The 57671-nt window shown below is 66.2% G+C and carries 49 protein-coding genes and 3 tRNA genes (2 of these 52 cut by a window edge); 21 read left to right on the top strand and 31 right to left on the bottom strand.

Features of this window, described 5'->3' with window-relative positions:
• Window positions 1–251, bottom strand: partial view of a hydantoinase B/oxoprolinase family protein gene (locus tag C2862_RS01250; RefSeq protein ID WP_136218289.1) — the 5' portion only. Its footprint begins 3376 nt before the window's first position; 251 of the gene's 3627 nt are visible here — the first part of the coding sequence; it begins with the start codon at window positions 249–251; the stop codon falls past the left edge of the window.
• A 97-nt stretch (window positions 252–348) separates the two neighbouring features.
• Here C2862_RS01250 and C2862_RS01245 point away from each other — a divergent pair, with 97 nt between their 5' ends.
• Window positions 349–1857, top strand: a complete 1509-nt coding sequence (locus C2862_RS01245; protein WP_136218288.1) for an NAD(P)H-hydrate dehydratase — start codon at window positions 349–351, stop codon at window positions 1855–1857.
• 93 nt (window positions 1858–1950) lie between these two features.
• Here the strand turns inward: C2862_RS01245 and C2862_RS01240 are convergent, their stop codons facing one another.
• Complete coding sequence (locus C2862_RS01240; RefSeq protein ID WP_136218287.1) at window positions 1951–2664, bottom strand: ABC transporter ATP-binding protein; 714 nt, start codon at window positions 2662–2664, stop codon at window positions 1951–1953.
• Here C2862_RS01240 and C2862_RS01235 point away from each other — a divergent pair.
• Window positions 2663–3289, top strand: coding sequence for an arylesterase (locus C2862_RS01235; RefSeq protein WP_136218286.1), 627 nt, complete (start codon window positions 2663–2665; stop codon window positions 3287–3289). The two genes, C2862_RS01240 and C2862_RS01235, sit on opposite strands and share 2 nt — an antisense overlap.
• Window positions 3286–4341, top strand: a complete 1056-nt coding sequence (gene mnmH / locus C2862_RS01230; RefSeq protein WP_136218285.1) for a tRNA 2-selenouridine(34) synthase MnmH — start codon at window positions 3286–3288, stop codon at window positions 4339–4341. Before C2862_RS01235 ends, mnmH begins: the two co-directional genes overlap by 4 nt.
• 164 nt (window positions 4342–4505) lie before the next feature.
• Here mnmH and C2862_RS01225 read toward each other — a convergent pair whose 3' ends face one another.
• From C2862_RS01225 to C2862_RS01175, 11 genes are all read right to left on the bottom strand, one after another.
• Window positions 4506–6416, bottom strand: a complete 1911-nt coding sequence (locus tag C2862_RS01225) for a SurA N-terminal domain-containing protein (protein WP_136218284.1) — start codon at window positions 6414–6416, stop codon at window positions 4506–4508.
• 134 nt (window positions 6417–6550) lie between these two features.
• Window positions 6551–6627 (bottom strand) — tRNA-Asp (locus tag C2862_RS01220).
• Between the two features lie 17 nt (window positions 6628–6644).
• Window positions 6645–6721 (bottom strand) — tRNA-Asp (locus tag C2862_RS01215).
• A 103-nt stretch (window positions 6722–6824) separates the two neighbouring features.
• On the bottom strand, window positions 6825–7097 hold the full coding sequence (locus C2862_RS01210; RefSeq protein WP_136218283.1) for an HU family DNA-binding protein: 273 nt from the start codon (window positions 7095–7097) through the stop codon (window positions 6825–6827).
• A 201-nt stretch (window positions 7098–7298) separates the two neighbouring features.
• Complete coding sequence (gene lon / locus C2862_RS01205) at window positions 7299–9704, bottom strand: endopeptidase La (protein WP_136218282.1); 2406 nt, start codon at window positions 9702–9704, stop codon at window positions 7299–7301.
• 274 nt (window positions 9705–9978) lie between these two features.
• A complete protein-coding gene (gene clpX / locus C2862_RS01200; RefSeq protein ID WP_136218281.1) occupies window positions 9979–11247 on the bottom strand; it encodes an ATP-dependent Clp protease ATP-binding subunit ClpX in 1269 nt (422 codons plus the stop codon).
• Window positions 11248–11424: 177 nt separating this feature from the next.
• A complete protein-coding gene (clpP, locus tag C2862_RS01195; protein WP_136218280.1) occupies window positions 11425–12042 on the bottom strand; it encodes an ATP-dependent Clp endopeptidase proteolytic subunit ClpP in 618 nt (205 codons plus the stop codon).
• Window positions 12043–12111: 69 nt separating this feature from the next.
• The gene (gene tig / locus C2862_RS01190) at window positions 12112–13452 is read right to left on the bottom strand and encodes a trigger factor (protein ID WP_136218279.1); all 1341 of its coding nucleotides are present in this window, start codon (window positions 13450–13452) and stop codon (window positions 12112–12114) included.
• A 31-nt stretch (window positions 13453–13483) separates the two neighbouring features.
• Window positions 13484–13570 (bottom strand) — tRNA-Leu (locus tag C2862_RS01185).
• A 236-nt stretch (window positions 13571–13806) separates the two neighbouring features.
• Window positions 13807–16890: an efflux RND transporter permease subunit gene (locus C2862_RS01180; RefSeq protein WP_136218278.1), complete on the bottom strand. Its 3084-nt coding sequence runs from the start codon at window positions 16888–16890 to the stop codon at window positions 13807–13809.
• Window positions 16887–18035 carry an efflux RND transporter periplasmic adaptor subunit gene (locus C2862_RS01175; protein WP_229467235.1) on the bottom strand — a complete coding sequence of 383 codons (1149 nt, stop codon included), beginning with the start codon at window positions 18033–18035 and terminating at the stop codon, window positions 16887–16889. The genes C2862_RS01180 and C2862_RS01175 overlap by 4 nt, the downstream gene beginning before the upstream one ends.
• 133 nt (window positions 18036–18168) lie before the next feature.
• Between C2862_RS01175 and hpnC the strand changes: the two genes are divergently transcribed.
• The 6 genes from hpnC to C2862_RS01150 all read left to right on the top strand — a co-directional run bounded on the left by hpnC (window position 18169) and on the right by C2862_RS01150 (window position 23082).
• The gene (gene hpnC, locus C2862_RS01170; protein ID WP_136218438.1) at window positions 18169–18978 is read left to right on the top strand and encodes a squalene synthase HpnC; all 810 of its coding nucleotides are present in this window, start codon (window positions 18169–18171) and stop codon (window positions 18976–18978) included.
• Window positions 18979–19062: 84 nt separating this feature from the next.
• Window positions 19063–19896: a presqualene diphosphate synthase HpnD gene (hpnD, locus tag C2862_RS01165; RefSeq protein WP_136218277.1), complete on the top strand. Its 834-nt coding sequence runs from the start codon at window positions 19063–19065 to the stop codon at window positions 19894–19896.
• Entirely contained in the window at window positions 19883–21298 is a 1416-nt protein-coding gene (gene hpnE / locus C2862_RS01160) for a hydroxysqualene dehydroxylase HpnE (RefSeq protein ID WP_136218276.1), read from the top strand. The genes hpnD and hpnE overlap by 14 nt, the downstream gene beginning before the upstream one ends.
• Window positions 21299–21330: 32 nt before the next feature.
• Window positions 21331–21480, top strand: a complete 150-nt coding sequence (locus tag C2862_RS25170) for a hypothetical protein (RefSeq protein WP_168709974.1) — start codon at window positions 21331–21333, stop codon at window positions 21478–21480.
• Window positions 21481–21483: 3 nt separating this feature from the next.
• Complete coding sequence (locus C2862_RS01155; protein ID WP_136218275.1) at window positions 21484–22260, top strand: DUF1700 domain-containing protein; 777 nt, start codon at window positions 21484–21486, stop codon at window positions 22258–22260.
• Between the two features lie 9 nt (window positions 22261–22269).
• Window positions 22270–23082 (top strand): head GIN domain-containing protein, encoded by an 813-nt coding sequence (locus tag C2862_RS01150; protein WP_136218274.1) that lies wholly within the window; start codon window positions 22270–22272, stop codon window positions 23080–23082.
• A gap of 112 nt (window positions 23083–23194) precedes the next feature.
• Here C2862_RS01150 and C2862_RS01145 read toward each other — a convergent pair whose 3' ends face one another.
• On the bottom strand, window positions 23195–24433 hold the full coding sequence (locus C2862_RS01145; protein WP_136218273.1) for a TIGR03862 family flavoprotein: 1239 nt from the start codon (window positions 24431–24433) through the stop codon (window positions 23195–23197).
• A gap of 151 nt (window positions 24434–24584) precedes the next feature.
• Between C2862_RS01145 and C2862_RS01140 the strand changes: the two genes are divergently transcribed.
• From C2862_RS01140 to dctP, 5 genes are all read left to right on the top strand, one after another.
• Window positions 24585–24971 carry a hypothetical protein gene (locus C2862_RS01140; RefSeq protein ID WP_229467234.1) on the top strand — a complete coding sequence of 129 codons (387 nt, stop codon included), beginning with the start codon at window positions 24585–24587 and terminating at the stop codon, window positions 24969–24971.
• Entirely contained in the window at window positions 24968–25171 is a 204-nt protein-coding gene (locus C2862_RS01135; RefSeq protein ID WP_136218272.1) for a helix-turn-helix transcriptional regulator, read from the top strand. The genes C2862_RS01140 and C2862_RS01135 overlap by 4 nt, the downstream gene beginning before the upstream one ends.
• A complete protein-coding gene (locus C2862_RS01130) occupies window positions 25168–26118 on the top strand; it encodes an alpha/beta fold hydrolase (protein ID WP_136218271.1) in 951 nt (316 codons plus the stop codon). Before C2862_RS01135 ends, C2862_RS01130 begins: the two co-directional genes overlap by 4 nt.
• Before the next feature lie 11 nt (window positions 26119–26129).
• Entirely contained in the window at window positions 26130–26354 is a 225-nt protein-coding gene (locus tag C2862_RS01125; RefSeq protein WP_136218270.1) for a hypothetical protein, read from the top strand.
• Between the two features lie 229 nt (window positions 26355–26583).
• Window positions 26584–27624, top strand: a complete 1041-nt coding sequence (gene dctP, locus C2862_RS01120) for a TRAP transporter substrate-binding protein DctP (RefSeq protein WP_210735829.1) — start codon at window positions 26584–26586, stop codon at window positions 27622–27624.
• 31 nt (window positions 27625–27655) lie between these two features.
• Here the strand turns inward: dctP and moaD are convergent, their stop codons facing one another.
• The 6 genes from moaD to kbl form a co-directional block, all read right to left on the bottom strand.
• The gene (moaD, locus tag C2862_RS01115) at window positions 27656–27913 is read right to left on the bottom strand and encodes a molybdopterin converting factor subunit 1 (RefSeq protein WP_136218269.1); all 258 of its coding nucleotides are present in this window, start codon (window positions 27911–27913) and stop codon (window positions 27656–27658) included.
• Window positions 27914–27917: 4 nt separating this feature from the next.
• A complete protein-coding gene (gene glp / locus C2862_RS01110; protein WP_229467233.1) occupies window positions 27918–29171 on the bottom strand; it encodes a gephyrin-like molybdotransferase Glp in 1254 nt (417 codons plus the stop codon).
• 2 nt (window positions 29172–29173) lie between these two features.
• A complete protein-coding gene (thrC, locus tag C2862_RS01105; RefSeq protein ID WP_136218268.1) occupies window positions 29174–30649 on the bottom strand; it encodes a threonine synthase in 1476 nt (491 codons plus the stop codon).
• Between the two features lie 257 nt (window positions 30650–30906).
• Window positions 30907–32292, bottom strand: coding sequence for an L-serine ammonia-lyase (locus C2862_RS01100; RefSeq protein WP_136218267.1), 1386 nt, complete (start codon window positions 32290–32292; stop codon window positions 30907–30909).
• 39 nt (window positions 32293–32331) lie between these two features.
• Window positions 32332–33288, bottom strand: coding sequence for an NAD-dependent epimerase/dehydratase family protein (locus C2862_RS01095; RefSeq protein WP_136218266.1), 957 nt, complete (start codon window positions 33286–33288; stop codon window positions 32332–32334).
• Between the two features lie 24 nt (window positions 33289–33312).
• Window positions 33313–34527: a glycine C-acetyltransferase gene (gene kbl, locus C2862_RS01090; RefSeq protein WP_136218265.1), complete on the bottom strand. Its 1215-nt coding sequence runs from the start codon at window positions 34525–34527 to the stop codon at window positions 33313–33315.
• 195 nt (window positions 34528–34722) lie between these two features.
• Between kbl and C2862_RS01085 the strand changes: the two genes are divergently transcribed.
• On the top strand, window positions 34723–35301 hold the full coding sequence (locus C2862_RS01085; RefSeq protein ID WP_136218264.1) for a helix-turn-helix domain-containing protein: 579 nt from the start codon (window positions 34723–34725) through the stop codon (window positions 35299–35301).
• Between the two features lie 229 nt (window positions 35302–35530).
• On the opposite strand, the gene C2862_RS01080 is transcribed toward C2862_RS01085, so the two are convergent.
• The 8 genes from C2862_RS01080 to C2862_RS01045 all read right to left on the bottom strand — a co-directional run bounded on the left by C2862_RS01080 (window position 35531) and on the right by C2862_RS01045 (window position 44859).
• Window positions 35531–37669, bottom strand: coding sequence for a prolyl oligopeptidase family protein (locus C2862_RS01080; protein WP_136218263.1), 2139 nt, complete (start codon window positions 37667–37669; stop codon window positions 35531–35533).
• Window positions 37670–37774: 105 nt separating this feature from the next.
• Window positions 37775–39169: a tetratricopeptide repeat protein gene (locus C2862_RS25960; RefSeq protein WP_136218262.1), complete on the bottom strand. Its 1395-nt coding sequence runs from the start codon at window positions 39167–39169 to the stop codon at window positions 37775–37777.
• 200 nt (window positions 39170–39369) lie between these two features.
• Window positions 39370–40131, bottom strand: coding sequence for a metal ABC transporter permease (locus tag C2862_RS01070; RefSeq protein ID WP_136218261.1), 762 nt, complete (start codon window positions 40129–40131; stop codon window positions 39370–39372).
• 1 nt (window position 40132) lies between these two features.
• On the bottom strand, window positions 40133–41056 hold the full coding sequence (locus C2862_RS01065; RefSeq protein ID WP_210735827.1) for a metal ABC transporter solute-binding protein, Zn/Mn family: 924 nt from the start codon (window positions 41054–41056) through the stop codon (window positions 40133–40135).
• Window positions 41057–41066: 10 nt separating this feature from the next.
• Window positions 41067–42482 carry a TonB-dependent receptor gene (locus C2862_RS01060; protein WP_136218260.1) on the bottom strand — a complete coding sequence of 472 codons (1416 nt, stop codon included), beginning with the start codon at window positions 42480–42482 and terminating at the stop codon, window positions 41067–41069.
• Between the two features lie 83 nt (window positions 42483–42565).
• Entirely contained in the window at window positions 42566–42913 is a 348-nt protein-coding gene (locus tag C2862_RS01055) for a hypothetical protein (protein ID WP_136218259.1), read from the bottom strand.
• Between the two features lie 41 nt (window positions 42914–42954).
• Window positions 42955–43593, bottom strand: coding sequence for a PolC-type DNA polymerase III (locus C2862_RS01050; protein ID WP_210735825.1), 639 nt, complete (start codon window positions 43591–43593; stop codon window positions 42955–42957).
• Between the two features lie 9 nt (window positions 43594–43602).
• Window positions 43603–44859, bottom strand: a complete 1257-nt coding sequence (locus C2862_RS01045; RefSeq protein WP_136218258.1) for an Hsp70 family protein — start codon at window positions 44857–44859, stop codon at window positions 43603–43605.
• A 156-nt stretch (window positions 44860–45015) separates the two neighbouring features.
• Here C2862_RS01045 and C2862_RS01040 point away from each other — a divergent pair, with 156 nt between their 5' ends.
• From C2862_RS01040 to cphA (C2862_RS01025), 4 genes are all read left to right on the top strand, one after another.
• Window positions 45016–45471 carry a DUF2244 domain-containing protein gene (locus tag C2862_RS01040; protein ID WP_168709973.1) on the top strand — a complete coding sequence of 152 codons (456 nt, stop codon included), beginning with the start codon at window positions 45016–45018 and terminating at the stop codon, window positions 45469–45471.
• 141 nt (window positions 45472–45612) lie between these two features.
• Entirely contained in the window at window positions 45613–46524 is a 912-nt protein-coding gene (locus C2862_RS01035; RefSeq protein WP_136218256.1) for an isoaspartyl peptidase/L-asparaginase, read from the top strand.
• On the top strand, window positions 46521–47405 hold the full coding sequence (locus C2862_RS01030) for a cyanophycinase (protein WP_136218255.1): 885 nt from the start codon (window positions 46521–46523) through the stop codon (window positions 47403–47405). Before C2862_RS01035 ends, C2862_RS01030 begins: the two co-directional genes overlap by 4 nt.
• Window positions 47402–49993: a cyanophycin synthetase gene (cphA, locus tag C2862_RS01025; RefSeq protein WP_136218254.1), complete on the top strand. Its 2592-nt coding sequence runs from the start codon at window positions 47402–47404 to the stop codon at window positions 49991–49993. The genes C2862_RS01030 and cphA (C2862_RS01025) overlap by 4 nt, the downstream gene beginning before the upstream one ends.
• A 259-nt stretch (window positions 49994–50252) precedes the next feature.
• Here cphA (C2862_RS01025) and cphA (C2862_RS01020) read toward each other — a convergent pair whose 3' ends face one another.
• The 3 genes from cphA (C2862_RS01020) to C2862_RS01010 form a co-directional block, all read right to left on the bottom strand.
• On the bottom strand, window positions 50253–52886 hold the full coding sequence (cphA, locus tag C2862_RS01020; protein WP_136218253.1) for a cyanophycin synthetase: 2634 nt from the start codon (window positions 52884–52886) through the stop codon (window positions 50253–50255).
• 95 nt (window positions 52887–52981) lie between these two features.
• Window positions 52982–54436: an iron-containing redox enzyme family protein gene (locus tag C2862_RS01015; RefSeq protein WP_229467232.1), complete on the bottom strand. Its 1455-nt coding sequence runs from the start codon at window positions 54434–54436 to the stop codon at window positions 52982–52984.
• A 149-nt stretch (window positions 54437–54585) separates the two neighbouring features.
• Window positions 54586–55707, bottom strand: a complete 1122-nt coding sequence (locus tag C2862_RS01010) for a 6-phosphofructokinase (protein ID WP_136218252.1) — start codon at window positions 55705–55707, stop codon at window positions 54586–54588.
• Window positions 55708–55896: 189 nt separating this feature from the next.
• On the opposite strand from C2862_RS01010, the gene C2862_RS01005 reads away from it, so the two are divergent.
• Window positions 55897–57417, top strand: a complete 1521-nt coding sequence (locus C2862_RS01005; protein WP_136218251.1) for an FAD-dependent monooxygenase — start codon at window positions 55897–55899, stop codon at window positions 57415–57417.
• A gap of 99 nt (window positions 57418–57516) precedes the next feature.
• Window positions 57517–57671 carry the 5' portion of a hypothetical protein gene (locus tag C2862_RS01000; protein ID WP_136218250.1) on the top strand. Its footprint extends 124 nt past the window's final position, so only the first 155 of its 279 coding nucleotides appear in the window; its start codon is at window positions 57517–57519; the stop codon falls past the right edge of the window.

Here is a 57671-nt window from a genome sequence, read left to right as displayed (position 1 = left end):
CGTTCGCCCTTGCGTTCGAGCAGCGCGTTGGTGGCGACCGTGGTGCCCATCTTGACGGCCTCGATGGCGCCGGCCGGCAGCGCTGCGCCGGGAGCGATGTCCAGCAGGTGGCGGATGCCGGCCACCGCCGCGTCCCGGTACTGCTCGGGGTTCTCCGACAGCAGCTTGTGCGTGACCAGGCTGCCGTCGGGACGGCGCGCCACGATGTCGGTAAAGGTGCCGCCGCGGTCGATCCAGAACTGCCAGTCCATGCTCCACTCCCTTCCGTTCAAGTCGGCCTATTGTATTCGCGATGGATGCGATAATTGGTGAAAACGCAGCGCAGTATCGATACTATTCCGGAGCCCCATGGACAATCCACTCTACAGCGTGGCGCAGATACGCGCCACGGAAGCGGCCGCCGCCGAGACACTCGAGCCGGGCGCGCTGATGCGCGCCGCCGGCCGCGCGGCCGCCGACGCCGCCCTTGCCCTGCTGGACGGCGCGCGCGAGCGGCCGGTGCTGGTGCTGGCCGGCCCGGGCAACAACGGCGGCGACGCCCTCGAGCTGGCCGCCCATCTCGGCGAAGCGGGCGTCGACGTCGTCGTGCTGCACCTGGCCGGCAGCGGCAAGCCCTCGCCGGAAGCGGCGCAGTCCCTGGTGCGCGCCCACGCCAGCCGCGCCAACTTCGCCGACGTCGCACCCGACGTGCGCGACTGGGCACTGGTGGTGGACGGCCTGTTCGGCATCGGGCTCGCACGGCCGCTGGAAGGCCGCTACCGCGACCTGGTGCTGGCCATCGACCGCGTCCGCTGCCCGGTGCTGGCGCTGGACGTGCCGAGCGGCCTGGATGCCGACAGCGGCAGTGTGATCGGCCCGAACGGGGTCGCGGTGCGCGCTACTCACACCATCACCTTCATCGGGGACAAGCCGGGCCTGCACACGGCCGAAGGGCGCGACCATGCGGGACTGGTGCAGGTGGCCGGCCTCGGACTCGACGCCGGCCTCTACGAACCGGCCCAGGCCGGCATCGCTTCGCCGGCCCTGTTCGCCTCCCTGCTTTCGCCGCGGCGCCAGAATTCGCACAAGGGACAGTTCGGCGACCTGGCCGTGATCGGCGGCGCGCGCGGCATGGCCGGCGCAGCCGTGCTGGCCGCACGCGGCGCGCTGTATGCCGGTGCCGGGCGCGTGTTCGCAGTGACGATCGACCCGGTGCAAGCCTTCGATCCGCTGCAACCCGAGCTGATGTTCCGCCTCGCCCACGATTTCGACATGGCCGGCCGCGTGCTGGTACTCGGCCCCGGCATGGGCGGCGCGATGGAAGCGATGCGCGCGCTCGGGCACGGCATCGACAGCGCGGCGCCGATCCTGCTCGACGCCGACGGCCTGAACCTGGTTGCGGCCAGCACCGAGCTGCAGGCACGCCTGACGCACCGCCAGGCGCCGACGGTCGTCACGCCGCACCCGCTGGAAGCGGCGCGCCTGCTCGGCCGTTCGGCGGCGGAGGTCCAGGCCGACCGCCTGGGCACGGCGCGCGCGCTGGCCAGGCGCCTGCAGGCGGTGGTGGTGCTCAAGGGTGCGGGCAGCGTGGTCGCGCGGCCGGATGGCGAGGTGGCGATCAACCCGACCGGGAATCCGGGGCTGGCGACCGGCGGCAGCGGTGACGTGCTGGCCGGTGTCTGCGGGGCGCTGCTGGCCCAGGGTTGGCCGGCGTGGGAAGCGGCGGTCGGCGCCGTGTGGATGCATGGGGCGGCGGCGGACCGGCTGGTCGAACAGGGCGTCGGGCCGGTGGGGATGACGGCGGGAGAATTGCCGGCGGCGGTGCGGTCGGTGTTGAACGATTTGATTCGCGAGCACGGCCACGCACGATTCCGTTGAACGCGTGGACGGGCAAAGCCGTCCACCCTACAGCGTACGTCGTAGGGTGGACGGGTCCCCCGTCCACGCGTTCAACGTGCGTTCGCGTGCTCGTTACACCAGCTTCCCCGCCGCGATGGTGATCGTCCGCCCACAGCGCGCCGCCATCGCCGGATCGTGCGTCACGAGCACCAGCGTCGACCCGCGCTCGCGGTTCAGCTCGAACATCAGTTGGATGATCGACTCGCCGGTCGCCGCGTCCAGGCTCCCGGTCGGCTCGTCCGCGAACAGCAGCGGCGGTTCTGTCACGAACGCGCGCGCCAGGGCGACGCGCTGCTGCTCGCCGCCGGACAGGTACTTCGGATAATGGCGCAGGCGGCTCGACAAACCGACCCGGCCCAGCATGGCCTCGGCCTTGGCGCGCGCCTCGCCGTCGCCGCGCAATTCCAACGGCAGCATCACGTTCTCGAGCGCGTTCAAGTGCGCCAATAACTGGAACGACTGGAACACGAAACCGAGCTTCGCCTTGCGGAAGGCGGCGCGGCCGTCTTCGTCGAGGGCGAAGATGTCGGTCCCGTCCAGCAGCACGCGGCCGCTGCTGGGCGCGTCGAGACCGGCCAGCAGGCCGAGCAGGGTCGACTTGCCGGAGCCGGAGGCGCCGACGATCGCAAGCGTCTCGGCCGGTTGCACGGTAAAATCGATGCTGTGCAGGATGGTGAGTTCGCCGCTGGCGTCCGCCACCCGCTTGGATAGGCCTTCCACCTGGATCGCCGCCTTGTTTCCCACGCTGGATACAGGATTTTTCAACGCCTCGGAGTTATCGCGCATGCTGTCGTTTCTTAAGAGATTAGCTGTCGCAGCAAGCCTGGTGCTTGCTTCGGCGAGCGCCTATTCTGCACCAAAAACCGTACTCGTGGTGGGTGACAGCCTGTCGGCCGAATATGGCCTGGCGCGCGGCGCGGGCTGGGTCGCCCTGCTGGAACAAAAGCTGAAAGCGGAGAAGATCGACGCCAGCATCGTCAACGCCAGCATCAGCGGCGAGACCACCAGCGGCGGCCGCGCCCGCCTGCCCGCCCTGCTCTCGGCGCACAAGCCCGACATCGTGGTGCTCGAACTCGGCGCCAACGACGGCCTGCGCGGCCTGCCGGTGGAGGCCGCCTCGAGCAACCTGCGCGAGATGATCACCATGGCGCAGAAGCAGCGCGCCAAGGTCATGCTGATCGGCATGCGCATGCCGCCAAACTATGGGCGCGCCTACACCGAACGCTTCTTCTCCATGTTCGACGCGCTCTCGAAGCAGTACAAGGCGCCGCTGGTGCCCTTCATGCTCGAAGGCGTGGCCGACAAGCCGGCGCTGTTCCAGGCCGACCGCCTGCACCCGAGCGCCCAGGCGCACCCGATCATCCTGAATAACATCTGGCCCACCTTCCATCAACTGATCAAGACACGATGAAATACCCCGCCGTACTGGGCTTTGCCGACATCCTTCCCGAACTCGACCGGTTCGACACCATCATCGACGCCCGCAGCGAAGGCGAGTACGCGCTCGACCACCTGCCGGGCGCCATCAACTGCCCGGTGCTGAACGACGAAGAGCGGATCCGCGTCGGCACCCTCTACAAGCAGGTCGGCGCCTTCGAGGCCAAGAAAGTGGGCGCGGCCCTGGTCGCGCGCAACATCGCCCGGCATATCGAGGAACAGTTCGGCGACAAGCCGCGCGAGTGGAAGCCGCTGGTCTACTGCTGGCGCGGCGGCAACCGCAGCGGCTCGCTGGCCCACATCCTGGCGAAGATCGGCTGGCCCGTGGTGCAGCTCGACGGCGGCTACAAGGCCTATCGCGCCGCGGTGAGCGCCGCCCTGGAAGCGCCGCCGGCGCTGCAGTGGCGCGTCATCTGCGGCACCACCGGCAGCGGCAAGAGCCGCCTGCTCGAGACCCTGGAGGGCCTTGGCGCGCAAGTACTGGATCTCGAACGCCTGGCCGCCCACCGCGGCTCGGTGCTGGGCCACCTGCCCCATGAGCCGCAGCCGACCCAGAAGATGTTCGAGACCCGCATCTGGGACAAGCTGCGCCACTTCGACCCGAGCCGCCCCGTGTTCGTGGAATCGGAAAGCAAGAAGGTCGGCAACCTGCGCGTGCCGGAGGCCGTCATGGCCGGCATGCGCGCCGCGCCCTGCGTCGCCCTCACCGTCTCGCGCGCCAACCGCGTGCGCCTCTTGATGGAAGACTACGAACACTTCGCGCGCGATCCGCAGGCCCTGAACGGCCAGCTCGACCACCTGGTGCAGCTGCACGGCCGCGCCAAGATCGACGCCTGGCACGCGCTCGCCAACAGCGGCGCCATGCCGGAGCTGGTCGACCAGCTGCTGGTCGAACACTACGACCCGGCCTACCTGCGCTCGATCGACCGCAACTTCGTGCAGTACGGGCAGGCGCAGGTGCTGGAGCTGAACGACATCGGGCCGCAGGATTTCATCAGGGCGGCGCACGCCCTGCACGCCGCGTAGGGTGGACTCCGTCCACGCGGTGATCGTTATCGGCTCCGATTCCGTGCTCGACGATCTCGCCGTCGCGTATCACCGCGTGGACTCGGGAGTCCACCCAAAAAAAAATCCGGACACGCGTGTCCGGTTTTTTTATTCCTGCACCAGGCCCGAAGGCCTGCGATAGATTACTCCGTCTTGGCTTGCGTAGCACCGGCGTTGATCTTCACCTTCGACTTGGCCTTGATCGCTTCGACGAAGTTGTAGAGTTCCGCCTGGCCCACCAGCCCGCCGATCTGCTCGGCTTCCTGGCTGCGGCGCGCCGTATCCGGCTGGGCCGGCTGCGACACCTTGCCGATGCGGTAGACGCCATAGCCGATGCCCGGCAGGTCGACGCCGACATAGGCCGGCAGCTTGGTCACGTCGGCCTTGAACACGGCCAGCGCGCCGGCGCTGTTGATGCTTGGCTGCTGGGTGCGCGACAGGACCTTGGTCTCGCCGAAGCCGGTGGCGTCGCCGGAGGCCTTGGCTGCGGCCAGTTTCGCTTCGCCGGCCTGGCGTGCCAGGCGCAGTGCTTCTTCCTGGGTCACGCGCTGGCGGATGGCGGCTTCGACTTCGGCCAGCGGACGCTTGGTGGCCGGCTTGAACTCGACCACGCGGCCGGCGATCAGCACGGCCGGCGCGACTTCGACGGCTTCCGTGTTGCGCTTGTTCTTGATCGCGTCCGCCCCGTACAGCGCGGTCAGGAACTTCTCGTTGTTGTACGGCTCGGCGCCCAGGGCCGGATTCGGCTTACGGGTCAGGTTGTCGGCGGTCTGGATCTTCAGGCCCAGCTTGTCGGCGGTCGGCTTGAGGCTGTCCGACTGCTCGTAGACGCTGTCGTTGAACTGCTCGGCCAGCTCCGAATACTTCTTCGACAGCTTCGACTTCTTGACCTCGGCGGCGATCTCTTCCTTCGCGTCCGCCAGCGACTTCTGGCTCGCAGGCTTGACCGAGGTGACCTTGACGATGTGGTAGCCGAATTCCGACGGCACGATGCCGCTGATCTCGCCTTCCTTCAGGCCGAACAGCGCGTCGTCCATGGCCTTGCCGAAGGTGCCGCGCTCGACCTTGCCGAGATCGCCGCCGTTCGGGGCCGAACCCGGGTCCTGCGACTGGGTCTTGGCGATCGCCGCGAAATCGGCCGGGTTCTTGCGCACCTCGGCCAGCACGGCTTCGGCCTTGGCCTTGGCGGCGGCTTCCTCGGCCGGCTTGGCGCCCTGGGCCTTGGTGATCAGGATGTGGCTGGCGGTGCGCTCTTCCGGCGTGGTGAAGCGCTTCTGGTTGGCTTCGTAGAACTGGGCGATCTCGGCGTCGGTCACGCTGACCTGGCTTTCCACGGCTGCGCTGTCGAGCACGATGTACTCGGCTTTCACGGTTTCCGGGATCTGGAACAGGTTGGCGTTCTTGTCGTAGAAGGCCTTGACCATGTCGTCGGTGACTTTGACTTGCGGCAGGTACTGGGCGACCGGGAACACCAGTTCCTGCACTTCGCGCTGCTGGTCGTTGATGTCCGAGATGCGGCTGGCGACCGAGCGCGGCACGAAGGCGGTCGCCTGGACCGAACCGGCCAGCTGCTGGATCGCCATGTCGCGGCGCATGCGCGCTTCGAAGATCTGCGGCGTCATGCCTTGCGCAGCCAGTGCCGCGCGGTAGGCGTCCATGTCGAAGCTGCCGTCCGGCTTGCGGAAGGATTCGATGGCGTTGATGGCCTTGGCGATCGACTGGTCGCCCACCGTCAGGTGGCTGCGCGCGATTTCGGCGTTGACGGCGCGTTCGGCGACCAGGTTTTCCAGCACTTCGCGCTTCGCTTCAGGCGTGTCGAACAGTTTCTGGTCGAATTGCGGACCCATTTGCTGGCGCGCCTGGTCGATCTGGCGGCGCTGCGCATCGTCCCATTCCTGCTGGGTGATCTTCTGGTCGCCGACGCTGGCGACGCCGGCCGCGCTGTCGCCGCGGTTCTGGTAGCTCTCCACGCCCACCAGCACGAATGAAGGAATGATCAGCAGCAGCAGGACGCCCTGCAATATGCGCTTGTTGTTACGTACAAAATCAAACATGGTCCACCAATCGCTGTAGAAATGGCTCGCTGTAGAAATGTCTTCTACGCACAAGTTAAAAAAAAAGGCGAACTCGCGTTCGCCTCTTCTCGTTGACATCCTCTTTCTCAAGCATGTCAGATACTGCTGAAATCTGGCGGAGCGGACGGGGCTCGAACCCGCGACCCCCGGCGTGACAGGCCGGTATTCTAACCAACTGAACTACCGCTCCAAATTCTGGGCGTTTTGTGGCGGAGCGGACGGGGCTCGAACCCGCGACCCCCGGCGTGACAGGCCGGTATTCTAACCAACTGAACTACCGCTCCACAAAACACTGGGTACTACTCCATCCTTGCGGCGAAAGCCGAGAGGCTTAAGCTCTCCACCTGCTACAGGATGTTTTCTTTGCATGTCACTGCAAAGAAGGCATTAGTTTACAGCATCTTTCAGTGCTTTACCAGCCTTAAATTTCGGAACCTTTGCAGCTTTAATCTTGATTGGTTCCTTGGTGCGTGGATCGCGGCCGGTGCGCTCGGCGCGATCGCCGACGGTGAAGGTGCCGAAGCCGACCAGGGTCACGCTATCGTTGTTCTTCAGGGTGTTCGTTACCGCTTCGATCATCGCGTCAAGGGCACGGGTGGCCGAGGCCTTGGTAATATCCGCGGATTTCGCGATTTCTTCGATCAGTTCAGTCTTGTTCACTCGTATCCTCTTTCGTTCCTGGCGCTGCGGCGCTGCGCCTTCCTGCAAAAAGTGCAAGCGCGTATTAAACAAGGGGCGTTTGCTTCTGTCAAGCAACATTCATCTCTGAATGCTTCATATGTGGCGATTTATCGGTCCCAGGCGGCCACGCCAATAAAAAAAGGCGCCCCGCGGGGCGCCCTTCATGCACTCAGGCAGCTATCAGTGCTTGACCACGCCTTCCTGGCCTTCGGTCGATGCCGCCGGCGTCACCGACACGGCCGGCACGTCGACGATGGCTTCCGGCTGGCGTTCCAGCGCGACTTCCAGCACCTTCTCGATCCAGCGCACGGGCACGATCTCGAGCTTGTTCTTGACGTTGTCCGGAATCTCGGCCAGGTCCTTCACGTTCTGCTCGGGGATCAGGACCGTCTTGATGCCGCCGCGATGCGCCGCCAGCAGCTTCTCCTTCAGGCCGCCGATCGGCAGAACTTCGCCGCGCAGCGTGATCTCGCCCGTCATGGCCACGTCGGCGCGCACCGGAATGCCGGTGAAGGCCGACACCAGTGCCGTCGTCATGCCGATACCGGCGGACGGACCATCCTTCGGGGTCGCACCTTCCGGCACGTGGATGTGGATGTCGCTCTTTTCAAACGCTTCCGCCTTGATGCCGAAGCGCTGGGCACGCGAACGCACCACGGTGCGGGCCGCCTCGATCGATTCCTTCATCACGTCGCCCAGGGTACCGGTGCGGATGATGCCGCCCTTGCCGGGCACGTTGACGGCTTCGATCGTCAGCAGGTCGCCACCGACCTCGGTCCAGGCAAGACCCACCACCTGGCCGACCTGGTTTTCCTTCTCGGCCACACCGAAGTCGTAGCGGCGCACGCCCAGGAACTTGTCCAGGTTCTTGTTGCTGACGACGACGGTCTTCTCGTTCTTCTTCAGCAGCAGCATCTTGACGACCTTGCGGCAGATCTTCGAGATTTCACGCTCGAGCGAACGCACGCCGGCTTCGCGGGTGTAGTAACGGATGATGTCGCGGATCGCCGACTCTTCCACCTTGATCTCGCCATCCTTCAGGCCGTTCGCCTTGACCTGCTTCGGCAGCAGATAGCGCTGGGCGATGCTGGTCTTCTCGTCTTCGGTGTAACCCGACAGGCGGATGACTTCCATCCGGTCCAGCAGCGCCGGCGGGATGTTGAAGGAATTCGAGGTCGCCACGAACATCACGTCCGAGAGGTCGAAGTCGACTTCCAGGTAGTGGTCCGAGAAGGTGTGGTTCTGTTCCGGATCGAGCACCTCGAGCAGGGCCGAGGACGGATCGCCGCGGAAGTCCGCACCCATCTTGTCGATCTCGTCGAGCAGGAACAGCGGGTTGCGCACGCCGACCTTCGCCAGCGATTGCAGCACCTTGCCCGGCATCGAGCCGATGTAGGTGCGGCGATGGCCGCGGATCTCGGCTTCGTCGCGCACGCCGCCCAGGGCCATGCGCACGAACTTGCGGTTCGTGGCGCGGGCGATGGACTGGCCGAGCGAGGTCTTACCCACGCCCGGAGGACCCACGAAGCACAGGATCGGGGCCTTCAGCTTGTCGACGCGCTGCTGGACAGCAAGATACTCGAGGATGCGTTCCTTGATCTTCTCGAGGCCGTAATGCTCGGCTTCGAGCACCTTCTCGGCGTTCGACAGATCGTTGGTGACCTTCGACTTCTTCTTCCATGGCAGCGAGACCAGGGTGTCGATGTAGTTGCGCACGACGGTGGCTTCGGCCGACATCGGCGACATCAGTTTCAGTTTCTTGATCTCGGCGGTGGCCTTGTCCAGCGCTTCCTTCGGCATCTTGGCGGCGATCACCTTCTTCTCGAGCTCGTCGATGTCGGCGCCGTCTTCGCCTTCTCCCAGTTCCTTCTGGATGGCCTTGACCTGTTCGTTCAGGTAGTACTCGCGCTGCGACTTTTCCATCTGGCGCTTCACGCGGCCGCGGATGCGCTTCTCGACCTGCAGGATGTCGAGTTCGCCTTCCAGCTGGCCGAGCAGGTGCTCGAGGCGCTTGGCGACGTTAAAGATTTCCAGGATGACCTGCTTTTGCTCGAGTTTCAGCGGCAGGTGGGCGGCGACGGTGTCGGCCAGGCGGCCGGCGTCGTCGATGCCGGCCAGCGAAGCCAGGATCTCGGGCGGGATTTTCTTGTTGAGTTTGACGTACTGATCGAACTGCTGGACGATCGCACGGCGCATCGCCTCGACTTCGGAATCGTCGCCGATTTCCGAACGCAGCGGGGTCAGCTCGGCGACGAAGTGGGTCGGCGCATCGCTGATGTGATCGATACGGGCACGCTGGGAACCTTCGACCAGCACCTTCACGGTGCCGTCCGGCAGCTTCAGCATTTGCAGGATGTTCGCGACGCAACCGATCTCGTAGATGTCGGCGGCGGAAGGTTCGTCCTTGGCAGCTGCTTTCTGGGCAGCGAGCATGATGCTCTTGCCCTGCTCCATCGCGGCTTCAAGCGCCTTGATCGATTTTGGGCGGCCAACGAACAGTGGTATCACCATATGGGGAAACACGACCACGTCGCGCAACGGCAGGAGGGGCAGCGTCGTTTGCTCGGTTAATTTCGAAGTTGTCATGGTATACCTTATAAAAATCGTGTAGACGATGTTGGGCGCACACGGTTGAAACTCAAGACCGGCCAAAAAAATTATTTCTGCGAATTAAAAAATATCATCATCGCGAAACACAATCTGGACGTTCCAATAAAATCCCGATTTGAAATGAAAAAGCCACCACGCGACCGGAGTCGCGAGTGGCTTTTCGGTTGAAGCCGGATGCTTTTATTGAGGTAAATTGTACCGCCAAGCTTCCAGCGCACAAGTGCTTTTGTGGTTTCCGCGCGGATATTTTTTAATTTTCTCCGGACACTTTTGCCGTTTCGCTATAAATAAGCAAAGGTTTCGCACCGTTCGTGATCGTATTTTCATCGACCACGACTTTCACGACGTTTTGCTGGTTCGGCAATTCGTACATCACGTCGAGCAGCGCGTGTTCCAGGATGGACCGCAGGCCTCGGGCACCGGTCTTGCGCGCCAATGCCTTTTTCGCAATCGCGTGCAATGCGGCCGGACGGATTTCCAGTTCCGCGCCTTCCATTTCCAGCAGTTTCGAATACTGCTTGATCAGCGCATTCTTCGGCTCGATCAGGATCTGGATCAGCGCCTCTTCCGTCAGTTCGCTCAGGGTGGCGACGACCGGCAGGCGGCCGACGAGTTCCGGGATCAGGCCGAACTTGATCAGGTCTTCCGGCTCGGCTTCGAGCAGGATTTCGCTGTTCGAGCGCTGGCTCTGGCTCTTCACGCTGGCGGCGAAGCCGATGCCGCTCTTTTCAGAACGGTTCTGGATGATCTTGGCCAGGCCGTCGAAGGCGCCGCCGCAGATGAACATGATGTTGGTCGTGTCGATCTGGACGAAGTCCTGGTTCGGATGCTTGCGCCCGCCTTGCGGCGGTACCGAGGCCATGGTGCCTTCGATCAGTTTCAGCAGCGCTTGCTGGACGCCCTCGCCCGAGACGTCGCGGGTAATCGACGGATTGTCGGACTTGCGCGAAATCTTGTCGATCTCGTCGATGTAGACGATGCCGCGCTGGGCCTTTTCGACTTCGTAGTTGCAGCTCTGCAGCAGCTTCTGGATGATGTTCTCGACGTCCTCGCCCACATAGCCCGCTTCGGTCAGCGTGGTGGCGTCGGCGATGACGAAAGGCACATTCAGCATGCGCGCCAGGGTCTGGGCCAGCAGGGTTTTACCCGAACCGGTCGGGCCGACGAGCAGGATGTTGCTCTTGGCCAGCTCGACGTCGTCCTTCTTGCCCAGGTGCTTGAGGCGCTTGTAATGGTTGTACACCGCCACCGAAAGAATGCGCTTGGCGGTCTGCTGCCCGATCACGTATTGGTCGAGCAGTTCGGCGATCTCGTGCGGCGTCGGCAGGTCGGACTTGGCGCCCGCCACCGATTCCACGTTCGAAGTCTCGTCGCGGATGATGTCGTTGCACAGGTCGATGCACTCGTCGCAGATGAAGACCGAAGGTCCCGCGATGAGCTTTTTGACCTCGTGCTGACTCTTGCCGCAGAACGAGCAGTACAGAAGCTTTTCGCCGCTGGAGGATTTTTTGTCAGACATGGGGGGCAGGTCTCAAGTAAGTACTGGAAATAATGCGAATATAACGGGAATGCGGGGACGCGACAACGCATGCGTACACCACCATGCTACCCGAAATAAAAAACAAACGCCCGAACGTGTTTGCGCCCGGGCGTTTTTTAAGCAACACCTTGTGGTGGCTCAAGCGCTTGGTGACGCTTAGGCGCGGTTGGTCAGCACCCGGTCGATCAGTCCGTACTCGACCGACTCCTCGGCCGACATGAAGCGGTCGCGGTCGGTATCCTTGTGGATCTGCTCGACGCTCTGGCCGGTGTTCTCGGCCATGATGCGTGCCAGGCGCTCGCGCAGGTACAGGATTTCCTTGGCCTGGATCTCGATGTCCGATGCCATGCCCTGCGATCCGCCGGACGGCTGGTGGATCATGACGCGCGAGTTCGGCAGCGAGAAACGCTTGCCCTTGGCGCCGGCTGCCAGCAGGAAGGCGCCCATCGAGGCCGCCAGGCCCGTGCACAGGGTCGACACGTCTGGCTTGATGAAGTTCATCGTGTCGAAGATGGCCAGGCCGGCCGAAACCGAGCCGCCAGGCGAGTTAATGTAGAGCGAGATGTCCTTGTCCGGATTCTCGCTCTCCAGGAACAGCATCTGGGCGACGATCAGGTTGGCCATCTGATCGTTGACAGGACCGACCAGGAAAATCACGCGTTCCTTGAGCAGACGCGAGTAAATGTCGTACGCGCGTTCGCCACGGCCGCTTTGCTCAACTACCATCGGCACGAGGCCGAGTGCTTGGGTGTCCAATGCCGGATTACGGTTCATACCTGTCTCGTTCCTTGAAAGTGGTGCTCAAATAAAGGGAAGGCCCAAGCGACGAGCCTACCCCTCCGATCAAGCCTGTGGGTTGCTGCCCATCAATTCGTCGAAAGCGACGTCCTTGGTGGCGACCTTCGCCTTGCCAAGCACATAGTTAACGACGTTTTCTTCCAATACAAGGGCTTCCACTTCGCCCAGGCGACGGCGGTCGCTGTAGTAGTACTTCAGGACTTCCTTCGGATCTTCGTAGCTCTGCGCGAAGTCTTCGATCTGGGCCTTCACCTGCTCTTGGGTAGCTTGCAGGTTGTTGTCCTGGACCAGTTGCGACAGGATCAGACCCAGGCGCACGCGGCGCTCGGCCTTTTCGGCGAACAGGTCGGCCGGGAACGGCAGGCTCTTCACGTCCATGCCGCGCTGGGCCATGTCCTGGCGGGTCTGCTCGGCCAGGCGCTCCGAATCCTGCTGGATCATGACTTTCGGCACGTCCATCTCGGTCACTTTGACCAGGGCGTCCATCACGGCTTCCTTGTTGCGGGCCTTGACGCGGGCGTTGACTTCACGCTCCAGGTTGGTCTTGATGTCGGCGCGCATTTTTTCGATCGAGCCGTCTTCGATGCCCAGCGACTTGGCGAACTCTTCGTCGACTTGCGGCAGGTGGGCCCACTCCAGCTTCTTCAGCGTGATGGTGAACTCGGCGGTCTTGCCGGCGACGTCGGCGCCGTGGTAATCGGCAGGGAAAGGCAGCGGGAAGGTCTTGCTCTCGCCCACTTTCAGGCCGACGGTCGCGGCTTCGAATTCCGGCAGCATGCGGCCTTCGCCGAGCACGAAGGCGTAGTCTTCCGCCTTGCCGCCCGAGAATTCCACGCCGTCGATGGTGCCGACGAAGTCGACGGTCACGCGGTCGCCATTGGCGGCAATCGCTTCGCCACCGTCGCCGTGCTCGCCTGCCTCACCCTTGGTGTGGTAGTGCACGCGCTGCTTGCGCAGGATGTCGATGGTCTTGTCGATCTCGGCGTCCGAGACTTCGGCCTTGACGGTTTCGATCTCGGTGGCGGCCAGGTCGCCGATCACGACTTCCGGGAACACTTCGAAGGTCGCATCAAAAGCGAGCATGCCTTCCGGTGCGTCTTCCTTCGGCTCGATTTTCGGGAAACCGGCAACGCGCAGCTGGTTCTCGTTGGCGGCTTCGTTGAAAGCGCGGCCGACGCGGTCGTTCAGCACGTCCGACTCGATCTGGTAGCCATACTGGGCTGCGACCATTTTCAGAGGCACTTTGCCCGGACGGAAACCAGGAGCCTTGGCGGTCTTGGCCTGCTTCTTGAGGCGTTTTTCAACTTCCGAACGGACGTCGCTCAGCGGAAAAGTGATCGTCAAGCGACGCTCGAGTTTGTCCAGGGTTTCGACTGCAGTTGCCATCGTAAAAATCGTCCAAAAAAATAATTATTCGTGGTGCGAGGAGGGGGACTCGAACCCCCACACCATTGCTGGCGTCAGGACCTAAACCTGGTGCGTCTACCAATTTCGCCATCCTCGCGCAGGATTGCATATTGCCACAAAAACAAAGGGCGCCCGACAGTAGAAACCGGCCGCCCTGCACTCCATTGTTTAGGGGCTACAACTTCAACCCGGTATTTTACTGGATTTTCTGACACTATAGGAGTGAATTTTATGGACGTGCGGGGCGTGGGATCGCCGCATGTCTCCATGCACCCCAAAATGCCGTGGAGTCGGGACTCCACGCGGTACAGCGCGTCCGATACCACAATGCCCTTATCGGCCAGGCCTCTTCACCCTGAACCACGCCGCATACAAAGCCGGCAGGAACAGCAAGGTCAAGGCCGTCGCCACCAGCAGGCCACCCATGATCGCCACCGCCATCGGCCCCCAGAACACCGAGCGCGACAGCGGAATCATGGCCAGCGCCGCCGCGGCAGCCGTCAGCAGGATGGGCCGGCAGCGCCGTACCGCCGCCTCGACGATCGCATTCCAGGGCGCGGCGCCCGCGCGGATGTCCTGCTCGATCTGGTCGACCAGGATCACCGAGTTACGGATGATCATGCCGAACAGCGCGATCACCCCGAGATTGGCGACGAAGCCGAAAGGCCGGTCCAGGACCAGCAGCGCCATCGCCGCCCCGGCCACACCCAGCGGCCCGGTGAGAAAGACCAGCATCGCCCGCGAGAAGCTGTGCAGCTGCAGCATCAGCAGGGTAAACACGATGAACAATACCAGCGGCACGTTGGCCGTGATCGAGGCTTCCGCCTCCGAGCTGTCGGCTGCGGCGCCCTCGAGCGTGATGCGGTAGCCGGCCGGCAGCCGGGCGCGGATCGGATCGAGCCGGGCGCTGACCTGGGCCGAGACCGTCGGCCCCTGGATGCCGGCTACGACGTCCGACTGCACCATGATCGCCCACTCGCGCCCCTCGCGCCAGATCACGCCCGGCTCCCAGGCCAGTTCGAGGCGCGCCACCTGCCCCAGCGTGACCGGGCGGCCCGAACCCGTCGCGACGTTCAGGTCTTGCAGCACGCCGATCGTCGCGCGCTCCTCGAAAGGCTGGCGCACCACGATGTCGATCAGCTGCCTGGTTTCGCGGAACTGGCCGATCCGGGTGCCCGTCAACAGCGTCTGGACGGCGCGGCGCACGCCCTGCGAGCTCAGGCCCAGGGCGCGCAGCTTGTCCTGGTCGAGGTCCAGGCGCAGCACCTTGACCGTCTCGTTCCAGTTGTCGTTGACGCCGACCGCGTTCGGATTGGCGCGCAGCACTTCCTTGACCTGCCCCGCCAGGGCGCGCACGAGGCCGATATCCGGGCCGGCGACCTGGAACTGCACGGGATACGGCACCGGCGGGCCGTTGGGCAGCAGTTTTACGCGCCCGCGCACTTCGGGGAAGTCGTTCGCAAAGACCTCTTCGATGGCGCGCCTGAGCGTCTCACGGTGCGCGGCGTCGACCGGCAGCACCACGAACTGCGACACGTTCGATTGCGGAAAGATCTGATCCAACGGCAGATAAAAACGCGGGCTGCCGGTGCCGACATAGCTGGTGATGCTTTCCACACCTTCCTGCCTGCGCACGAAATGCTCGAACTTCTTCGCCAGCGCCTCGTTCGCCGCAAAACTGCTGCCTTCCGGCAGCCACATTTCCACCATGAGTTCCGGCCGGCTCGAATCGGGGAAGAACTGCTTTTCGATGAAGCGAAAGCCGAACACGCCGAGCCCGAACACGGCCAGGCTGAGCGCGATGGTCGTCTTGCGATAGTCGACGCACCAGTTCACGAGCCGGCGAAAGCGCTGGAACCCGGGCGTATCGAAGACGCCGTGCGCATGGGCGTGACCGCCCGGCTTGGGTTTCAGGAGGAGAAAACCGATATAGGGCGTGAAGGTCACGGCCACCACCCAGGACACCAGCAGCGCGATCGCATTCACCGAGAACATCGTGAAGGTGTACTCGCCCGCCGCCGACTTCGCCAGGCCGATCGGCAGGAAACCCGCCGCCGTGATCAGGGTGCCGGTCAGCATCGGCATCGCCGTCGAGGTGTAGGCAAAGGTGGCCGCGTCCAGGCGCGACAAGCCCTCCTCCATCTTGCGCACCATCATTTCGACGGCGATGATGGCATCGTCCACCAGCAAGCCGAGCGCGATGATCAGCGCGCCCAGTGAAATCTTGTGCAAGGCGATGTCGAAGATGCGCATGAAGAGGAAGGTGATCGCCAGCACCATCGGGATCGTCATGGCGACCACCAGCCCGGGGCGCACGTCGAGGAATAGCTTCGGCCGGGTATGCAGACCCAGCGCCAGGAAACTGACCGCCAGCACGATTACGACCGCTTCGATCAGGGTATGGACGAATTCGTTCACCGAACTGGTCACGGCGCGCGGCTGGTCCGCCACCTGCGCCAGCTCGATGCCGACCGGCAGCTGGGCACGCAGGCGGGCGATCGTCTCCGCCAGGGCTTCGCCCATGCGGATGATGTTGCCGCCCTTCTCCATCGACACGCCCAGGCCGATGACTTCCTTGCCGTTGAAGCGCATCTTCTCCGCCGGCGGGTCGCGGTAGCTGCGCAGCACGCTGGCGAAGTCCCCCAGGCGGAAGGTGGTGCCGTTCGCGCGCAGCTGCAGCTCTTCGAGTTCGCTGAGCTTCCCGATCGTCCCGCTCACCCTGGCGTACAGGTTCTCGCCGGGTGTGACGAGGACGCCGGCCGCCTCGACGTTGTTTTGCGTGGCCAGCTGGTTCACGACCTGCTCGAAGGGAATGCCCAGCTGCGCGAACTTCTTGTGCGAGAACACGATGTCGACCTGCTCGTCCTGCACGCCGAACTCCTCGACCTTGGCCACCAGCGGCACCGCCAGCAGCGCCTGGCGCACGAAATCGGCGTAATCCTTCATTTCGGCATAGGTGAAGCCGTCGCCGGACAGGGCGAAGATCGAACCATAGGTGTCGCCGAACTCGTCGTTGAAGAAGGGCCCGAGCACCCCGGGCGGCAGGGTGCCGGCGATGTCGCCGATCTTCTTGCGCACCTGGTACCAGGAGGCGGGCACCTCGCGCGGCGGCGTCGATTCGCGCAGTTCGACCAGGATCGTGGTCTCGCCCGGCTTGGAGAAGCTGCGCAGGCGGTCGAGGTAAGGCGTCTCCTGCAGCTTGCGCTCGAGCTTGTCGGCGACCTGCTCGGCCATCTGCACCGCGGTCGCGCCCGGCCAGACGGCGCGCACCACCATCACCCGAAAGGTAAACGGCGGATCCTCGTCCTGGCCCAGCACCGTATAGCTGAGGATGCCGCCGATCAGCAGCGCCGCCATCAGGTAGCGCGTCAGCGGGACGTGTTCCAGCGCCCAGCGCGACAGGTTGAAGCCGCTCATCGCGCCGCTCCCGGCGCGGACGCGGGCGCCGCGACCGCAGCCGCTTCGGTGTCGCCGCGGCGTGCCACGTCGGCCTGCAGGACGCGCACCTTCTGGCCCTGGCGCAGCAGGTTAACGCCGGCCGTCACGACGGCCTGGCCCGCCTGCACGCCCGTTCCCAGCAGCACGTCGTTGCCCGCCTGGCCGAGCACCTGTACCGGCACCCGGCGCACCGCGCCGCGTTCGACCAGCCAGACGCCCGCACTCCCCGCCTCGTAGTGCAGGCTGCTCAAGGGCGCGCGCAGGCCGGCCTCGGCGTTCGACGCCACCCGCACGGTGGCCGTCATCCCCAGGCGCACGTCAGGCTGCGGCGGGATCGCGACGCGCACGGTGTAGGTGCGGGTGGCCGGGTCGGCGGCGGGCGACACTTCGCGCACGCGGCCGCGGATCGTCTCGTCCGGATCGGCCCACAGCCGCACCGCCACCTGGCTGTCCATGCGCAGGCCGTCCACCCGGTCTTCCGGAATCCCGATCACGACGTCGAGCGCATCCAGGCGCGCCACCCGTACCACCGGCGTACCGGCCGCCACCACCTGGCCGGCCTCGGCATCGATGCCCGTCACCACGCCGTCGACATCGGACACCAGGCTCGCATAGCCCGCCTGGTTGGCCTGGCCGCGGAAGGCGGCGCGCGCGGCGTCGGCCTCGGCGCGGGCCGCGCGCATGGCGCTGCGCTTGGTGTCGAGCACCGACTGGCTGACGAAGTTCTGGCCGCGCAATTCCTTGTAGCGCGCATAGTCGGCCTCGGCCAGCTCGCGATTCGTTTCGGCCGCGCGCAGGCTGGCCTGGGCCTGGCTGGCCGCCAGCCGCAGGTCTTGCGGGTCCAGCCGCATCAGCACCTGGCCGCGGCGGACCGCGCTGCCGACCTCGACCTCGCGCGTCGTGATCTTGCCCGCTACCCGGAAGCCCAGGCGCGATTCGTAGCGCGGGCGCACCTCGCCCGGGAACTCGGCGCCGGCTTCGAGCGGCTCCTGGCCCAGGATCGCGATGCGCACGGGGCGTACAGGCTCGGCCTCGGGTTCGTGCCGGGAGCACGCGCCCAACAAGAAGCCCGAGAGCAGCATGGACGCGACCGGCAAGCGTCGCAGATGGATCAAGATAGCCACGGCATTCTCCCGCGCGAGTGGAACGGCCTGCTGTCTTCGCCAGTATGGTCCGCTTTGACCCCCGGCTCAAGCGGCGCCCCGTATAATGTCGCGCATCCAGTTGAGAGATGGCCGGCCGGTCATTGTCGATCGCATGCCCGTCGAGCACTACGAAAATTTCCCCGTCGCTTCCATCCTCCTGCCGCGCCGCCTGGTGCCGGCCGTGGAGGCGATTTACGCCTTCGCGCGCGGCGCCGACGACGTCGCCGACGAGGGCGATGCCCTGCCTGAACAGCGCCTGGCTGAACTGGCCGGGTACGAGGCGGCGCTGGACGAGATCGCGGCCGGCCGCACGCCTTCGAGTCCGATGTTTGCCCGGCTGGCGGCGGTGGTCGCCGAATTCCGGCTCGACCTGCAGCCGCTGCACGACCTGCTGTCCGCTTTCCGCCAGGACGTGGTGACCACGCGCTACCCCGACTACGCCGCCCTGCTCGACTATTGCCGGCGCTCGGCCGACCCGGTCGGGCGCCTGATGCTGGCCCTGTACTGCGTCGATGGCGAACGAAACCTGCGCGAGGCGGATGCCGTCTGCACCGCCCTGCAGCTGATCAATTTCTGGCAGGACGTCGGCATCGACATCGTCAAGGGCCGCATCTACCTGCCGCAAGAGGATTTGCAGCGCTTCGGCGTCGAGGAAGCCGATATCGTGGCGCAGGCCGATACCCCGGCCTGGCGCGCCCTGATTGCCTTCGAGGTGGAAAGGGCGCGCGCCCTGATGCTGCGTGGTGCGCCGCTGGCCACCCGGCTGCCGGGACGCATCGGCTGGGAGCTGCGCCTGGTGATCCAGGGCGGCCTGCGCATCCTCGAGCGCATCGAGCGGGCGCGCTACGACGTTTTCAGGCGCCGCCCACAGCTGGGCAAGCGGGATTACCTCGTCATGGGCTGGCGCGCGCTCCGTATGTAAGCAAAATTGCTGCCAAGCGGACCCGGCAGGCGTGCGCATCGGCTAAGATAGCGGATTCGCATCGCCTAACATTGCCTTTTTTACATGTCTCCTGACGAATACTGCCAGCAAAAGACTGTCCAGAGCGGTTCCAGCTTCTATTACAGCTTCCTGTTCCTGCCGCCCGAGCGCCGCCGTGCGATCACGGCCCTGTACGCGTTCTGCCGCGAGGTGGACGATACCGTCGACGAGGCGAGCGACGCCTCGCTGGCGCGCATCAAGCTGGCCTGGTGGCGCACCGAAGTCTCGACCATGTACAAGGGCACGCCGACCCATCCGGTCACCCAGGCCCTGAAGCCCCACCTCGCCGTCTACAACCTGAACGAGGAGCACCTGCAGGCCATCATCACCGGCATGGAGATGGACCTCGACCAGAGCCGCTACCTCGACTATCCGGGCCTGCGCAAATACTGCTGGCACGTCGCGGGCGTGGTCGGCATCCTGTCGGCCAGCATCTTCGGCTACACCAACCCGCAGACCCTGCAGTACGCTGAGAAGCTGGGCCTGGCGTTCCAGCTGACGAATATTATCCGTGACGTCGGCGACGACGCCCGGCGCGGCCGCATCTACCTGCCCGTCAACGAGCTGCAGCAGTTCGGCGTGACGGCGGCCGACCTGATGAATGCGCGCCACAGCGAAAAGTTCGAGGCGCTGATGCGGTTCCAGACCGAGCGCGCGCAAAGCATGTACGACGAGGCCCTGCTTTTCTTGCCGAAAGAAGACCGGCGCGCCCAGCGGCCCGGCCTGATGATGGCCGCGATCTACCGCACCCTGCTCGACGAGATCGCGCGCGACAACTTCCACGTCCTGAACCAGCGCATCTCGCTCACGCCGCTGCGCAAGCTCTGGCTGGCGTGGAAGACCTATGTCCGCAACTAAAGGTAGGCCTGCGCCTGCGGTCGCCGTCGTCGGTGGCGGCTGGGCCGGCTGCGCCGCGGCCGTCGAGCTGGCGCGCAAGGGCGCGCAGGTCACGCTGTTCGAAGCCGCGCGCACCCTCGGCGGACGCGCACGTGCCGTCGACCTCGACGGCCGCCTGCTCGACAACGGCCAGCACATCCTGCTCGGCGCCTACACGGAAACCCTGAATCTCCTGAACCGCGTCGGCGTCGACCCGAAGACGGCGCTGCTGCGCCTGCCGCTGCAGATGCGCTACCCGGAGGGGAGCGGCGGGATGGATTTCGTCGCTCCGCGCCTGCCCGCGCCCTGGCACATGACGATCGCCCTGCTGCGCACCAAGGGCCTGGAACGCGCGGACAAGATGGCGCTGGCGCGCTTCTGGACCGCCGCACGCTGGATGGGCTGGCGCCTCGACACCGACGTCAGCGTGCGGACCCTGCTCGAGCGCTTCGAGCAGACCGCCCGCCTGCAGCGCCTGATGTGGACTCCGCTGTGCCTGGCGGCCCTGAACACGCCGCCCGAACGGGCATCAAGCAACGTCTTCCTGGCCGTGCTGCGCGACAGCCTGGGCGCGAAGCGGGCGGCCTCCGACATGCTGATCCCGCGCCTCGAACTGAGCGCCCTGTTTCCGCAGGCGGCGGCGCGTTACCTCGCAGCGCAAGGCGGCAGCGCGCTGACCGGCGCCAAGGCCGCCTCGCTGCAGCGCGGTCCCGGCGGCTGGTTGGTCGAAGCGAGCGGCGCCGAGGGCCGTGTATTCGACGCCGTCGTGCTGGCGACGCCGCCCGCCCAGTCGGGCGCCCTGCTCGCGCCCTTCATCGAAACCGCGGAACTGTCGGCCCGGCTGAAAGCTTTCGAGTACGAGCCGATCGCCACCTGCTACCTGCAGTACGACGCGGGGCTGCGCCTGCCGCTGCCCTTCTGCGCCCTGCTCGACGCCCCCGAACAGGCGCGTTTCGGCCAGTTCGCTTTCGATCGCGGCCAGCTCGACCCGGCCCAGGCCGGCCTGCTGGCGGTCGTCGTCAGCGCCGCCGGCGCAGCCGCCGCCCTCGGCCAGGAGGAACTGGCGCGCGCGATTGCCGCCCAGCTGGACGCCGCTTTCCCCGGCCTGGGCCTGGCGGCGCCCCAGTGGAGCCGCGTGATTACCGAAAAGCGCGCAACCTTCGCCTGCACGCCGGGTTTGCAGCGTCCGGAGAATATGACGCCGCTGACCGGACTGGTGCTGGCCGGCGACTATACGGCCGGCGACTACCCGGCCACGCTCGAGTCGGCGGTGCGCAGCGGCCAGGCGGCGGCGACGGTCATCCTGCGTGGGAACCGGTCAGGCGGCAAAAACGGCAGCCTGTCGCACGGCGCTGGCGACGGCACGTCCGCATCCGTACAGTAGCAGCATCGGATACTGACATCACGGACATGACCATGACTCCCCAACTCGGATTGCGTACCCTGCTCCTGCTGGCCCTGGTGGCCGTCAGCACGCTGGTGCTGGTCGCGCCCGAACTCTTCGGCGCGCGCACCAACGCGACCAGCGCGGCCCTGCTCTCGATGCTGCACCTGGGACATGCCTGATCGATGGGCAAGCTTGAATACCTGGAGGCGCTGAAACGCGCCATGCTCGGCCTGCCGCCGGAACTGCAGGCCAAGACCCTGGCATGGTACGAACAGCGCTTTGTCGACGGCATGGCCGCCGGCCGCGCGGAGCCCGACATCGCACGCGAACTGGACGACCCGACCAAGGTCGCCCTGACCCTGCGCACCAGCACCCACATGCACGCCTTCAAGGAGCAGAAGAACCCGGCCAACCTGCTGCGCCTGCTGGTGTCCGTGGTCGGCCTGCTGATCTTCAACCTCTTCATGGTGATCCCGGCGGCCGTATTCGGCTCGCTGCTGGCGGCGCTGTACGCCGGCGCCTTCGCTTTTTATGTGGGCGGCATCGCGATCACGGCCGCGGGCCTGGCCGGCGCCAACGAACTCGTGCTCGACGGGCCGCTGCGCCACGTCATCGACGGCCAGGCCGACGATGGCGTGCGCACCCGGGTCTCGATCGGCGACACCGGCATCGAGGTCAGCCAGGACCGGGCGAACGAGACGCAGCCGCAGCCCGACCTCGATCCCGACGCCGGCGAAGGCTCGCGCGTGATCCGCGGCGCCGAGCGCGTGGCCAACAGCGGCATCCGCATCTCGACCGAGGTCGACGACGAGTCGCGCGCCACCCAGACCGTGCTCGGCCTGTCGATGGTGCTGGGCGGGATCGTGCTGTTCCTGGTCTCGATCGTCGTCAGCCGCTACGCCGCGCTCGGCGTGAAGCGCTACCTGCAAATGAACATGTCCCTGCTCCGGGGCAGCTGAGGAGAGACCATGCGTTCCCTGTTCAAGGTCGGCCTCGGCCTCCTGCTCCTCGCTTTCGTCCTGATTGGCCTGTCCTACGGCATGCTGCGCGCCCAGGGCGGCACGGCCCGCTACGACCAGGTTCGTACCCGCCTGGTGGGCGACGAACAGCGGAACATCACGCGCCAAGTGCGCGCCGTCGAACTGAGCGGCCCGATCGACCTGACGCTGCGCTACGGCGCCGAACCCTCGCTGGTCGTACGCGGCGAGCAGCGCCTGCTGGCCAACATCGAGACCAGCCAGACGGGCCGCGTGCTGCACATCGGCACCCGCGGCATCGTGCTGCGCCACCGCCAGCCGATCGAGGTCGAACTGACCCTGCCGAGCCTGGAGCGGGTCGGCGTCGACGGCAGCGGCGACACCCGCATCAACGGTTTTTCAGGCGAACGCATCGAGCTGGAACTGAACGGTTCCGGCAGCGTCGACTTCAACGGCCGCTACCGCCAGGCCAAGGCCGTCGTCCACGGCACCGGCGAACTGACGCTCGATGCCGGCAACGGCGACAAGGTGGAAGCGGAACTCACCGGCGGCGGCACCATTACCCTGGCCGGCGCCGCACGCAGCTTCGAAGCGGTGTCGAACGGCTCGGGCACGCTGGACGCCCAGCGCCTGCGCGCCGAAGCCGTCAAGGTTCGCCAGACCGGCTCAGGCAATGCCAGCGTGACCGCCCATGCGACCGTGGCGGCGGCGGTGAGCGGTAGCGGCGATATCGACGTGTATGGGAATCCGCCGGAGCGCAGCATCAGCCGCACAGGTAGCGGGGACGTGCACTTCGATCACTAAGGCGAGGGCTTACGTAGGGTGGGCTCCGCCCACGCGGTGATCGTTATCGGCTCCGATTTCGTGCCTGACGATCTCGCCGGCGCGTATCACCGCGTGGAGTCGGGACTCCACCCTACGTCGCCACGTATCGCAACACGCCGGTCGCCGCGGCGCGTCCGCTGGCAAAGCAAGCCGTGAGCAGATAACCGCCCGTCGGCGCTTCCCAGTCCAGCATCTCTCCCGCCACGAACACGCCCGGCACGGCGCGCAGCATGCCGTTCGCATCGAGCGCCTCGAAACGCACGCCGCCGGCGCTGCTGATCGCTTCCTCGATCGGACGCGGACGTTTCAATCTGAGCGGCAGCGCCTTGATCGCGGCGGCCAGCGTCTCTTCGTCCTGGTATGCGCTCTTGCTCAGGCACTCGTGCAGCAGGCCCGCCTTCACGCCCTTGATCCCGAGCCGGCTTTGCAGATGGCTGGACATCGAACGGGCGCCGCGCGGACGCAGCACCTCGGCGCGTACCCGCTCGGCATCGAGATCGGGTGCGAGGTCGAGCCAGACGGTGGTGTCGCCGCGCGCCGCGATCTGGTCGCGCAGGACGCTGGACAAGGCATACACCAGGCTGCCCTCGATGCCGGTGGCCGTCACCACGAACTGGCCCTGGCGCCGCGCCCGCTGGCCTGCGCGGTCTTCGTATTCGACGACCACCGTGATCAGGGGCGCACCCGCATGCTTCTCGCTGAAATGCGGCGACCAGTCGGTATCGAAGCCGCAGTTTGCCGGCACCAGGGGCGCCACCTCCACGCTGCGTTCAGCCAGCAGCGGCACCCAGGCCGCGTCCGATCCCAGGCGCGGCCAGCTGGCGCCGCCGAGGGCGAGCAGGACAGCATCGAAGCGCTCACTGCGTTCACCATCCGGCGTCGCGAAGCGCAGGTGTTCTCCCTCCCAGCCCAGCCAGCGGTGGCGCATGTGAAAGCGCACGCCGGCTTCGCGCAGGCGGTGCAGCCAGGCGCGCAGCAGCGGCGCGGCCTTCATCTCGAGCGGGAACACGCGCCCCGAACTGCCGACGAAGGTATCGATGCCGAGACCATGGATCCACCCGCGCACGGCGCCCGGTGTGAAATCGGTCAGCCATGCGCCGACCTCGCCGCTGCGCGCGCCGTAGCGGCGCACGAAGTCCTCGTACGGCTCCGAATGGGTGATGTTCATGCCGCCCTTCCCGGCCAGCAGGAATTTACGCGCCACCGAGGGCATCGCATCGAAGACCTCGACCTGGACGCCGCCCGCCGCCAGGACTTCGGCCGCCATCAGGCCGGCGGGGCCGCCGCCGACGATGGCGACACGGGGAGAGGTTTGTGGAGTGGAGCGCATGCTGGGCCAATCGGGAACGGGACGCGCATTGTAGTCCAGATTAGGCTGCGTTAAAAACATATGTAAAGGGTGCTTGACATCAGAATCGGTTGCGCCTACGATGTAAAGCATACTTTACAGTCAAGTAGACTTTACATCAAAGGAGACCACCGTGCACGAAAAACGCGCCGCTAAAATCTACATGCGCGAGCTGATCGCTTCCATCGCGCTCTACACGATCATCCTGATGGCGGCCATCCGCTTCGGGCGTCCGATGGAACCGGGCGTACTTCGTACCGTGGTTTTGCTGACGCCGATGATCGGTTTCGCGGCTGCCCTCTGGGCCATCGTGCGCCAGATCCAGCGCGCCGACGAGTACATCCGCATGCGCCTGCTGGAAAACGTCGCGCTGGGGGCGGCGATCACGGCGGGCCTGACCTTCACCTACGGTTTCCTCGAGACCGCCGGCTACCCGAAGCTGTCGATGTTCACGGTGTGGTGCGTGCTGTGCCTGTCGGTGGCCGCGGTGCAGCTGATCCGCAAGGTACTCGACCGATGAACAACCATATCAAGGAGCTTCGCGCCGAGCAGGGCTGGAGCCAGGCCCGCCTGGCCGAGCTGCTGGACGTCTCGCGCCAGACCGTGATCGCCATCGAGACCGGCCGCTACGACCCCAGCCTGCCGCTTGCCTTCGCGATTGCCCGACTGTTTCAACAACCGATCGAAGCCATTTTCAATCCCGACCAGGAGCCAGCATGAAAGCGTCCCGCACTACAGCGTCCCTTTTGTTTGCACTGTTGTTTGCCGCAGCCTCGCCAAGCTTCGCCGCCGATCCGCAGCCCCAGCAGCAACCGAACCGCTTCGCCCAAGCCATCGCGCCTGCCGAGCGCTTCGAGATCAAGGGCATGCTGGTCGAGCGCCATGGCAGCGGCGGCCGGCCGCTGGTGCTGATTCCGGGCCTGGCCACTGGCGGCTGGGTGTGGCAGGAAACGGTGCGTACCTTCGCCGGCACGAATACCGTGTACGTGGTGACCCTGCCCGGCTTCGACGGCCGTCCCGCAGTCGAGGGCAACCCTTTCGACGCCGCTCGGGACGCGCTGAAGGAACTGGTCGTCTCGCGCCGCCTGGCCAAGCCCGTCCTGGTCGGGCATAGCCTGGGCGCGACGCTGGCGATCGCCCTGTCCGAGGACATCCCCGAGCGCATCGGCGGCGCCGTCGCCATCGACGGCCTGCCGGTAATGCCGCGTAGCGAGGACTTGCCGCCCGAGCAGCGCGCCGCCATGGCCGAGAACATGCGCAAGCAGATGGCCGCCAGCACGGGACCGGCCTTCGCTGCCCAGCAGCGCCAGTACATGCGCGCCATCGGCAGCACCGACATGGGCAAGGCCGACGATATCGCCCGGCTCACCAGCCGCAGCGATCCGCAGGCGGTGGCCGCGTATGTAGGCGCCGTGATGGCGGCCGACCTGCGCCCCGGCTTGGCGAAGATCCAGGCGCCGGTGCTGGTGCTCGCACCGTTCTACGGCCCGGACAGCGCCGCCATGGGCGGCATATCCGCAAGCGACAAGGTGGCGTATTATCGGGAACTGATGACCGGCACCCCGAAGCTGGACGTCGTACAAATCGACAACGCGCGCCACTTTGCCATGATCGACCAGCCGGCAGCCCTGAACGACGCCTTGCGCAACTTCCTGAAAAAACTGTAAAAGGAGACAGCATGCCACCCATGAGCCACTGGATCGTCCAGTACCTGATCGCCGTCGTCACGATGACCGCCCTGCTGGTCGGCATCGACATGCTGGGCGGCGAGACCTTCATGCGGGCCCTGCTGTCGGGCGCCGCCTGGGCGGCGGTCGCCTCCGCCCTCTTCATCGGCACCCGCTACCGCAACATGAAGCGCAACATCGCCTGTGGCGTGTGCGACGCGCTCGACCGTAAATAAGTTCCTTCCTCCTCCTTGATGGCCTTTGGATCCACCCAGCCGGGTGGGTCCATACTCATCTGTTATTCACAGTGCATTTGTTAAGAAAACAAGATACTGCTTGACAAGCTTTATCAAGAGAATATTCTTGTAAGCACTGACAAGCGGACGATGGGAGCCCAGATGCCCCCACGATTCGCCTGGGGCACACGGCCCGGTAGTGTCGTTTTACTCATCTTGGAGGATGAATATGTCGTTGAAGACAGGGCCGATCCTGGCTCGTAGAACCCTGCTGGGCGCGATCGCGTCCAGTCCCCTGTGGCTCGGCAATGCCTGGGCCGCTTCCCAGGCGATGAAGATCTCGCATCAGTTCCCCGGCGGCAGCGTGATGGAAGGCGACTTCCGCGACCGGCTATGCCGCATGTTCGCGGCCAACGTCGAAAAGCGCACCCGCGGCAGCCTGAAATTTTCGATCTATCCGAACGCCGCCCTGATGGCGCCGAACGCCCAGTTCGGCGCGCTGAAGAAAGGCAGCCTCGAACTGGCCCTGGTGCCGCTGTCCTATGCGGCCGCCGAGTCGCCGGAATCGAACATCGGCCTGATGCCGGGCCTGGTAACTTCGTACGCCCAGGGCTATGGCTGGAAGAACGCCGAAGTCGGCAAGGAGCTGACCCGCATCCTGGCCGACCAGGGCCTGGTGGTGATCAGCTGGATCTGGCAGGCCGGTGGTGTCGCCGCCCGCGGCACGCCGATCCTGGCGCCGGAAGACACGCGCGGCCTGAAGGTGCGCGGCGGCTCGCGCGAAATGGACCTGATCCTGCAGGAAGCCGGCGCCACCATCGTCAACGTGCCCTCGAACGACATCCACGCCGCGATGAAGAGCGGCGCCCTGGACGCGGCCTTCACGTCCTCGACCTCGCTGATGTCCTTCCGCCTGCAGGACGTCTCGCGTTCGCTGACCACGGCGCGCAGCGGCGGCTACTGGTTCATGCTCGAACCCCTCTTGATGTCGAAGACGGTCTTCGACCGCCTGCACAAGGACCAGCAGGCCGCGATCATGGCCGTTGGCGCCGAGCTGGAGCAGTTCGCGCTGCGCATGGCCCAGGCCGACGACGCGGCGGTGGCCAACGTCTACTCGCGCACCGGCGCGCGCGTGGTCGACATGGATGCCGAGGCGCTCAGGAAGTGGCAGGAGATGGCGCGTACGACGGCGTGGGCTGCCTACGGCGCGCGCAACGAGAACTGCGCGAAGCTGCTGGCCCTGGCCGAGAAATCGATCGCGGCGATGTAAGAACAAGGGCGGCCCTGGCCGCCCGTTTTGCTTATCCGCCGGTCACGGGCGGGAAAAAAGCCACTTCGCCCCCATCGCTGATTTCCCTCTCCGGTCCGCACATGACGTGCGCGAAGGCGGTGCGCAGCGCACGGTCCGGACCGAGCGCTTCCGCCCACGCGCCACCACGCTGGACCAGATACTCGCGTACGGCACCAACCGTGGTCACGCCTTCCGGCAGTTCGATACGTTCGCCGGCGACGCCCAGGGCCTCGCGCACGGACGCGAAAAATCGCAGTTCGATGTGCATGTCTTTAGTGTTGAAGTTCGGCGAAGGGAATGAAGCGCACGATGTCGCCCTCGTTGATGGCGCGGCCCGGCGGATTGTCGATCAGGCCATCGCCCCAGACGGTCGACGTCAGCACGCCCGAGCTCTGGTTCGGGAACAGGTCCAGGCCGCCGCCGGCATTCACGCGCGCGCGCAGGAATTCGTTGCGGCGGTCGGCCTTCGGCAGAGTGAAGTCCGCACGCAACTGCCAGGCGCGCGGCTCCACAGGGCCGCTCACGCCCTGCAGGCGCAGCAGGAAGGGACGCACAAACAACAGGAAGGTCACGAAACTCGAGACCGGATTGCCTGGCAGGCCGAGGAAGAACGCGCTGCCGCCTTCTTTGCGCACCTCGCCAAACGCAAGCGGCTTGCCCGGCTTGACCGCGATCTGCCACATGTTCAGCTGGCCCTCGGCTTCCACCGCGGGCTTGATGTGGTCTTCCTCGCCGACCGAGACGCCGCCCGAGGTGATGATCAGGTCGTTCTCGCGCGCCGCTTCACGCAGAGTCGCGCGCGTGGCTGCCAAAGAGTCCGGGACGATGCCGAAGTCGTTGATCACGCAGCCGAAGTTCTCCAGCAGGCCGCGCAGCGTAAACCGGTTGGAGTTATAGATCGCTCCGGGAGCCAGCGCGCCACCCGGCGCTTCGCCCGGCATGGTGAGTTCATCGCCGGTGAAGAAGACGGCCACGCGCAGGCGCCGCCGAACCGGCAGGCTGGCCAGTCCGACGGATGCCGCCAGGCCCAGCTCCTGGCTGCGCAGGCGCGTGCCGGCAGCGAGGATGGTGGCGCCGGCCTGGATATCCTCGCTGGTGCGGCGGATCCACTCGCCGCTCTTCGGCGTGTGGCGAATGGTGACGATGTCGCCGGCCAGCTCGCACTGTTCCTGCATCACGACGGCGTCGGCGCCTTGCGGAATCATGGCGCCGGTGAAGATGCGCGCCGCGGTGCCTGGCTTCAGGGGCTGGCCCACCTGCCCGGCCGGGATGCGCTGCGCCACGCGCAGGGCCGCGCCGCCGTTCACGCAATCGACCGCGCGCACGGCATAACCGTCCATCGAGGTGTTGTCGGCCGAGGGCACGTCGATGGTCGAGGCCTGGTCCGCGGCCAGCACGCGGCCGTTGGCCTCCAGCGTTGGAACGGTGTCGATGTCCGTCACCGGCCGCGCGGCGGCCAGCAAGGTATCGAGCGCCTCGCGCACCGACAGCATCGGGCGCGGCGCCGGTTTCTCCTGAGCGCTCATCGTCACAGGCCCGTGTGCGCGGCGATGAAGGTCTTCATCTCGTCCACGTTCGGACGCATGAGGACGAACTTCTGCGGCAGCGACTCGATGTCTTCGAAGCCGGCCGGGCGCTCGGCGTCGGTGCCCAGGGCTTCGAGGATGGTCTCGTTGAACTTCGCGGCCAGCGCGGTTTCCAGCACGATCATCGTCACGCCTGGCGTCATGTGCTCGCGAGCGACCTTGATGCCGTCGGCCGTGTGGGTGTCGATCACGATGCCGTAGTCGTCGGCCACCATGCGGATCGTCTCGAGGCGATCAAGGTGGGTCGATTTACCCGACACGAAGCCGTATTCGCCGACGCGCCTGAATTCGTCGCCGTCCGCATCCGGGCCGCCCGAGAGGTCGAAGCCGCCGTGGGTCTCCACTTTACGGAACAGTGCGTGGGTGCGCTCGCTGTCGCGCCCGACCAGGTCGTAGATGAAGCGTTCGAAGTTCGAGGCCTTCGAGATGTCCATCGACGGGCTGCTGGTGTGGTAGGTCTCGCTGGACTTGCGCACGCGGTAGACGCCGGTGCGGAAGAATTCGTCGAGCACGTCGTTCTCGTTGGTGGCGACCACCAGTTTGTCGATCGGCAGGCCCATCATGCGCGCGATGTGGCCGGCGCAGATGTTGCCGAAGTTCCCCGACGGGACCGTGAACGAAACCTTTTGGGAGTTAGCGGTGGTGGCGGCCAGGTAGCCGCGGAAGTAGTACACCACCTGGGCCACGACGCGCGCCCAGTTGATCGAGTTGACGGTGCCGATCTTGTGGCGCGCCTTGAAGGACAGGTCGTTCGACACGGCCTTGACCAGGTCCTGGCAATCGTCGAACACGCCCTCGACCGCGATGTTGAAGATGTTCGGGTCCTGCAGGCTGAACATCTGGGCGGTCTGGAAGGGGCTCATCTTCCCGGCGGGCGAGAGCATGAACACGCGCACGCCGCGCTTGCCGCGCATCGCGTACTCGGCGGCGCTGCCGGTGTCGCCCGAGGTGGCGCCGAAGATGTTCAGCTCATCCTCGTTCTTGGCCAGCGCGTATTCGAACAGGTTGCCCAGCAACTGCATCGCCATGTCCTTGAAGGCCAGGGTCGGGCCGTTCGACAGGGCCTGTAATACAAGCTTCCGACCGCCCTCTTCTTCCAGGGTGCGCAGCGGCGTGATGTCGCTTGCCGACTCCTCGGCGCGCGCGTTGCGGTAGACATCGGCCGTATAGGTCTTCGCCGTGAGCGCCTTGATGTCGGCGTCGGGAATGTCGGTCGCGAATTTACGCAGGATCTCGTAGGCCAGTTCGGCATACGGCAGCTTGCGCCAGGCGTTCAGTTCCTCGCCGCTGACGCGCGGGTATTCGGCCGGCATGAACAGGCCGCCGTCGGGGGCCAGGCCGCCGAGCAGGATCGAAGAGAAGGTTTCGGGATTGCGGGAAGCGGACGCGCTGGTCGCGCGGGTAGACACGTATTGCATGTTTGGATGATCCGGTTGGGCTCGCGTTGATCTTTTATTATAGTGCGAGCGGCGGAATCCTGTTTGCGGACGGGTTTTGGGGGGGCTGGCGGCGCTCCGCGGATACGTTCGTAACGCGGGCATGCCCGCCCTACGGTGCACCGCGGTCTCGAGTTAACTCGTTGGCCGTCGTGTAACGTAGGGCGGGCATGCCCGCGTATACGTGTCAACGAAAACCCGGCCGCCGGTTCGCACCAGCGGCCACAGAAAACCGGCACTCAACACGCCGCGTGATTCACCGTCACCACATGAATCGCCAGCCCGCCAAGCGAGGTCTCCTTGTACTTCACCTGCATGTCCGCCCCCGTCTGGCGCATGGTCTCGATGGCGTTGTCCAGGCTGACGAAGTGGGTGCCGTCGCCCTTCAGCGCCAGCGAGGCCGCCGTGATCGCCTTGATCGCGCCCATGCCGTTGCGCTCGATGCAGGGAATCTGCACCAGGCCGCCGATCGGGTCGCAGGTCATGCCGAGGTGGTGCTCGATGCCGATTTCGGCCGCGTTCTCGATCTGTTCGTTGGTGCCGCCCAGTGCCGCCACCAGCCCCGCCGCCGCCATCGCGCAGGCGACGCCGACTTCGCCCTGGCAGCCGACTTCGGCGCCCGAGATCGAGGCGTTGCGCTTGCAGAGCATGCCGATCGCGCTCGAAGTCAGCAGGAAGTCACGGATGCCCTTCACCGAGTCCGTCGGGCGGCAATCCTCGGCGTAGTAGCGCAGCACCGCCGGGATGATGCCCGCCGCGCCATTGGTCGGTGCGGTCACCACACGGCCGCCGGCCGCATTCTCTTCGTTGACGGCCATCGCATACAGCGTGACCTGGTGGGTCGCGTCATGCGGCAGTTCGTTCACGCGCTTGCCTTCGATGCAGTGGGCCTGCTTCCACAGCGTGGCGGCGCGGCGCTTGACGTTCAGGCCGCCCGGCAGCTGGCCGTGGGTGACCAGGCCGTGCGCGATACAGTCGCGCATGGTCTGCCAGATCCGGTCCAGGCCCGCGTCCAGCTCCGCTTCGCTCATGCGCGCCAGCTCGTTCGCACGCAGCATGTGCGGTATCGAGAGAGAGTGCGCGCGGCCTTGCTCCAGCAGCTCGGCCATCGTGGTGAAGGGGAACGGCACCTGCACGCTGCCGGCTTCCGGTGCGCGCTGGGTCTCGCCCGCCGCCGTGATGAAGCCGCCGCCGACCGAGTAGAAAATGCGCTCGACGACGCTGCCGTCCTTCAGCTGCAGCACGAAGCGCATGCCGTTCGGGTGCTCGGGCAGGGTCGACTGCTTGTGCCAGACCAGGTTGGTCTTCATCGAGAACGGCACTTCCTTCGTGCCGAGCAGGCGCAGCACGCCGTCGAGCTCCGCTTCGGCCAGCTTGTCTTCGACCGTGTCGGGATCGATGTCTTGCGGGGTTTCACCCATCAGGCCGAGGATGACGGCTTTGTCGGTGGCGTGGCCGACGCCGGTCAGCGCCAGCGAGCCATACAAATGGGCCTCGACGCCCATCGCATCAATGAGCGGACCGCACTCGACGAGGAAGCGCCGCGCCGCCACCATCGGGCCCACGGTGTGTGAGCTCGATGGGCCGATACCGATCTTGAACAGATCGAAAACACTCATGTCCATGTTTAGCTTGTCTCTTTAATTTTTATTATTTTGTTTGTATTACGCCGTGACGCTGACGTCGATATTCTCGAGCATGCTGGCCACCATCTCTTCGATGCCGACACGGGCTTTCCAGCCCCAGTCGCTTGTGGCGCGGCTGTCGTCCAGGCTCTTCGGCCAGGTATCGGCGATCTGCTGGCGGCTGTCCGGCTTGTAGGCGATCTCGAAGCTCGGGACGGCCTTGCGGATGCTGGCCGCCAGTTCGCGCGGGTTGAACGAGACGCCGGCCACATTGTAGGAGGAACGTATCTTGACCTGCTCCGCGGGCGCGTCCATCAGCTCGATGGTGGCGCGGATCGCGTCCGGCATGTAGATCATCGGCAGCGTGGTCTCGGGGCCGAGGAAGCATTCGTAGGTCTCGCCCTTCAGGGCCGCGTGGAAGATCGCGATCGCGTAGTCGGTGGTGCCGCCGCCCGGAGGCGATTTAAAACTGATGATGCCCGGGTAGCGGATGCTGCGTACGTCCACGCCATACTTGGTGTGGTAGTACTCGCAGAGGCGCTCGCCGGCGAGTTTGCTGATGCCGTAGATCGTGGTCGGGTCCATCACCGTGTACTGCGGCGTGTTCTCGCTCGGCGTGTTCGGGCCGAAGGCGGCGATCGACGAAGGCCAGAACACCTTCAAGGGCTTGCCTGCCTCGCCGCGCTCGCGCGCGACTTCCAGGATGTTCAGGAGGCCGTCCATGTTCAGGGTCCAGGCCTTCAGGGGCGCCTGTTCGCCGGTAGCCGACAGCAGCGCGGCCAGCTGGTAGACCTGGGTCACACCCTCTTCCTCGACCAGCGACATCAGGCGCGCCTTGTCCAGCACGTCGAGCTGCGCATAGCGCGCGGCGCCATACACGTTGTTGCTGCCGATGTCGGTGGCGAGGACGTTCGCCGCGCCGTGTTGTTCCGCCAGCGCGGTAACGAGTTCGCTGCCGATTTGGCCGTTGGCGCCGATGATGAGGATGCGTTCCATGGAGGTTCCTAGCTTATGTACTGATTAATTATTCTTGAGGATGCCGAGTTCGCGGCCGGCCTGTTCGAAGGCCTTGAGCACGGTGTCGAGCTGTTCGCGGGTGTGCGCCGCCGACAGCTGGACGCGCACGCGCGCCTGGCCCATCGGCACCACCGGATAGAAGAAGCCCGACAGCAGCACGCCCAGTTCGAACATGCGCGCCGCGAATTTCTGCGCCACCGGCGCGTCGAACAGCATCACCGGCACCACCGGGTGGGTGCCCGGCTTGATGGTGAAGCCGATGCGCTCGATCTCCTTGCGGAAGTAGGCGGTGTTTTCATGCAGGCGGTCGCGCAGCTCGGTCGACTTCGAAATGCGGTCGAGCACCGACAGCGAGGCGCCGGCGATCATCGGGGCCAGGGTATTGGAGAACAGGTAAGGCCGCGACTTCTGGCGCAGGGTCTCGATGACTTCCTTGCGGCCCGAGGTGAAGCCGCCCATCGCGCCGCCCAGGGCCTTGCCCAGGGTGCCGGTGATGATGTCGATGCGGCCCATCACGCCGCAGTGCTCGTGGGTGCCGCGGCCGGTTGCGCCCATGAAGCCGGAGGCGTGCGATTCGTCGATGAGCGTGAGCGCGCCGTACTTGTCGGCCAGGTCGCAGATCTTGTCCAGCTGGGCGATCGTGCCGTCCATCGAGAAGGCGCCGTCGGTGACGATGACTTTATGGCGCTTGCCGGCGGCGGTGGCGGCTTGCAGCTGCGCTTCCAGGTCGGCCATGTCGTTGTTGGCGTAGCGGTAGCGCGCGGCCTTGCACAGGCGGATGCCGTCGATGATCGAGGCGTGGTTCAGGGCGTCCGAGATGATGGCGTCGTTCTCGTCGAACAGCGGTTCGAACACGCCGCCGTTGGCATCAAAAGCAGCGGCGTACAGGATCGTGTCTTCGGTGCCGAGGAATTCGGAGAGCTTACGCTCGAGTTCCTTGTGCACGGTCTGGGTGCCGCAGATGAAGCGTACCGAGGACAGGCCATACCCGTACTTTTGCAGCGCCGCTTCGGCCGCCTTCTGGGTCTCGAGGTCGCCCGACAGGCCGAGGTAATTATTGGCGCACATATTGATCAGGGTGCGGCCGTCTTCGGATTCCACCACCGCGCCCTGGCGCGAGGCGAGCACGCGCTCCGGCTTGAACAGGCCCTGCTCGCGCAGGGTGGACAGGTTCTGCTGGAGGCCGCTATAGAAGGCGTTCTTCGCTCCGTCACTCATTTGATTACCTCGTCTGTGGATGCCGGCTTGACCGGCGGTTGGACTATGCTGTACCGTTCCTCGATCGCCGCAACTTTTCGCTATCGCGTTACGTTTTCGGTATCTCGAACTGAAATTCAATATAATGAATATTACGCCCACCTGTTGAACTTGGCAAGCTGCGACGTTCCACTAATAAACAACGCTGTCCTGAACATGAAAACCCTGGCCACGACCAACAACGCCCCGCCCGAAGTCGGCGCCACCCTGCAGCGCCTGCGCCTGGCGCGCGGCCTGACGCTGGAGGACCTCTCGCGCATCGCCGGCGTCTCGAAGTCGATGCTGTCGCAGATCGAGCGCGAAAAGGCGAATCCTACCATCGCCATCACCTGGCGTCTCGCCAACGCGCTCGGCGTGCAAATCGGCGAACTGCTGGCCTCGGAAGCGCCCAATGTCGAGGCGATCCGCGTGCTGGACGCGCACGAAACGCCGACCCTGCCCGGTACTCACGCCGGCTACACCCTGCGCATCCTGGGGCCGATGGAACTGGCCGGGCAGTACGAATGGTACGAACTGACCCTGGCGCCGGGTGGCGAGCTGGCCTCGCAGGCGCATGATCCGGGGACCAAGGAACACATGACCGTGATCAACGGCACGCTCGAGGTCGAGGTGGGGTCGTCGAAGCGCAAGGTCAAGGCGGGCGGGACGGCGCGCTATCCGGCGGACCAGGATCACATCGTGCGCAATATCGGGAAGACGGAGGCGAAGGCCTTGTTGGTGGTGGTGCACAGATAAACATTTGTTTTTCAGGGTTAAACAATTGTTTATCCAGGCCGCGTAGACGCACAGGGCGTACCGCGTGCGCACAAGTGCGCACCCTACAAACCCGTCTTCCGTAGGGTGCGCACTTGTGCGCACGCCGTCGAACGGTAGCGCAGTCGCAAACAAAAAGCGAACGGGCCAGTCGATGATTCGACTGGCCCGTTGCTAATCTGCCTGGGCGGCCCGTGAGCCTCCTCCCACATTACATCTTCAGCGCCTTGCTCAGGAAGCCCCAGCGATCCGCCACTTCCTCGATCTGCTTGGCCGTCGGCTTGCCCGCGCCATGCCCCGCCTTGGTGTCGATGCGGATGATGACGGGGTTGCAGCCGGCCTGCGCGGCCTGGGCGGTGGCGGCGAACTTGAAGCTGTGCGCCGGGACCACGCGGTCGTCGTGGTCGGCCGTGGTCACCATCGTGGCCGGGTACTGCGTGCCGGCCTTCAGGTTATGCAGCGGCGAGTACTTCACCAGCGCCTTGAACTCGTCCGGGTTGTCGGCCGAGCCGTAGTCCGAGGTCCAGGCCCAGCCGATCGTGAACTTGTGGAAGCGCAGCATGTCCATCACGCCCACCATCGGAATCGCCGCACCGAACAGGTCCGGACGCTGGGTCATCGCGGCGCCCACCAGCAGGCCGCCGTTGCTGCCGCCGCCGATCGCCAGTTTCGATGGCGAAGTCACCTTGTTCGCCACCAGCCACTCGGCCGCGCCGATGAAGTCGTCGAACACGTTCTGCTTCTGCAGCTTGGTGCCGGCCTGGTGCCAGGATTCGCCATACTCGCCGCCGCCGCGCAGGTTGGCCACGACATACACGCCGCCCATTTCCATCCAGGCCAGGTTGGCCGGCGAGAAGCCCGGAGTCATCGAGATGTTGAAACCGCCGTAGCCGTAGAGGTAGGTCGGGTTGTTGCCGTCGAGCTTGAGGCCCTTCTTCGAGACGATGAACATCGGCACCTTGGTACCGTCGCGGCTGGTGAAGAACTGCTGGCGGGTTTCATAGGCGTTCGGGTCGAAGTCGACCTTCGGCTGGCGGAACACGCTGGTCTTGCCGCTCTTCATGTCGAGACGGTAGATCGTCGTCGGGGTTGTAAAGCCGGTGAAGGAGAAGAAGGTCTCCGAGTCGCCGCGCTTGCCGGTAAAGCCCGAGACCGAACCGATGCCCGGCAGTGCGATCTCGCGCACCAGCTTGCCCTTGAGGTCGTTCACGCGCACGACGCTCTTCGCGTCCTTCAGGTACTCGACCACCAGGCGGTCGCCGATGATGTGGGCGTTCGCCAGGGTGTCCTTCGATTCGGCGATGATCTCCTTCCAATTTTTCTCATCTGCCTTGTTCACGTCGATCGCGACAATGCGCTGGCGCGGGGCCTTACGGTCGGTCGTGAAGTAGAAGGTCGAGCCGACGTTGTCGATGAAGTCGTAGGCGGCGTCGAAGTTGTCGACCAGCGGCACGACTTTCGAATCCGGCTTGCTCAAATCCTTGATAAAGACGCGGTACTTGTGCGCCGTGCCCTTGGTCGCCGTGATCAGCAGATACTTGCCATCGTCCGTGGTCTGGGCGCGGAAGCCCCATTCCTTTTCGTCCGGACGGTCGTAGACCAGCACGTCGGCGCTTTGAGGGGTGCCGATCTTGTGGAAGTAGAGCTTCTGGAAGTAGTTCACGCCGGCCAGCTTGCTTGATTCTTCCGGCTCGTCGTAGCGGCTGTAGAAGAAGCCCTTGCCGTCCTTGGTCCAGGCCGTCTGCGAGAACTTGACCCACTTCAGGTGGTCGTCCAGGTCCTTGCCAGTCTCGATGTCGCGCACCTTCCACTCGTTCCAGTCCGAACCGGAAGCCGCGGTACCATAGGCCATCAGTTTGCCGTCAGGGCTGACTTCGACGCCGGCGAGGGCGACGGTACCGTCGGCCGCCAGCGTGTTCGGGTCGAGCAGCACGCGCGGCGTATCGTTCAGGCTTTTCATCGTGTACAGCACCGACTGGTTCTGCAGGCCGTCGTTGCGGCTGTAGAAGTAGCGGCCGCCCTCTTTCGACGGCACCGAGTAACGCTCATAGTTCCACAGCTTGGTCAGGCGCTGGCGGATTGCTTCGCGTTGCGGGATCTGGCCCAGGTAGGCCTGGGTCACCGTGTTCTGGGCGTCGACCCACTGCTTGGTCTCGGCGCTGTTCGCGTCTTCCAGCCAGCGGTATGGATCGGCAATCTGCGTGCCGTGATAGTTATCGATTTGCCCGACCTTGGCGGTGACCGGATAAGTCATTGCCGATTGGGGATCGCAGGCAGCCGGATTGGCGGCGTGCGTGCTGCCGAAGGCGGCCATCAGGGCGACGGCCAGCGTTACTTGTCTCATGTGCATATTCTTCTCGAACGTTGAAAGGCGGAATGTGCCGAGAGGCATCATAGCGCGAAACGCGACGGGAAGAAACGTAGAGGTCATCGAGGCCCATGGCCCCGATGACCCCTACCGCCTTGCCAGCACGTCGCGGTGGCTCAGCTGCCACTTGTGCTGCAGGTCGAGCGCCCAGCCGATCTCCGCGGGGCTGAGGCGGCGCGCGACGATGGCCTTGTTGACGTTGGCTGCGCTGTCGCCGCCCTCGGCCGCCAGCAGCATCCACATGTAGGCGCGTACCGGGTCGCGCGCCACGCCCAGGCCGCTGCCGTACATGCCGCCCAGGTTGTACTGGGCCAGCGCATGGCCCTGCTCGGCCGCCTGTTCGTACCAGTACACGGCCATCTTGTCGTCCTGGGCCACGCCCTGGCCGCTGGCGTACATGACGCCCAGGTTGTTCTGAGCGCTGGCGTCACCCTGCTCGGCCGCCAACCGGTACCAGTAGGCGGCGCGCGCCTCGTCCTTCTCGACGCCCTGGCCGTTGGCGTAGATGACGCCGAGATTGAACTGGGCGTTCGGCGCGCCCTGCTCCGCCGCGCGCCGGTACCAGTCGAAGGCGCGGGCGGGATCGCGCTCCACTCCGCGCCCATGCGCGTACATATTGGCCAGGTTGTACTGGGCGCCCATGTGCCCGCTCTGGGCCGCGCGCGTGTACCACTCGACGGCCAGCGCCTCGCCGCGCTCGGGGGACAGATGCGCGCGCCCGTTGACGAACATGGTGGCGAGCCGGAACTGGGCTTCGCGGTCGCCGTGCTCGGCCGCGCGCTGCAGCCAGGCGCAGGCGCGGCGCAGGTCGAGCCGCACGCCCAGGCCCTCGGCGTAGGCGATGCCGAGCTCGCGCTGGGCGCCGCGCTCCCCGGCGGCGGCGGCCTTGCGGAACCAGTACAGGGCCTGGCTGGCGCTGGCGTCGACGCCCTGCCCGCGCTGGTACATCAGGCCCAGGTTCAGCTGGGCCGCCGCCTCGCCCTGCAGCGCCGCCTTGCGGAACCAGGCCATGGCCAGCGGATAATTCACGGCCGCGCCGATGCCGTGCAGGTAACACTCGCCGAGCTGGTTCTGGGCGCCCGCCATGCCCTGTTCGGCCGCGCGGTAGTACCAGGACAGCGCGCGCTCGGGATCGCTTTCCATGCCGCGGCCCTGGCGGAACATGTGGCCGAGATTTTGCTGGGCCGAGGCGTCGCCCTGGTCGGCGGCGCGCCGGAACCAGCGCGCCGCCTCGACGTCGCAGCGCTCGACGCCCTTGCCGTGGTAGTACATCGCGCCCAGGTGGTTCTGGGCAAAAGCCAGGCCCTGGTTCGCGGCCAGGCGCAGCCAGTGCACGGCGCTGGCGTCGTCGCGCTCGACCCCGCTGCCCTTCTTGTACATCAGGCCGAGGTTGAACTGGGCGTAGGCATTGCCGCGCTCGGCGGCGTCGCGGAACCACAGGAAGGTCTGGTGGCTCTCGTTCTGGAGCTTCTGGTGGTTCATGCTGGTCCCCGTCCTGGATTGACGCTGCCGCGCTCGGTTGGCACCCGCTCGTGGCAGGCGGCCTCATATGTATTAACAAAATTTTAATGAGAGCCACCCACCATGGGTTTGACGGTGCACAATCGTGCCGGCCCACCCGCCCAAGAAAAAACCCGCCGGGCGCGAGCGCGGCGGGTCTGTCGCAAGGACCGGTTCGACAGTCAGGCAAGGCGGGAACGGTTCGGTCCAAGGCCATACACGCCGATCGCCAGCAGCGCCAGGCACCAGACGATCAGCGCGCCCGAGGGCAGGTCGAGCACCACCGACAGCACCAGCCCGGCCGCATAGCCGCCCACGCCCACCAGGTAGGCGAAGGGCAGCTTGCGCCGCTCCGGATAATGGCGCACGGCCAGGCTCGGCACGATCAGGCTGGCGAACACGAGATACACGCCGACCAGCTGCACCGAGGCCGTCACGGCCAGCGCGAACACGAGGTAGAAGCCGAGCCGGTCGAGGCGGTTGCGAAACGCCGCCAGCAAGGCGAGGATGAGCAGCGTGCCGATGGCCGGAATCGCCAGCTGGTCGTAGCTGACCCAGAGGATCTGGCCGGCAAGCAGGTCCTGCAGGTGTTCGCCGCCGTGCGGGTTATGGGCCAGCAAGAGCAGGCCGGCCGTCGCCGCCAGCACGAAGAGGACGCCGATCTGCGCCTCCTGCACGTCGGGCCAGCGCTTCTCGGTCCAGGTCAGCAGCAAGGCGCCGAGCACGGCCGCGACGCCGGCCGCGACCTGGATGGTCCAGCCGTGCGGGTCGATCTCGAGCGCGCCGGCGACGATCACGCCCAGCGCCGCGATCTGGGCAATGGCGAGGTCGATGAAGACGATGCCGCGCCGGAGCACCTGCGCGCCGAGCGGGATGTGGGTGGCCAGCACCAGCAGGCCGGCCACGAAGGCCGGCAGGATAATCAGGAAGTCGACGTTCTGCACCTTATTTCAGCGCTCCGGTCAGGCGTCGCACGGTGGTGTCGAACAGCGCGAACAGGTCGCCGCTCTCCTTGTCGGCGCCGACCGTGAACGGGATCACGACGGCGGGAATGCGCGCACGCTGCGACAGCCAGTTCGACGCGCGCTCGTCCTGGTAGGCCGCGCGCAGCACGAACCTGGCTGGTTGCTGCTGCAGCTGTGACAGCAGCTGGCCCAGCTGGGCCGCGCTCGGCTCGACGCCCGGCTTCGGTTCCAGCGTACCCACCTGGCGCATCCCGAGCCAACCCATCAGGTACTCCATGTTGCGGTGGTGCTCGACGATGGCAACGCCGCGCAGTGGTGCCGCCTGGGTCTCCCACTTGCGCATCGCCTGCGACCAGCGGCTCGCGAAATCGGCCTGGCGCTGGCCATAGAAGGCCGCGTTGGCCGGGTCGATGGCGGCCAGGCGCTTGGCCAGCTGGGCGCTGATCAGGGCGATATTGTGCGGATTCAGGTGCACGTGCGGATTACCGTAAGCGTGCACGTCGCCCTCGGCGCGGTCGAGTTTCGCCGGCACGTCCAGGCGCGGGACGAAACTGCCGGCTTCGAAGAAGCCCGGCTGGCCCTTCGCGATTTTTGCATTGCCCGACTGCTGGACCAGCAGCGGCAGCCAGCCTGCTTCCAGGTCGAGGCCCGTGCACACCAGCAGGTCGGCGTTGCGGGTACGCGCGATCAGGCCGGGACGCGCTTCCACGCGGTGCGGATCCTGCAGGGCGTTGGTCGCGCTCGAGACATTGACCTTGTCGCCGGCCAGTTCCTGGGTCAGCGCGGCCCATTCCGGCTCGCAGGCCAGCACGTTGAGCGCGGCCTGCGCCGGCAGCGCCGCCGCCATGGCCAGCACGCCGCCGGCCAGGAGTGTCTTGAAAGAGGTGTCAAATAAGCTCGTCATGTCGCTCTCCTCAGAAGGTATGGCCGGCGTGGGCGCCCAGGCTCATGATGTATTGCAGGAAGACCTGCTTGTCGCTTTGCCCCGGCCGCGCCTCGTCGCGCGCGAACTGCAGGCGCAGGCGCGAGAACTCCGACGGACTCCAGTCCAGCATCACGCTGGAGCGCTTCGGGTGATAACTGGCCAGCGCCGGGAAAGCATCCATGCCCAGCGCCCCGCTCTCGACCAGCCCGATGAAGGGGCTGCCGGACGAGAGGCGGTCGTAGCGCAGGCCGGCGCGCCAGTTCGGCATGAACTGGTAGACGCCCTGCAGGTACCAGCCCGACTGGGTGCTGCTGTAGCCATCGGCCAGCTCGTTCGCCGCCAGCGCGCCGTTTTCCTTGCGCCGCATGTATTCGCCCTGCAGCTTGAAGTTGGTCCGGGTCGGATTGCCGTTCGGCGCCCATTTGTAGACGGCGTCGGCGATCCAGATCTTCGAGCTGCCGCTGAAGGCGTTCGGGATGCCCTCGAACTCGTAAGCGCGATCGAGGGCGCCGGTGCGAAGGAAGGAGACGCCGGCACGCCAGCTGCTCGAGTCGCCGATGTCGTCGCCCACGTGCGCGAACACGCTGGCCGCGTTGAAGCCGTTCTTGTCGCGGTCGTTGCCGGGGAAGCTGCGGCCGCTGCCGACTTCCGCGCCGATTTCAACGAAGGTGTTCAGCGGCGCCAGCCAGCTGGCCTGGACGCCGTCCGGCTTGTACTGGCCGCCGAAGAAGGCCTGGTAGTTCAGGGGGGCGTCGACGAAGTCCCAGGTGTGGCTGTGCTGGCCGTTCAGGTAGCCGACGCCGGACAGGAAGCGGCCCGCCTTGATGTTCATGCCGCCGCCCAGTTCGCGCGTGCGGATGAAGGCTTCCTCGACCTCGGCTTCGTTCTCGCCGGTCAGGGCGAAGGTCAGCTGGCCGGCGAACATCGGGTCGATGTTGGCGGCCATGGTCAGTTCCGATTCGCCCAGGTTGAAGCTGCGGCTGCCCGGACCGACCTCGCCTTCCGGCGGCATGAAACCGCCGAAGCGGTAGCTGCCCGGGTCGCGCGACAGGTTGGCGTAGGTGCCGCCGAGGACCAGCGAGATGCTCGGATTGAAGCTGTTGTCGCCGGCGCGTGCAGCCGGCGTGGCGGCTGCGGCCGGCGCGGCGGCAACGGCCGGTGCAGCCGGCGCGGGTGCAGCTGCGGCCTGCTGCGCGCTGGCCGCGGCGTTCTGCGCCTCGGCCACCGCGGCCTGCGCGTCCTGCAGGCGCTGTTCGAGGGCTTGCAGGCGTGCTTCATAGGATTGCTTCATCTCCGCGATCTGGGCGCGGATCGCGGCCAGTTCGGGGTTCTCGGCAGCGGATGCGGACAGGGGCGACGCAAACGCGGCGGCAATCGCCACCGGCATGAGGGTGTGCTTCAGCATGTGCTTGTTTCTTTCGATCGAAAAGAGAATGACAGGCGGCTTCCGGCATCAAACAGCGGAAGGCCATCGGGTACGACGGTTCTCTAGATCGAAAGCGGCGGCGCGCGCGAATGGAAGGCGCAGACCGTGCCTGGTGCACGCTCGGTGGTGGCGAGCGCGATGCTGCGTTCGGCCTGCAGGTCGAGCGGCGCGAATTGGCGCGGCGTGCTGCCGATCGCGCTCGCCATCTGGGCGAAGGCGAGACACTGGAAGCAGCTGCGGTCCTGCGCGACGGCGCTGGACAGATCGCTGTCTCCGTCCGCCTGGACGGCTGCCGCGACGGCCGTCCCCAGCTTGCCCGTCCAGTGCGACATCGCATGCGCGAAGGCCATCTGCTGGGAGACCAGCAGAAGCAGCGACAGCAGGACGTGGACGAGGCGGCGGCGCATCATGATGGCGGCATTGTAATGCGCACGCGGCAACTACGGAATGTTTAGGCCGTGTTTTTTTCTGCCGCGTATTTACCGAGCCAGGTCGGCACCTTGGCCGCCGCCAGCTTGTTGATCGACACCAGCAGCTCCGGCGCCACCTGCGGCAGGCCGTAGGAGCTGCCGAGATGGCGCCCGATATGGATCAGGACTTCGGCCGCCACTTCGGCGTCGGCCTCGGCCCGGTGGGCCGCGCTGCGGAAGGCGATGCCCAGCTGGCGCGAAAGCGTGCCAAGTTTATAGCTGGGCATGCCGGGGAAGACGCGGCGCGACAGTTTCAGCGAGCAGACCAGATTCGCGTGGCCGCAGGCGTGGCCCAGGCGCTCGGCTTCGGCCAGCAGGAACTTCTCGTCGAAGCTGGCATTATGGGCCGACAGGGTATCGCCGCCGATGAAGTCGAGCAGCTCGGGCACGACCTGGCGCGCGGGCGGCGCCGTATCGACCATCTCCTGCGTGATGCCGGTGAGCTGGGTAATAAACGAAGGGATGCGCGCGTTGCAGTTGACCAGCGAGACATAGCGGTCGGTGACCTGGCCGCCCTCGATGCGCAGAGCGGCAACCTCGGTGATGCGGTCGCCCATGGCGGGCGACAGGCCCGTGGTCTCGAAGTCGAGCATCACGATGGGGCGTTCAAAGATAGACATGTGGTCCTTTTAGCCGAATTTGCGCAGCGCGTCCAGCGCCAGGCCGGCGCCGATGCTGCCGAACAGGTCGCCCTCGACCTTGCGCGCATCCGGCAGCAAGGCGCCGATGCGGGCGCGCAGCAGGCCCACGCCGCTCGAACCGCCGGTGAAGAAGACGGTGTCGACGGCGCCGGCCGCGACGCCGGCATCGGCCAGCAGGCGCAGTACGGTGGCGTCGATCGAATCGAGCAGCTGGCCGATCGCGGCTTCAAAGATCGCGCGTTCCACGAGCAGGCTTTCGGGAGGCGCCAGGCGGTCCAGTTCGAGCACCACACGCTCCTCGGCCGACAGGCCGATCTTGGCGCCCTCGACCTGCATCGCCAGCCAGTGGCCGGCGCGGTCCTCGATCAGGGCCTGCAGGCGCTTGAGCTTCGCCGGTTCGCTGGCGTCGCGCACCAGGTCGTCGAGCTGGGCGATGCTCTTGCGTGTATAAGCCTGGTTGATGGTGTGCCAGGTCGCCAGGTTGAAGTAATAGCTGGACGGGATGTCGGCGCCCGAACGCAGGCTGCTGCCGTAGCCCAGCAGCGGCATGACCGAGGCCAGGCTCAGGTACTTGTCGAAGTCGGTGCCGCCGATGTGCACGCCGCCGGTGGCGAGGATGTCCTCGCGGCGCTCCGGCTTGCCGGCGCGGCCCGGGCCCAGGCGCACCAGCGAGAAGTCCGAGGTACCGCCGCCGATGTCGGCGATCAGGACCAGTTCCTCGCGGTCGATCTGGGATTCGTAGTCGAAGGCGGCGGCGATCGGCTCGTACTGGAAGGAGACTTCGCGAAAACCCACGCTGCGCGCGACGTCCAGCAAGGTGTCCTCGGCCAGCTGGTCGGCCTGGGGATTGTCGTCGATGAAGAACACCGGACGCCCGAACACGGCGCGCTCGAAGCCGCGCCCGGCCTGGCTTTCGGCGCGGCGTTTTACCTCGCCGATGAACTGGGCCAGCAGCAGCCGGAACGGCAGCGCACGTCCCGCCACCTCGGTCTGGCCGTCCATCAGGCTCGTCCCCAGCAGGCTTTTCAGGGAGCGCATCAGGCGTCCCTCGTAGCCGGCCAGGTAGTCCGAGAGGGCCGCGCGGCCGTAGCGCACCTCTTCGTCGTCGGCGTTGAAGAACACCACCGACGGCAGCGTGGCCTTGCCATCCTCGAGGGCCAGGAGGGTACTTGCACCCTGTCCTGCACCGATCCAGCCAACCGTGGAATTCGACGTACCGAAGTCGACGCCGCAAGCGTTCGTCATGTGAGCCTTTCTTTGAAGGGGCGAGATTTTACCAGAAATCAGTTCCCCTGGCGAAGGACAAAAAGGCCACGTTGCGCGCCGGTCACGTCCATGCGCGCGGCATGTCAATACGCCCTCTCCTATAATGAACGAACCTTCTTTCGGCCCTCCCCATCCATGGCGCACACCTGGATCCTCAAGCGCAACTGTTCGCTGACCCCGCGCCAGTCGGCCGCGGCCTACGTGCTTCTGTGCACCGCCTCCTTCGCCATCGCCCTGGTCTTCCTGCTGCAGGGCATCTGGATCGTGCTCGCCTTTTCGCTGCTCGAGATGCTTGCGGTCGGCTGGGCGCTGCTGCATTACGCGCGCCATGCGCTGGACGTCGAACGGATCGCCCTCACCGACCGCGCCCTCGTGGTCGAGCGGGTCGATGCCGGGCGCCACAGCCGCTTCCAGCTCGATCCGGTACGCACGCGCATCCAGCCGCCGGTACCGCGGGCACGCAAGCTGATCCTGCTGGAGTCGCCCGGCAGCAGCGTCGAGATCGGCAGCTATGTTTCCGAGCCAATCCGCCAGCAGGTGGCGCAGGAACTGGCGCGGGCGATGCGCAGCCACCCTGCCCGGCTGCGCTAAATGTTGTCATCGATGTAAGTGTCATCTTACATTCGCACGGCGACGCGCCCGATAGGTATTCTCTATTAACGTTTTTATAATCCTTTCTTATAACTGCCAAACGTCACGAGCGTGAAGGCAACAAACAGAGAGGAAGACGGAGTGAGCAACAAGCAACATGGATTCGCCATTGTCGTCCACGGCGGCGCGGGCGAACCGCTGGATTTCACGGACGGTGTCGAACATGCGGCCGCGCAGGCCCGCCGTGAGCTGACAGGCGCCGGCGACGCCCTCGACGCCGCCATCGCGGCCGTCCTCGCCCTCGAGGAAGACCCGCGCTTCAATGCGGGCACCGGCTCGGTGCTGGGGCTGGACGGCGCCACCATCGAAATGGACGCCTCGATCATGGACACGCGCGGCCGCCTGGGGGCGGTCGCCGCCGTGCGCAATGTGCGCAACCCGATCCTGCTGGCGCGCGCCATCGCCGACACCCCGCACATGCTGCTCGCCGGTGAAGGCGCCGAGCGCCTGGCGCGCGCGCTGGGGCTCGAGCCCGGGCGGCCGATCACCGACGAGCAGCGCGAGAAACACCGCAAGCTGCTGAAGGAACTGGCCGGTTCGGTGCCGGTCATGCCCGGCATCGACAAGCACCTGTTCGAACGCTTCTGGAACTACAAGACCCCGCTGCAGCTGCCGCCCGGCGCCGCCCATGACACGGTCGGCGCCGTCGTGCGCGGGCCGGACGGCCACTTCGCCGTCGCCGGCTCCACGGGCGGCTCCTCGCCCTCGCTGCTCGGCCGCGTCGGCGATACCGCGCTCGTGGGCAGCGGCTTCTACGCCGGCCCGCTGGGCGCGGTCGCCGCGACCGGCATCGGCGAACACATCATGCGCCACATGCTGGCCCGCACCGTCTACGGCTACATCGAACAGGGTATGCCCCTGCAGCAAGCGCTCCAGCGCGGCATCGACCTGATCGACAAGGACGCGGACACGGGCCTGATCGCCGTGACGAAGACCGAGGCCGCCTCCTGCAGCAACACCCACATGCCAACCGCCATCATCGAGAACCAATGAAAACCGAACCGCATCAGACAGCATCCCATGGCCACCTGGTCATTATCGGCGGCCACGAAGACCGCAAGCACGGCAAGGAAATCCTGACCCGCTTCGTCGAGCTGGCCGGCGGCCCCGGAGCCCGCATCGTCGTCATCACGGCCGCCAGCCAGGTGGCAGACGACATGTGGGAACAGTACGACCAGGCCTTCGGCGACCTCGGCGTGACGCAGCGCTCCCACCTCACGCTGACCAGCCGGCAGGACGCCAACAACGAAGAGAAAGTGCGCATGGTGGCCGAGGCCGACGGCATCTTCATGACCGGCGGCGACCAGAAACGCCTGCTCGCCATCATCGGCGGCACCGCCCTCGACGCGGAAATGCATACGGCGCTGAAGGTGCGCGGCGCCTGCATCGGCGGCACCAGCGCCGGCGCCTCTGCCATGTCGGGCCACATGCTGGCCCAAGGCAAGACGGACCTGCTGCCGGAAAAAGGCGCGGTCAGCCTGGGCGCCGGGCTCGGCTTCCTGCACCGCGTCGTGATCGACCAGCATTTCTCGGAACGGCACCGTCTCTCGCGCCTTTTGTCGGTGGTGGCGCAGAACCCGTATTTGCAAGGCATCGGCATCGACGAGGACACGGCCCTCGTGGTCGAGCGCGGACGCGGCATCGAAGTGCTGGGGGAAGGCTCGGTGACGATCGTCGACGGCCGCACCATGGACACCAACATGGCCGACATCCGGGAACGCGACACGCCTGAACTGATCGACGTGCGCCTGCACCTGCTCCCGGCCGGCAGCCGCTACTACCTGCCGAGCGACAACGAGCCCCTGGTCAAGCCGATGTCACCTTCGCTGCGCGATTTTTTGGAAAATGTAACGAAACGGAACCCGATCTCATGAGAATCCTCGAACAACGCTTCCTGCGCGGCCCCAACCTGTTCAGCGCCGCGCCCTGCCTGATGGCGATCGTCGACTGCGGCAGCTTCGACACCACGCCCGGCTTCGGCGCGCGCCTGCTTGCGCTGCTGCCCGACTTGTCGCCGGAAGTCTCGGCGCGCCTGGCGGGCCTGACGAATGCCGCCCAGGCCATCGAGCCTGTGGTGATGGAGCTGCAGCGCCTGGCCGGCGCCGCGGCCGACTTCAGCCAGACCCTGGACGTGCCGCGCAAGCCGGACGCGCGCCGCGCCGTCTGCGGCTACCGCACCGAACAGGTCGCGCGCCAGGCCTTCGACGTCGCGCTCGACCTGGTCAAGGCCGTCGCCAGGGGCGAGGACTTCAATGTGGCCGCTGCCGTCAAGGAGCTGCACGAGACCGCCGAGGACTATGCGATCGGCACCAGCACCGGTGCCGTCGTCAACGCGGCCCTCAAGCGCGGCATCCCGGCGCTGCGCATCACCGACGAAGCGAATCTGTTCCAGCTCGGCTGGGGCGCGAAGCAGAAGCGCCTGCAGGCGACCATCACCGGCGCCACCAATTCGATCGCGGTCGGCATCGCCAGCGACAAGCAGCTGACCAAGACCCTGCTGGAACAGGCCGGCGTGCCGGTTCCGGCCGGCTCCACCGTCACCACCCTCGCCGACGCCCAGCGCGTCGCGCGCCGCCTCGACGGCCCGGCCACCATCAAGCCGCTCGACGCCAACCAGGGCAAGGGCGTGACCACGACCTGCACGACCCCGGAAGAAGTCGAAGCCGCCTTTGCCCACGCGCGCAAGTACGGCCGCCACGTGATCGTGGAAGAGTTCCTCGAGGGGCGCGACTACCGCGTGCTGGTCACCGGTAACAAGATCGCCGCCGCGTCCTGGCGCCGCCCGCCCTGCGTCACGGGCGATGGGCATTCCACCGTGCGCGAGCTGGTCGAGGTCGAGAACCGCAACCCGGCGCGCGGCGAAGGCCATACCAACATCCTGACGAAAATCCCGCTGGATGCGCTGGCGGAAAGCACGCTGGCAAAACAGGGCTACGGCTTCGATTCGGTGGTCCCGAGCGGCGTCACGGTCGACTTGCGCGGCAACGCCAACCTGTCCACCGGCGGCACCGCCGAAGACGTGACCGATTTGCTGCCGGAAGAAACCCGCGAGATCTGCATCCGCGCCGCGCGCACCATTGGCCTGGACGTGGCCGGCATCGACGTCATCTGCCAGGACATCGCCCGGCCACTGCGCGAGCAGCGCGGCGGCATCATCGAAGTCAATGCCGCTCCCGGCATCCGCATGCACCAGTACCCGAGCCGCGGCACCCCGCGCGACGCCGGCGCCGCCATCGTCGAGGCCCTGTTCGGCGAGGACGATGGCCGCATCCCCGTGGTGGCGATCACCGGTACCAACGGCAAGACCACGACCTCGCTGCTGATCGAGCACACGGCGCGCCTGACGGGCCTGCGCACGGGCGTCACCACCACCTCGGGCGTCTACATCGACGGCCAGATGGTGCGCGAAGGCGACTGCACCGGCTACCATTCGGCGCGCACCCTGCTCACCTCGCCGGAAGTCGACTTCGCCGTGCTGGAAACGGCGCGCGGCGGCATCCTGAAACGCGGCCTGGCCTATGACCGCTGCGACGTTTCGGTGGTGCTGAACGTCTCCAGCGACCACCTGGGCCTGGACGGTGTCGAGACCATCGAGGACCTGGCCAAAGTCAAGGCGGTGGTCGCCCAGCGCGCCTCGCGCGCCGTGGTGCTGAACGCCGAGGACGACTATTGCGTGGCGATGGCGAAGGACCTGCAGGACAACGTGGAAGTGCTGTACTTCGCCCTCGACGCCGACAATCCGGTCCTGCTGCGCCACCTGGAGCGCGGCGGCCGCGGCGTCTATTTCGAGGACAACACGGTGGTGCTGGCCAACGGCGCGCGCCACGAAGCCCTGCTCGACGTGCGCCAGATGCCGGTCTCGCTGAACGGCTGCGCGCGCTACAACATCGCCAACGCCCTGGCCGCGGCCGCCGCCCTGGCCGCGAGCGGCTTCGGCAATCCCGAGAGCGTGGCTGGCCTGCGGACCTTCGTCTCCGACAGCAAGCACAATCCGCTGCGCTCGAACGTGTTCGACGTCGAAGGCGTGACCGTGATCGTCGACTACGCCCACAACTGCGCCGCCTATGCCGCGCTGTCGGAAACGGCGCGCGCGATGACGCCGGGCCGCGTGGTCGGCGTCGTCGCCGCGCCCGGCGACCGGCGCGACGCGGATCTGGTCGACATCGGCCGCACCTGCGCCGCCGGCTTCGACGACCTCGTCGTCTACGAAACCGAGAACCGCGGCCGCCGCGACGGCGAGGTCGCCGCCCTGCTGGTGCAAGGCGCGCGCCTGGGCCGCATTGCGCTGGACAAGCTGGCGCAGGAGCTGAACGTGCACGACGCGATCCGCAAGGGCCTGGAACTGTGCGAGCCGGGCGACGTGCTGGTGTTCGGTTGCGGATCGTCGATTTCGGAATTGACCGAGGCGCTGCGGCCGACCAGGCCGGAGATCGCGCAGCGGATCGAGGCGGAAGCGGTGTAAAAGATTTTGAAAGCGTGTAGACAAGGCGGCCCGCCAAGGGCCGCTTTTTTTTGCGGACGTCGCGGCTCATCCACTCGTGTACGCGTGGGCATGCCCACCCTACGGTGCACCACCGCCCGTAGCAAGGTCATGGACCCGTTGTGTAACGTAGGGTGGGCATGCCCACGCGTTACAACGCCCGAACGGAGCATGCGCCCGCAAACACCCGCGTATTAAAAAACCCCGCACGCGGCGGGGTTCTTCCTTCAACGCAGACCACTCAAATCGTCTGCGCCTCGATCCGATCCGCACTCTCCGGATCATCTACCCGCAACGCATCGATGAAGGTCTGCAGCGAGGACCCGCAGGCAAACACCAGCACGTCCCCCGCACGGCACAGCGACAGCCCGAGCCGGATCGCCTTGTCCACCTCGATCTCGCGGTGCGTCGTATCCGACGGCCCAATCACCTTCTCGATGCCTTCGATGATCAGGTCCACCGCCCCGCCCACCGGACGGCCACGGCTCTGCGACTCGTACACCACCAGCTCGTCGAAACGCTCGCCGCACACCTCCCCGATCTGGATCAGGTCGCTGTCGCGGCGGTCGCCCGGTGCGGTCACGATGCCGACCAGCTGGCCCGGCAGCAGCGCGCGCGCCATCTCGGCCAGCGCGGCGTAGGCCGCCGGATTGTGGGCGTAATCGACGATCACGGTCACGCCGCGCACGTCGAAGACGTTGGTGCGCAGCGGATTGGTCTTGCTGTCCGAGACAAAGCTCGACAGGCCGGCCGCGATCTGCAGGTTCGAGAAGCCCGAGGCCATCAGCGCGGCGCTGGCGGCCAGCGCGTTGGCGATATTGTAGCGTGCGCGCCCACCGAAGGAGGCCGGCATCCCTTCCACCCGCATCAGTTCCTGCTGCAGCGTGCCGTCGGCGATGACGATGGCATTGTCCTGCAGGTAGGCACCGCGGCCACCGTCTTCTAGGTGCTTGAGCAGCACCGGGTTCTCGGCGTCCATCGAGAAGAACAGGATTTCGGCACCCGGTTTCGCGCGGCGCACCATCGAGACGCAGAGCGCATCCTCGGCATTCAGGACCACCGCCTTCGAGGCCGAACAGGCCACCACCGCCTTGACCTGCGCCAGGTCTTCGATGGTGTCGACACCGTCCAGGCCCAGGTGGTCGGCCGCCACGTTCAGCACCACGCCGACGTCGCACTGGTCGAATGCCAGGCCGCGCTTGAGAATGCCGCCGCGTGCCGTTTCCAGCACGGCGAAATCGACGTCCGGGGCCGACAACACGGTGCGCGCCGACCAGTAGCCGGTGCAGTCTCCTTTTACGAGGCGCTTGCCGTTCACGAACACGCCCTCGGTGGTGGTCACGCCGGTGCCCAGGCCGGCGACGCGCGCGGCGTGGGCGATCATCAGCGTGGTCGTGGTCTTGCCGTTGGTGCCGGTGACGGCCACCACCGGGATGCGGCCATTGGAGGCGCCCATCAGGCCGTCGACGATTGCTTCGCCGGCATCGCGCGGCTGCCCGGCGCTCGGGTGCTGGTGCATGCGGATACCCGGCGCGGCATTGACTTCGATGACCGCCCCGCCCTGCTCGTCGAGCGGCACGGCGATGTCGCGGCAGACGATGTCGATGCCGGCCACGTCCAGGCCGATCTTGTTCGCCGCGCGCACGCACAGGGCGCGCGTCGATTCGGGCAGGATGTCGGTCACGTCTTCGGCGGTGCCGCCGGTGGACAGGTTGGCGTTGCTGCGCAGCTCGACGCAGACGCCCGGCGCCGGCACGGAGTCAGGCGCGTAGCCCTGGCGGCGCAGCATGTCTTCGGCGTGGGCGTCGAGCGCCAGGCGCGTGAGTATATTGCTGTGGCCCGCGCCGCGCGACGGGTTCTGGTTCTCGATCTCGACCAGCTCGGTGATCGTGGAGACGCCGTCGCCGATGACATGGGCCGGACGGCGGAAGGAAGCCGCGGCGATGCGGCCGCCCGCTACCAGCACGCGGTAGTCGCGCCCTTCCACGTAACGCTCGACGATGATCTTGCGTCCGTACTCGCGGGCGAAAGCGAAGGCCTTCTCGACTTCCTCGGGCGTCGCGCACTTCGTGGTCACGCCCTTGCCCTGGTTGCCGTCGAGGGGTTTGAGGGTCACGGGCACGCGCAGGCGGCGCGCGATGCGCTGGGCCTCTTCCAGCGTGGTGACGGTGCCGCCTTCCGGCACCGGCACGCCGGCTTCATTCAAGAGGGCCTTGGTCAGCTGCTTGTCGCTGGCGATCTTAACGGCGACGTAGCTGGTGTCGCCCGTGGTCGTGGCCTGCAGACGCTTCTGCTTCGAGCCCCAGCCCAGCTGGAACAGGTTCGCTTCCTCGGTGATGCGCGAGTAAGGAATGCCGCGTTCCTGGGCCGCGGCCAGCACGGCCGCGGTGCTGGTGCCGATCGCATAGCGCGAGGCCGTGGAGCGCAGTTCCTGCAGTCGCGGTTCGATGTCGAAGGACTCGCCCTTCGCCAGCGCGCTGACCAGGTCCACCGCCAGCTGGAAGCTCGGCTCGGCCAGCTTCTCGATCGCGTACTGGACCACCACGCGGTACTGGCCGGGACGGCCGGCGGCCGGACGGGTGCGGCCGTAGCCGACCGTGGGGCCGGCCAGCGACTGCAGGGTCAGGGTGACGTGTTCGACCACGCGCGCCAGGTAGGTGCCGGCGCGCAGGCGCTGGGCGAAGCCGCCTGGCTGGCCGGTCGGCAGCAGCTGGCCGTGCAATGAAGGCAGGGCTGCCAGCAGGGCGTCGTTGAAGCCCGGGATGTCTTTCGAGGAGACCCCGTACAGGTCTTCCAGGTCGATCACGCTGAGCAGGCAGGGAGTATCCGCGTGGACGTTCGGTCCGCGCAGGAATCGTTGTTCGAGGATATACACGAGAGAATGTCCCTATTGTTGGATATTTTTATGTGTGCGTGAAACCGGCCGGCGTCCCTGGGGAGTCCGGCCGGGTGAAACCTGTGCGCGCCCTGCTAACTATCGAGCAGCTGGGTGTACATGCGCGTCCCCATCAGGCCAGCCGCGCCGTGGTGGTTCGCCGGCGTCATCAGCTCGAGCAGCAGCGCCATCGCCTCGGGCTTGCCGGCGGCGGCGGCCACGCGCTGTTCCAGCAGGCCCAGTTCGTTGTTCGAGTCCGTGTCGCGCGCGGCGCGGCGGCGGATCAGGCCGCGCTCGGGGAAGCTGGTCGAGCGCTCGGCATGCTGGCCCAGGTTGTCCAGGGTGCGCTGGCGCGCGCGCCAGGTCAGCGTGCGTTCCGGCTTTACCGTGCTGCCCGGCACGCTGACGATCCAGTCGCGCAGCACCTGCTGCTCGTAGCTTGAAAACACGCCGAACATCTCGGCGCGCTCGCCTTCGATCAGGCGCCAGAAGCGGCTGTTGGCCACCTCTTCGCCGCGCTTGATCCAGCCGGCGGACTCCAGCGCCGCGAGGAAGCCCGGAATCTGGCCCGGTTCGGCCAGCCAGTCGTTGACGGAACGGCCGGCGACGCGGCAGTAGTCCGAATGCATGTTCTTGCCGACCGTGCTCTTCTGGGCCAGGACGGTCACCAGCTCGTCCTGCAGGTCGAAGTTGGCGATCACGGAATTCGTGCTGGCGCCCAGCTCGTTCAGGCGGTAGCCGTCGAGCACGCGCTTGTAGAAGGCGGCACGGTCGCCCACTTGCGGCATCAGGTCGAGCAGGGCCTGCACCGCCTTCTGCGCGTGGCCGGTGGCGGCGTTGTCGACCGTGACGTGAAGCTGGAAGTAGTACGGATCGATGCCGAACTCGTTCAGCTCGTAGGACGTGATCAGAAGGTGCAGCGGCAGCTGCTCGTAGCCCAGGTTGAAGCCGATGACTTCTGGCAGGAAGCGCTCGGCATTGTGGCCCAGGGCCAGCTGGATCGCGCCCTGCACGAAATGCTCGTCGCTCAGCTGCTCCCAGTTGTCGATGCCGTGGGTGGCGAGCAGCTTGCGGTAGAGGGTGACGTGGTTCTTGTCCGGCACACCCTCGCCCAGCTCTTCGAGATAGGTCTTGATCAGGGGGTGGAAGTCCGGGTTGTCCCAATGCCTCAGCATGCCGTAGAGCCAGGAACCGTCGACCAGCTTGGTCGGCGCCACCGACTTGATGAAGTTCAGCGCATGCGCCTTGGTATGGAAATAGCGGCGCGGCGCCCCGCCCTTGCGTGCGGCCAGGTATTCGCGGTACTGGATGCCCACGGCTTCGCTGCGCGCCTCGATCCAGGCCGGCAACTGGGCCAGCGTCGGCGGCAGGTCGGCTGGGATGTCCTGCACGGCGGCGATCTGCTCGCGCAGGTAGGCTTCGCCGGCGCGCGCATTGTTCAGCGGATCGGCGTAGAGAGCGAAGTAGAGCTCGCGGGCACGTTCCTGGCCGGCTGCGCGCGTCTGCGCCTGGCGTGGAACGGCTACGGCATTGTCGAGCGATGGCATCATAAACTTTTGTTCACAATCTTGTTGAATGATTATTGGAATTATCCGGGCTGGGCCATGCAACGGGGATCGGCACGCGCGCCCAGTGAATGTAAGACAAGCCTTACAAAAGTAATAAAATGTTATTGGAACGCGGGTCAAACCCGTGTCAATCAGGTATCGCCGAGACAAATACCCAGTTCGCGCGCGGTGGCGACGGTATCGCTGTCGATGGAGACGCTGCGGGTGCGGCCGGCCACCTCTGCGAGGGGCACCAGTTCGATCGCCTGCGGGCCGAGCGCGACCATGACGCCTTGCCGGCCCGCCGCCAGCGCACGCACGGCCGCCGCGCCGAAACGGGCTGCGATCACGCGGTCGAAGCTCGAGGGACTGCCCCCGCGCAGCAGGTGGCCGAGCACGACGCTGCGGCACTCCTTGCCGCTTGCCGCCAGCCGGGATTCCAGGTGCGCGCCGATACCGCCCAGGCGCTCGGCATGCCCGTCCGCCGCCGCCGCCTTGACGCTGCGTTCGCCACCCAGCTCCTGCGCCCCTTCGGCCGCGACCACGATTGCGTGATGATGGCCGCCGGCGTCGCGGCGCGCGATCGCTTCCAGGATGGGTTCGATCCGGTAAGGAATCTCGGGCAGCAGGATCGCGTGGGCGCCGCCTGCGATGCCGGCATGCAGGGCGATCCAGCCGGCGTAGCGTCCCATCACCTCGACCACCATCACCCGGTGCTGGCTGTGCGCCGTCGTGTGCAGGCGGTCGATGCACTCGGCGGCGAAGCCGACGGCGGTATCGAAACCGAAGGTGAAGAAGGTGCGGTCGAGGTCGTTGTCGATGGTTTTCGGAACGCCGACCACGCGCAGGCCGTGCAGGTGCAGCGCCTGGGCGATGCCCATCGAGCCGTCGCCGCCGACGATGACCAGTGCATCCAGGCCGCGCGCACGGCACAGGTCGACAACTTCGCGCGTGCGGTCACGCTCGACGGGCGCGCCTTCGGCGTCGACTCCCGGATAGTGCAAGGGATTGCCGCGGTTGGTACTGCCGAGGATGGTACCGCCCAGGTGGCCGATCGATTGCACGTCCAGACCGTGCAGGCGCACGACCGGTTCGCCGGCGCAGGTCTCGGGCGCGAGCAGGCCGTTGAAGCCGTCGCGGATGCCGTGGCATTCCCAGCCGCGCCGCTCGGCCGCCAGTACGACGGCGCGGATCACGCCGTTCAGGCCGGGCGCGTCGCCGCCGCCGGTCAGTACGCCGATCCGTCGTATTCTCGCCACCTCCTGTGCGCTCATCCTTCCTCCCGCCGGTCTGTCGTTCGAGCATGATGCGGTCGCGCGGAACCTGGTGGCGCACGGATGCGGGCGCGATGCCAACGTTATCGTCGAACCAAGGTACGCCAGCCGGCGACACGACCAAGCCTTACCCTGGACCGCCATCGGAGGTAGCATGGTGGCGACGATGCGCAAACCCGGGAGACGCTCATGAACGAGTCCGAGGTATTGATCGTCGGCGCCGGCCCGAGCGGGCTGGTGCTGGCGCTGTGGCTGCATGCATTCGGCGTCAAGCTGCGCATTGTCGATGCCGCCAGCGGTCCCGGCACGACCTCGCGCGCGCTGGCCGTGCAGGCACGCACGCTCGAGCTCTACCGCCAGCTCGACCTGGCCCAGCCCGTGGTGGACGCCGGCCACCCCATCGAGTTTTTCAATCTCTGGGCCGAAGGCGAGCACCGCGCACGGATCCCGCTGGGCGCGATCGGCGCCGGGCTGACGCCCTACCCCTTTTTCTTCATCTACCCGCAGGACCGCCACGAGCGGCTGCTGGTGGACCGGCTGGCGGCGGCCGGCATCGAGGTCGAACGGAACCTGAGCCTGACGGGTTTCGAGGACCGTGGCGGCCACGTCGAAGCGACCCTGGTCGACGCGGCCGGGACCGAGCAACGCTGCGCCGCGCAATGGCTGGTCGGCTGCGATGGCGCACGCTCGAAGGTGCGCGACATCATGGACGTCGGTTTTCCCGGCGGTACCTACCGGCAGGTCTTCTATGTGGCCGACATCGAGGGCGACAGTCCCGCCCTGAACGGCGAGCTCAACCTCGACCTGGACGAATCGGACCTGCTGGCCGTGTTCGCCACGGCGCCGAGCGGCCGCGGCCGCCTGGTCGGCACCGTGCGCGAGGACCGGGCCGAGCACGCGGACAAGCTGCAGTTTTCCGACGTCAGCCAGCGCGCGATCGACAACCTGATGATCAGCGTGCGCATGGTGAACTGGTTCTCGACCTACCGGGTGCACCACCGCGTCGCCGATCACTTCCGGCGCGGACGCGCCTTTCTCGTCGGCGACGCCGGCCACATCCATAGCCCGGCCGGCGGTCAAGGCATGAACACCGGCATCGGCGACGCGATCAACCTTGCGTGGAAGCTGGCCGCCGTGGTGCACAGCCAGGCGCCCGGGGAGCTGCTCGACAGTTACGAGGCCGAGCGCCTGCCTTTCGCCCAGCGCCTGGTGCACACGACCGACCGCGCCTTCAGCTTCCTCACGGCCGACGGTCCCGTGGCCGAGATCGTCCGCACCGGCATCGTCCCACGCATCATGCCGCTGGTCGCCAGGCTGCCGGGCGCACGCGAATTCCTGTTCCGCACCATCTCGCAGACCCTGGTGCATTACCGGACCGCGCCGCTCAACACAGGCAGTGCCGGCAAGGTGCACGGCGGCGACCGCCTGCCGTGGGTGCGTTTCGATGGCGGCGACAACTTCGAACCGCTGCCGGTGCCCGGCTGGCAGGTCCACGTGTACGGCCAGGCGCGGCCCGACGTCGCGACCTGGTGCGCCCTGCACGGAATCACGCTGCGCCAGTTCGAGTGGCACCCCGGCTGCGCCGAGGCCGGCCTGGCCGAGCACGCCGTCTACCTGCTCAGGCCCGACAGCTATGTCGGGCTGGCGGCCGGCAGTCCGTCGATCCCGGTGCTGGACGACTACCTGCGCGCGAACGCCCTGCGCCTGTGACGTCCGGACACAGGATTTTATGTAGGGCAAAGCTGCGCCGCCTCAGCCGGTTTGGCGCGATATTGGTGTCATGCCAGCGTCAACCACACCAGGAGAACCATGGAACTCACCGTCAACAACAGCACCACCGCCGCCACTCTCGTCACCGTCTTCGGCGAATTGCAGAACGGGCGCTATGTCGCCAAGGTCATGCCGGAAACCGACGTGCCTTATACGCCTTATTTCGAGAACGAACTGGATCAGGTGATCGTCTA

Origin of the sequence: Massilia sp. Mn16-1_5 (assembly GCF_004798585.1) — a bacterium.
Lineage (GTDB): Bacteria > Pseudomonadota > Gammaproteobacteria > Burkholderiales > Burkholderiaceae_D > Telluria.
This window is presented reverse-complemented; position numbering and strand designations above follow the sequence as displayed.

Excerpts from the sequence above, each read along its gene's own strand:
- C2862_RS01245 (WP_136218288.1), top strand. The coding sequence starts at position 349 with ATGGACAATCCACTCTACAGCGTGGCGCAGATACGCGCCACGGAAGCG.
- C2862_RS01235 (WP_136218286.1), top strand. The coding sequence starts at position 2,663 with ATGCTGTCGTTTCTTAAGAGATTAGCTGTCGCAGCAAGCCTGGTGCTT.
- C2862_RS01240 (WP_136218287.1), bottom strand. The coding sequence starts at position 2,664 with ATGCGCGATAACTCCGAGGCGTTGAAAAATCCTGTATCCAGCGTGGGA.
- mnmH (WP_136218285.1), top strand. The coding sequence starts at position 3,286 with ATGAAATACCCCGCCGTACTGGGCTTTGCCGACATCCTTCCCGAACTC.
- C2862_RS01225 (WP_136218284.1), bottom strand. The coding sequence starts at position 6,416 with ATGTTTGATTTTGTACGTAACAACAAGCGCATATTGCAGGGCGTCCTG.
- lon (WP_136218282.1), bottom strand. The coding sequence starts at position 9,704 with ATGACAACTTCGAAATTAACCGAGCAAACGACGCTGCCCCTCCTGCCG.
- clpX (WP_136218281.1), bottom strand. The coding sequence starts at position 11,247 with ATGTCTGACAAAAAATCCTCCAGCGGCGAAAAGCTTCTGTACTGCTCG.
- clpP (WP_136218280.1), bottom strand. The coding sequence starts at position 12,042 with ATGAACCGTAATCCGGCATTGGACACCCAAGCACTCGGCCTCGTGCCG.
- tig (WP_136218279.1), bottom strand. The coding sequence starts at position 13,452 with ATGGCAACTGCAGTCGAAACCCTGGACAAACTCGAGCGTCGCTTGACG.
- C2862_RS01180 (WP_136218278.1), bottom strand. The coding sequence starts at position 16,890 with ATGAGCGGCTTCAACCTGTCGCGCTGGGCGCTGGAACACGTCCCGCTG.
- hpnC (WP_136218438.1), top strand. The coding sequence starts at position 18,169 with ATGCCCGTCGAGCACTACGAAAATTTCCCCGTCGCTTCCATCCTCCTG.
- hpnD (WP_136218277.1), top strand. The coding sequence starts at position 19,063 with ATGTCTCCTGACGAATACTGCCAGCAAAAGACTGTCCAGAGCGGTTCC.
- hpnE (WP_136218276.1), top strand. The coding sequence starts at position 19,883 with ATGTCCGCAACTAAAGGTAGGCCTGCGCCTGCGGTCGCCGTCGTCGGT.
- C2862_RS25170 (WP_168709974.1), top strand. The coding sequence starts at position 21,331 with ATGACTCCCCAACTCGGATTGCGTACCCTGCTCCTGCTGGCCCTGGTG.
- C2862_RS01155 (WP_136218275.1), top strand. The coding sequence starts at position 21,484 with ATGGGCAAGCTTGAATACCTGGAGGCGCTGAAACGCGCCATGCTCGGC.
- C2862_RS01150 (WP_136218274.1), top strand. The coding sequence starts at position 22,270 with ATGCGTTCCCTGTTCAAGGTCGGCCTCGGCCTCCTGCTCCTCGCTTTC.
- C2862_RS01145 (WP_136218273.1), bottom strand. The coding sequence starts at position 24,433 with ATGCGCTCCACTCCACAAACCTCTCCCCGTGTCGCCATCGTCGGCGGC.
- C2862_RS01135 (WP_136218272.1), top strand. The coding sequence starts at position 24,968 with ATGAACAACCATATCAAGGAGCTTCGCGCCGAGCAGGGCTGGAGCCAG.
- C2862_RS01130 (WP_136218271.1), top strand. The coding sequence starts at position 25,168 with ATGAAAGCGTCCCGCACTACAGCGTCCCTTTTGTTTGCACTGTTGTTT.
- C2862_RS01125 (WP_136218270.1), top strand. The coding sequence starts at position 26,130 with ATGCCACCCATGAGCCACTGGATCGTCCAGTACCTGATCGCCGTCGTC.
- dctP (WP_210735829.1), top strand. The coding sequence starts at position 26,584 with ATGTCGTTGAAGACAGGGCCGATCCTGGCTCGTAGAACCCTGCTGGGC.
- moaD (WP_136218269.1), bottom strand. The coding sequence starts at position 27,913 with ATGCACATCGAACTGCGATTTTTCGCGTCCGTGCGCGAGGCCCTGGGC.
- glp (WP_229467233.1), bottom strand. The coding sequence starts at position 29,171 with ATGAGCGCTCAGGAGAAACCGGCGCCGCGCCCGATGCTGTCGGTGCGC.
- thrC (WP_136218268.1), bottom strand. The coding sequence starts at position 30,649 with ATGCAATACGTGTCTACCCGCGCGACCAGCGCGTCCGCTTCCCGCAAT.
- C2862_RS01100 (WP_136218267.1), bottom strand. The coding sequence starts at position 32,292 with ATGGACATGAGTGTTTTCGATCTGTTCAAGATCGGTATCGGCCCATCG.
- C2862_RS01095 (WP_136218266.1), bottom strand. The coding sequence starts at position 33,288 with ATGGAACGCATCCTCATCATCGGCGCCAACGGCCAAATCGGCAGCGAA.
- kbl (WP_136218265.1), bottom strand. The coding sequence starts at position 34,527 with ATGAGTGACGGAGCGAAGAACGCCTTCTATAGCGGCCTCCAGCAGAAC.
- C2862_RS01085 (WP_136218264.1), top strand. The coding sequence starts at position 34,723 with ATGAAAACCCTGGCCACGACCAACAACGCCCCGCCCGAAGTCGGCGCC.
- C2862_RS01080 (WP_136218263.1), bottom strand. The coding sequence starts at position 37,669 with ATGCACATGAGACAAGTAACGCTGGCCGTCGCCCTGATGGCCGCCTTC.
- C2862_RS25960 (WP_136218262.1), bottom strand. The coding sequence starts at position 39,169 with ATGAACCACCAGAAGCTCCAGAACGAGAGCCACCAGACCTTCCTGTGG.
- C2862_RS01065 (WP_210735827.1), bottom strand. The coding sequence starts at position 41,056 with ATGACGAGCTTATTTGACACCTCTTTCAAGACACTCCTGGCCGGCGGC.
- C2862_RS01060 (WP_136218260.1), bottom strand. The coding sequence starts at position 42,482 with ATGCTGAAGCACACCCTCATGCCGGTGGCGATTGCCGCCGCGTTTGCG.
- C2862_RS01055 (WP_136218259.1), bottom strand. The coding sequence starts at position 42,913 with ATGATGCGCCGCCGCCTCGTCCACGTCCTGCTGTCGCTGCTTCTGCTG.
- C2862_RS01050 (WP_210735825.1), bottom strand. The coding sequence starts at position 43,593 with ATGTCTATCTTTGAACGCCCCATCGTGATGCTCGACTTCGAGACCACG.
- C2862_RS01045 (WP_136218258.1), bottom strand. The coding sequence starts at position 44,859 with ATGACGAACGCTTGCGGCGTCGACTTCGGTACGTCGAATTCCACGGTT.
- C2862_RS01040 (WP_168709973.1), top strand. The coding sequence starts at position 45,016 with ATGGCGCACACCTGGATCCTCAAGCGCAACTGTTCGCTGACCCCGCGC.
- C2862_RS01030 (WP_136218255.1), top strand. The coding sequence starts at position 46,521 with ATGAAAACCGAACCGCATCAGACAGCATCCCATGGCCACCTGGTCATT.
- cphA (WP_136218254.1), top strand. The coding sequence starts at position 47,402 with ATGAGAATCCTCGAACAACGCTTCCTGCGCGGCCCCAACCTGTTCAGC.
- C2862_RS01015 (WP_229467232.1), bottom strand. The coding sequence starts at position 54,436 with ATGATGCCATCGCTCGACAATGCCGTAGCCGTTCCACGCCAGGCGCAG.
- C2862_RS01010 (WP_136218252.1), bottom strand. The coding sequence starts at position 55,707 with ATGAGCGCACAGGAGGTGGCGAGAATACGACGGATCGGCGTACTGACC.
- C2862_RS01005 (WP_136218251.1), top strand. The coding sequence starts at position 55,897 with ATGAACGAGTCCGAGGTATTGATCGTCGGCGCCGGCCCGAGCGGGCTG.